Consider the following 46,625-nt stretch of genomic DNA (forward strand, 5'->3'; position numbering starts at 1 on the left):
GCGTTGGGCTGCGTAGCAGCCCCAGCACGATAAATGCGTTGCTTCAGGTAAACCGAGTTGGCAGGTTTTGGGGCTGCTACGCAGCCCAACGCGGGGCAAGCCCGCTCGCCACACAGAATATTCCGACAGGTTTTCAGCCGGACGCTCAACGCGCCATGACGTTAACCACTACATGCAAAATGAACGCAGGGCCGTAACAAGGTTTCCCCTGCTCATCCTCGATTCTCCAGACTGAAGCCACCGTACACGTCTCCCTGGGTGCTGCAAACTCCACACTGATACGCACCGGCTGGCCCGGCAGCGTATCGGCAATAGGGAGCTCGCTGTGCAGGCTACGCAAATGAATATCCATCACAACCTCCAACTGGCCTTGTGGATCTGCGCGCCGGGCAATCACATATTCCCTGTCAACACGCACCAGTCGTCGCCCGCGCCAGGGTCGTGTGCCCAAGTTCTGAATCTCCCAGGTTTTCTGAAAGACTTCCCCCGGCAACACGACGGTTTGATCAGGCGTCGTGACATCGGCATTGAACACCGCAACGTCCTCCGGATCATCAATACCTGCAGCCCGATTGGTGGTAGCCATTGAGCACGCATAATCGGGCGCGCCTGTCAGGTCAGCGAAGTAGCGAAACAGCAGCAAGGGAGAAACCTGCAATGCCTTTGCCAGCTTGATCAGCGTACGCACCGACGGGTCCGTGGAGGCTCCAGCCGCTAGACCGTACAGGTAGGTTCTGGAAATTCCCGCCTCCTTGGCCAGCGCAGTCAGGGGCTTGCCCAACTCGCGGCTGCGCCGTGCAACCAGTGACCTGAGGGTATCTCGCGTTCTTATATTCATACGAAGTTTGCGGTTCCCATTTTTAGGTGAACGTCATTTCTTTGTCCGCCAAAAAAGACAATCTGTCCGCCGCCACGTGTCTTGAACCCTGCACACTCGCCACCTGCTGGCGATGTTGTGAAGGACATGGATGGGGCACTTTTAGTCGGTCATATCCAGTGTCGTAGTTTCTCGCATGCTTGCGAACCTAGTGTTTGTTGCATTCCTTTACATCTACCTTTGGATATAGCCATGAACCACATCAAAGCGTGCTGTGAATCCGTTGCTCAAACAGGATTTGGCACCCTGCAAATATCAGAAGCGATGCTGCTGGATTACAAAAAAATCGTTGATGGATACTCCGCAATATCGCCAGCCACCAAGGCCTCGTTTTCCTTCGCGAAAGACACCGATGGATTTTTCCCCTTTGGCGCTGAGTACTCGAGCCTCGAGGATCAGCCGGACTTGTGTGAGCGATTTTGTTATTGGCCTGCGCACTCATCAAAACGAAGAGCTTTTGAATTCACACAAAGTGAATTTTTTGCCGCTGTTAATGCTTTTGAACAACAGATCAGCGAGCTTGCCCAGGAATTGATGGACGGAATTTGCGCGGAGTTTGGAGCTACTTCGTTGAACTCTTTGCGTGCAGCGTCCTATTTGCAACTGTGTGTCTATGGAGCCAATTCCGGGTCGAGTCAGCGACATGAAAAGCGCCATACCGGTTTCGGTAATCAACCCCTCCCATTGAACTGATACCCAAGCGGTCGAGCACTTCATGACTCCAGACCTCAACGCCTTTTATCTCGAAGGTCTTCTACTGGGCATCGGACTGTTCGCCGCTCCTGGACCGAAGGACACCCTGGTTATTCGCCAGGGTGTCAGTCGCAGCCCTGTCTGGGGAGTGGTGGCGGTATGCGTGTTCGCCGATATCATCCTCATCGCTCTTGGGGTCATGGGCTTGGGCTCGTTGCTTGGCAGCAAGCCAGGTTTGGTGGCGTTCCTGCTGCTGTCGGGAGCGGCTTATCTGTTGTGGTTTGGCTGGCAGCGGTTATTGGCGTGTGTGCGTAACCAGTCGATGCCAGACACTCGAAGCAACCTCACCTCACAACGGGGATTGCTGCGCACGGCGGTGATACTTGGATTTGCCAATCCGTATGCCTGGCTGGATACCGTGGTGCTGATTGGCTCTATTGGTGCGGCAAAGCCCGTCAGCCAACAAGCATTCTTTGCCGGCGGAGCAATGACCGCGTCGCTGATATGGTTTGTGGTTTTGGCGTTGGGATGCCAGCGGTTGACGGGGCTATTTCGTTCGGCAAAGGTCTGGCGTTTGCTGGACGCGGGCGTGGTGATTTTGATGGTGTACCTGGCGGGTATGCTGATTGCTGATTTTCATCTGCTGCAGCGTCTCTGAAAGGGAAAGCGCCCTCACCCCAGGGGCCTTTCATTTCTCATGGAGAAGGCGCAGCTCAGGCCAACCCGGACTCCACCAGCAGCGCCTCCAAACCCATCAAATCCGGCACCTTCGCCACATGCTCGCCCACCTGCACCGCTGCCAGTTCCAATGGGCACAGCGGCACATCGACATAACTCAACTGGCTATCGAGCTTGTAAGAACGCGGAATTCCCTGAATCACCAGCGCAATAAACTTCAACGTCGGCCGCCCGCCCAAGGCGTTCAACACCACAATGCGCGAGCGCTCTCCCGTCACGATGGCCTCGCCGCATACCGCTTCGAAGCTGATCAATGGCAATTGCCGATCACGCCACGTCACTTGCCGCAAATACCATGGCGGCGCATCGCTGGCCGGTTCGCCGCGTTGGAAGTCGATCAGCTCGGCGATGGCGACGTTGGGCAGCACCAGGTGGCGGTCGGCCAGGGGCAGGAGCAGGCCGGTGAGTTGGCTGGCGCGGTGGTCAAGCATGGGACTTGCTCCAATAGGCGATGCTTTCCAGCAGCACCGACTCTTGATACGGCTTGCCGAGGTAGTCGTTGACGCCAATCGCCATGGCGCGGTCGCGGTGTTTCTGGCCGGTACGCGAGGTGATCATGATGATCGGCAGCCGCATCAGTCGCGGGTCGTTACGCACCTGGATGGCCACCTCGAAACCGTCCATGCGCGGCATTTCGATGTCGAGCAGCATCAGGTCCGGGGTGTGTTCTTCGAGCACGGCGATGGCGTCGATGCCGTCTTTGGCCGTGAGCACGTTCATGCCGTTGCGTTCCAGCAGGCGGCTGGTAACTTTGCGCACGGTGACCGAGTCGTCCACCACCAACACCAGCAGCGGGCGCTTTTTCAGCGGGTCGTTGAGGATCAGTGGCGCATCAACCGTCTGCGCCGGCAACGCCGGTTGCCGCGCGCGGATATGCGCGAGCAAATCGATGATCAGCACCACGCGGCCATCCCCGAGGATGGTCGCCCCGGACAAGCCCTGCACCCCGGCAAACTGCGGGCCCAGGCCCTTGACCACAATCTCGCGCGTGCCGGCCATGGCATCCACGTGCACCGCCACGCGGCGCTCGTTGCACTGCACCAGTAGCACCGGCACCGGCTGGTACTGGCCGAGCAATTTCGGACGGGCAACGGTGTGTAGCAGGTCGCCGAGGTAGAACAGCTCGTAGCGCTGGCCGGCGTATTCGTAGCGCGGCGGGTCTTGCTGATAGTGCCCGGCCAACTCGTGCGGCAGCACGCGCACCAGGCCCTCGATGGTGTTGAGCGGGATCGCGTATTGGTCGTCCGCGCATTGCACCATCAGCGCGCGGTTGACCGACACGGTGAAGGGCAGGCGAATGCGAAAGTGCACGCCCTCGCCCGGCGTCGAATCAATGAACATCGAGCCGCCGAGTTGACGCACCTCTTCATGCACCACGTCCATGCCCACGCCACGCCCGGAAATTTGCGTGATTTTTTCCGCCGTGGAGAACCCCGGCTGCAGGATGAACTGCAAGACGTCGCGGTCGCTGATCTCTTGATTGGGATCGAGCAGGCCACGCTTGATCGCCTTGCGCCGCACCGCTTCGAGGGGCACGCCGGCGCCGTCGTCGCGCATGTCGAAGACGATGTCGCCGCCTTCGTGGGTCAGGTCCAGGGTGATGCGCCCCTTCTCCGGCTTGCCGGCGGCCAAGCGTGCGTCGCGGGATTCCAGGCCATGGTCGACGGCGTTGCGCAGCATATGTTCGAGCGGCGCGGCCATGCGCTCCAGCACGTTGCGGTCCATCTCACCCTCGGCATTGCCGACGATGAATTCCACGTCCTTGCCCAGCTCGCCCGCCACCTGGCGCACGATGCGCTTGAGGCGCGGCAGCATGCGTTCGAACGGCACCATGCGCGTGCGCATCAGGCCTTCCTGCAACTCGGTGTTGATGCGTGCCTGTTGCTGCAACAGGTCGTGGGCGTCCTGGTTGCGGCGTTCAAGCGTGTCCTTGAGGTCGAGCAGGTCGGAGGCCGATTCAGAGAGTGCGCGGGACAATTGCTGCAACTGTGAATGGCGGTCCATTTCCAGCGGGTCGAATTCTTCATACCCCAGGCGCTCGGCCTCGGCCTGCTGGCGACTGAGGATGCGGCCCTGGGTCTCGGTGTCGAGGCGGCGCAGTTGGTCGCGCATGCGCTCGATGGTGGTTTCCACTTCAGTCAGAGCGATACGCGCGTCGTTGACCTGCTGCTCGATCCGGCCACGAAAAATCGAGGTTTCACCGGCGAGGTTGACCAGGTCGTCGAGCAGGTCGGCGGAGATTTTCACCATGTCCGCAGCGGGGTCTACCGCGGCTTCGACCTTGCCCGCCGGCAATGCCACCGGCACCACCGGTTCGTCGCTGGGGTGCACGAGGCTTTTGATGCGCTCGATCAGCTTGTCCACCGAACCCACCGGCAGGCCATCGGCGACCGCATCGATCATCTGCGCCAGGCGGTCATGGCAGCCTTGCAGCAATGCAAACAACTCGTCAGACGGCGCCAGCAAGCCGGCGGACAGACCCTCGTAGAGAAACTCCAGTTCATGCGCCAGATCACCAATCGGCCCGATCTCGACCATGCGCGCGCCACCCTTGAGGGTGTGCAGGTCGCGCAGCAGGGTTTCGACCTCCTGGCGATTGTTCGGCTCGGCCTGCCAGCGCAGCAAGGCGCTGCCGGAACTGTCGAGAATGTCGGCGGCCTCTTCAAGGAAGATATCCAGCAACTCCGGGTCGGCGCTCGAGGTTTCAGCGGCCTGCGCAGCGGCGGAGGACGTACCGCCCTGGCGCAGCGCGCGCACCTTGGCGATCAACTCGGCGCTGTCACTCAGGGGCTGATGGTGTTGCAGCTCTTCCAACTGCAGCGCCAGGCGTTCATGACTGGCCATCAGTACTTGGGACAGCTCGGGGGAGTAGCTGTAGCGACGGTCCACCAGGCCTTCGTAAAGGCATTCCAGCTCATGGGCCAGGTCGCCCACCGGGCCGATTTCGGCCATCCGCGCGCCGCCCTTGAGGGTGTGCAGGTCGCGCTGCAATGAGGACAACGGCGCCGCGCTGTCGGGCTCCAGCAACCAGCGCTTGAGGGACTGCCCGGCGCTGTCGAGGATATCCACCGCCTCTTCCAGGAAGATCTCGACGATCTCGTCGTCGATGGCGGTGTCGTGCTCCAACTGCTGCGTCGCGGCGCCCAGTTCGGAGATGCTCAGGGTGCGGCTGCCGTCACTCTTGATCAGGCCGGTGGCGGACGGGTCGAGCGCCTCATCCAACAGTTCGCGCAGCGCCTCGACCCGTGCCGGCGCCGGGTTGATTTCCTGCCCGGCGGCCAGTTGGTCGAGCATGCTGATCAACGCTTCATGGGCCTGCTCGGCCTCCTGGAAAAACCGCTCGCTGACCGCCAGGCTGCTCTCTTCCACGGCGCCATACAGGTCGAGCAAGGCTTCACACAGTTCGTCGATGGCGTGCAGGTCGGCGACGTGCGCGCCCTCGCCCAGCGTAGTCAGTTCGTCGAGCAGCGCGGTGAGCTCCTGGCGTTCGCCGGGGTGCTGTTGCCAGCGGCGCAGCAGGCTTTCGGCGTCCAGCAGGATGTCCATGCCCTGGGCCAGGAAGTTGGCGATCAACTGCGGGTCGCGCTTGATGCGCAGGCCGGTGTTGGGCGCGTCGAGCAGCGCTGCGAGCTGTTGATCGAGCAGGCTTTGGGTCCGATTGATCAGGTCCTGCGCGCCCTGGATCGGCGCCAGGGGATCGCTAAGGCGGCGCAGCCCGCGCTGGAACAGGCCCTCGGCTTCGAGCAGCAACTCCACTTCGTCCAGGTCCAGTGGCAGGCGGTGCGCCTTGTACTCGCGGGTCAGGTGATCGAGTGGACGCGCCAGCTCAGCGATAGGCAGCACACCAGCCATGTAGGCGCTTCCCTTGAGGGTATGCAGGGCGCGCTGCAATTCATCGCTGACTTGCAGCGGCACATGCTCGGCGGCCTCTTGCAGGAAGTGGTTGAGGCTCTCCAGGTGACTCTGGGCTTCGTTGCGGAAGATCTCCAGCAGCATCGGGTCATGGGCTTCGGCAACCGGCGCCTGCGCACCGCTGGCCAAGGCGTGGGCGCGAGCGGCCAGGGCGTCGACAGCATCACGCTGGTGCTGGTCGTCGGTAGCAAAATCGGCGATCAGTTCCGGCAGCAAATCCACCGCCTCGTCCAGCACCTGTTGCACCTCGGGGCCGAGCGCCACGCTGCGCTCCAGCACGCGGTTGAGCAGGTTCTCCACGGCCCAGGCCAGCTCGGCCAGCACCAGCGCGCGCACCATGCGGCCGCTGCCCTTGAGGGTGTGGAAGGCGCGGCGCATTTCGCCCTGGGCGGTTTTATCGGCGCTGTTGGGCAAGGAGCGGTGCAGCACCTCAAGGACTTCGTCGGTTTCTTCGAGGAAGACCTCACGTAGCTCGTCGTCGATCGGTTCCTCATCGGCCGGCGGCGGCAGCAGGCTGCCGGGACGCTGCAGGGCCGGCGGGTTGAGGCGCGAAGTGGGACTGGCCAAGGCGTCGAATTGGGATTGGCTGGGTGCGATCTCGGTCGAGAGTGCCCCGTCCGGCGCGACCAGCGCCTGGCGCCAAGGCTTTTCGGCGGGCAGATAACCCAGCGCAGCCAAGCCCTGGGTGGCCAGCTCCAGCACCCGTTCGCCGGCAGCGTCGGGGTCCTGGAGCATGCGTTCGAGGTAGTACTCCAGGCTGCTGATCACATCGGCAAAATGCCCCAACTGCGCCTCGGAAGGCGGGCTGTCGTGGGTCATCAACTGTTCATCGACATAATCGGTGCAACCGCGCATCAGGCTCGCCGCCCGTGGCAGCGGAATCATCGCCAGCGCACCGCGTACCTGGCTCAGCAGCTCCGGCAGGGATTCCAGGCGCTGGCGGTCCCACTGCGCTTCGATGCAATCAATCACCAACTCCTTGGCCTGGCGCAGGCACTGGCAGGACTCGCGGATCACCAGTTGATGAATCTGGGTCAGGTCCGTGGTCGGCAGGCGGCTCTCTTCGCGGCTTTCCGGCTCGACGGTGCCGACCATGCCGGCCAGCGTCGCTTCGACATACAGCAAGGCACCCGCGACATCCATCAGCACCGCGTCATTCGGCTCGCGCTGCCCCTGGGCCAGGCTCAGCACCACGGCGAGCTGGTCGATGATCACTTTGCGTGGCTGGCCAAAGCCCAGCACGGCCAGGGTATCGGCGATCTGCCGCAGCGGCGCGAGCAGCGCGTCGAGGTCGCTGGTGTGCTGGCGGTCGCTGCGCACGAACAGGTCGAGACGTTCCTTGACCCGCACCAGTTCCTCGCACAACGCACCGAGTACCGAGCCCATGGCATTGCGGTCCGGCCCGGCCAGGCGCGCGCGTTCGGCATCGACCACGGCACTGTCGGGCAAGGCCTCATCCAGGCCGTAGCGCTCCTTGAGGCTCTGCATGCGCGGCGTCGGCCGGGTGACCTTGGCCACGTAGAACAGCAGGCTCTTGAGCAATTCATCCGGCGCCGGCCGGTTGATCGCACCAATGCCCTGGGCCAGCAGGCGCTTGAGTTCCTTGTCACTGGCTTTGAGCAGGCTGCGCAGCGCCGGGCTGTTGGCGATCACGCCGGTGAGTATGCCCTCGACCAGCGCCGAGGTGACCTGCCACAGCGGCAACAGCGGCGCACCCTGGCACAGGGCTTCGAGGCGGGCAAAGACCCGCGCCATGTCTTCCAGGTTGCTCGGGCCGTGGTCTTCACGCAGCAGGCCGGCCAGGGCCTGTTGCAGCAATTGGTGCCACTGGCGCAGTTGCTCGGCAAGATCAGGGGCGGCGCGCTGGGCCAGGGCTTCGTCGGGCAGCGGTGCAATCGACAGCAGTTGCGGGCTGAACAGGCTGGTTTCCGAGAGCAGGCTTTCACCGCGTGCGGTGCGCAGATCGTTGAGCAGCGGCAACACTACCAACGGCAGGTCGCGGCGGGCGCTGTGGATGCGGTCCAGGTACAACGGCAATTGACCGAGGGCCTGTTGCAGCAGGCGGATGCTTTCATCGCGCCGGCTGACACGCCCGGCCTGCAGGGCCAGGGCCAGTTCTTCGATCTCTTCGGCGAGCAGCGCCGCGCCGTAGAACTCGACCATTTGCAGCGCACCGTGGACCTGGTGGATACCGGCCAAACACTCGGCGATCGCATCGCCATCGCTGGTGTCGACATAGGTATCGAGCGCCGACCGGGCCTGCTTCAGGGTTTCGGCAATGTCGCCCTTGACCCATTCGAGGGCCACGTAGTCGTGCCGATCAACCATAACTGCTCCGCTTAGAATTCGTGAATTGCGTGTGTTGCCAAGAACCCTGGAGATCCATGCGGGCGCTGGCTGGCCTGCGATGGCGGTGGGTCAGCTGCTTATGTATCCACTGACAGTCCGCTATCGCAGGCAAGCCAGCTCCCACAATTGGACTGTGGTGTTCTCCAGATAGCCTTTCAATCATCCACCTGTTTTGGCGGCGGCAGGGTGAACCCCGATACCGACCGGCGTAACTGGCTGGCCATCTTCGCCAGGTTGCCGATGCTCTCGGCAGTGGCGGTGGAGCCCGAGGACGTCTGGGTGGTGATCTGCTGGATCACGTTCATGGTCAGCGAGATCTGCCCCGCCGACGAGGTCTGCTGCTGCGCCGCGTTGGAGATGCTCTGGATCAGTGCCGCGAGGGTTTTCGACACGCCTTCGATCTCTTCCAGCGCCACCCCGGCGTCCTGCGCCAGCCGCGCGCCGCGCACCACTTCGGTGGTGGTCTGCTCCATGGAGATCACCGCTTCGTTGGTGTCGGCCTGGATCGCCCGCACCAGGGTTTCGATTTGCCGGGTGGCGGCGGAAGAACGCTCGGCGAGGCGCTGCACTTCATCGGCCACCACCGCAAAACCGCGCCCGGCATCACCGGCCATGCTTGCCTGGATCGCCGCGTTGAGGGCGAGGATGTTGGTCTGGTCGGCGATATCATCGATCAAGCTGACGATATCGCCAATCTCCTGGGACGACTCGCCCAGGCGCTTGATGCGCTTGGCGGTGTCCTGGATCTGCTCGCGAATGTTGTCCATGCCGTGGATGGTGTTGTGCACCACCTCGTTGCCTTTGTTGGCAATCTCCACCGAACGCTCGGCCACCGCCGAAGATTCAGCGGCGTTGGCCGAGACCTGGTCGATGGACTGGGCCATCTGGTTGATCGCGGTGGAGGCTTCGGCGATCTGTTGGGCCTGATGCTCCGAGGCCTGGGCCAGGTGCATGGCGGTGGCCTGGGTGTCCTGCACCGCGCCGGCGACTTGCCCGGCGGTGAGGTTGATGGTGGCGACCAAGTCACGCAGCTGGTCGACGGAATAGTTGATGGAGTCGGCGATGGTGCCGGTGAAGTCCTCGGTCACAGACGCCGTCACGGTGAGGTCGCCGTCGGCCAGGTCCTCGATTTCATCCAGCAGGCGCATGATCGCGTTCTGGTTGCGCTCGTTCTTCTCGGCGGTTTCATGCAGCTGGCGGTTGGTCTCGCGCACCATGACCAGGCCGATGAGGATGATCGAGGTCAGCGCCAACAGGCCCAGCACGTAGCCGCCGATGGTGTCGAAGCTGCGCCCGCTGGCGAGGTTTTCAAAACCGGTGGCCAGGTGCGAGGCTTCATCGAGCAGGGTTTGCGACAGGTTGAAAATATTGCTCGCCGAAGCGCGCACCTGGAACAGCTGCGGCGAGGTCTCGAGGATTTCATCCACGGAGCCGGAGACAAACTCGAACAGCTCGGCAATTTCTGCCAGCCGCGCACGGGCGTCGCGGTCTTCGACCTGAGTGATGCGCAGCCCGGCGTTGCCCTGGAGCATGCCGTTGAGTACCTGGCCGAAGCGGTTGGCGTCGCGGCCGAAAGCGTCGGCGGCCTGCACGGCGGTTTCGTCGCCGGCGAGCACGGTATTCACCGCGCCGAGGATGCGCTCGGCCAGCAGCGACTGGCGCTGGGCCAAGGCCACCTGGCTGGCCGGGGCGCCGCGTTGCAGCAGGATATCGACGACTTTTTCCGACTCCATCTGCAACTGCGGCACGGTTTCGGCCAGGGTTGCGGCCACCTGGTGCAGGGACAGCACGGTCTGCTCGCTGGCGAGGATCGCGTCGGTGTTCTTCAGCAGCGCTTCCCAGTCGGTCTGTACCGCGCGCATTTCCGCACGTACAGCATTGGGCGCGGCGGGCAGCCCGGTCTCAATGTCACCTTTTTTCAGGTAGCCCCAGCGTTGCGCGAAGTCGTTGCGCGCATCGCTCAAGAGCTTGAACGCAGCTGCCTTGCCGGCAGCGGCTTCGGTGGCGTTCTTGGCGATGCGCTGGGACAGCACGCGCAACTCACCGGCGTGGCCGATGTACTGCTTGTCGTAGGTGGACTGGGTATTGAGGTACGCGAAGTTGGCGAACAACAGCATGATGAACACGATCAGCGCGATAAACAGCACGATGATCTGTGAGCGGCTGCGTGAAGCGGCCTGGGGTTTGGGCGTGGTCGGGGTGCTCATGCGGCAACATCCATGAAGCCTGGGGCCTGGGCCAGGGCGAAGGGGCTGAACACCTGCCACTGCTGGTCGCCATCGAACTGGCCCTGGATAAACGGTGCGGCGAAAGCTGCGCTCGCCCGCAGTGCGTCTTGTGCGAAATGCTGCATGCCCACCACCTCGTCTACCAGCAGCCCGACAAACAGGTCGTTGAATTCCACTACCAGCACCCGCCGCTGCTTACGTGCCCGGGACAGTTCCAGGCCGAGAAACCCGCCCAGGTCCATCACCGGCAGCAAGCGCCCGCGCAGATTGGCCACGCCCTTGACCCACGGCTTGACCCCCGGCATCAAGGTACAGCGCGGCTCATGCAAGACCTCGGCGACTTCGCCCATGGGCGCCACATACCAATGCGGCCCCAGGCGAAAACCGATCCCGCTCCAGCGCTGCAGGCGGGTTTCCTGCGACGGCAGGTCGGCGGCCAGCAGGCGGCAGCGGCGGTCGATGTCCAGCAGCAGCTCGAAGGCGGTTTGCGACTCGGTCATCATCGCGAGCCTTTAGCCGGCCAGCACCTTGTTCAGCGTGGCGATCAGGGTTTCTTCATCCACCGGCTTGGTCAGGTAATCCTTGGCGCCCTGGCGCGCGCCCCAGATCTTGTCGGTTTCCTGATCCTTGGTGGTGATGATGATGATCGGGATGCCGTTGGTTTCCGGCTCCTTGGACAGCTGGCGCGTGGCCTGGAAGCCATTGAGCCCCGGCATCACGATGTCCATCAGCACGGCATCGGGCTTTTCCTGGCGGGCCAGGGCCACGCCGTCCGCGCCGTTTTCGGCCTTGAGCACCTGGTGGCCATGCTTTTCCAGCATGCCGGTGAGTTTGTACATTTCAGTCGGCGAATCGTCGACGATCAGAACGCGTGCCATGGTTTTCCCCACTACATTGGTCGGCGCCAGCCCTTGTGGGGCGGCGTCAGTGTGCTTGTTCTACTGCGGCGAACCCAGGCACGTAGGCCTTGATCGCGCCCAGCAGTTCTTCCTTGCTGAAAGGCTTGGTCAAAAACTGATCGACACCGACGATGCGCCCCTTGGCCTTGTCGAACAGGCCGTCCTTGGAGGACAGCATGATCACCGGGATCGACTTGAACGCCGGGTTGTTCTTCACCAGGGCGCAGGTCTGATAACCATCCAGGCGCGGCATCATGATGTCGACAAAGATAATGTGCGGGTGATGATCAACAATCCGGGCCAGGGCATCGAAACCGTCGATGGCCGTGATGACATCGCACCCCACGTTCTTCAACAGGGTCTCGGCGGTGCGGCGGATCGTTTTCGAATCGTCGATCACCATCACTCTCAAGGCGTTGGAATGCTGTTCCATATCTGCTCTACCATCGCCACAGCGAATCGGTTTTCGGTGTGTACTGCCTGATGTTGCACAGGATGAGCGCCGCAAGCCTTGGAATTCAAGGGCTGCTGCGCCGTGGCAGTCTTTTTAGCACAGTCTCCGGGCGCAATCTATCGAGCAACCGGCCAGGTGGTTTTTCCTTGACCCACAACAGCCGCAGCGCCACTCTGACGCCACTTTTATGCGCCTAATTTGCTAGAGGAAATCCCCCATGAGCGTTCGCGTCGGCATTGTCATGGACCCTATCGCCAGCATCTCCTATAAAAAGGACAGCTCGCTGGCCATGCTCCTGGCCGCCCAGGCCCGCGGCTGGAGCCTGTTCTATATGGAACAGCCGGATCTTTACCAGGGTGACGGCCAGGCCCGCGCGCGCATGCGCCCGCTGCAGGTGTTTGCCAACCCCGAGAAGTGGTTCGAGCTTTCGGACGAAATCGACAGCCCCCTGAGCGACCTGGACGTGATCCTGATGCGCAAGGACCCGCCGTTCGACATGGAATTCGTCTACTCCACTTACCTGCTGGAGCAGGCCGAGCGCGCCGGGGTATTGATCGTCAACAAGCCGCAGAGCCTGCGCGACTGCAATGAAAAACTGTTCGCCACGCTGTTCCCGCAGTGCACGCCGCCGACCGTGGTCAGCCGCCGCGCCGATGTGCTGCGTGAATTCGCCGCCAAGCACGGCGACGTGATCCTCAAGCCGCTGGACGGCATGGGCGGTACCTCGATCTTCCGTCACCGTGCAGGGGATCCGAACCTGTCGGTGATCCTGGAGACCCTGACCGCGCTGGGCACCCAGCAGATCATGGGCCAGGCCTACCTGCCAGCGATCAAGGATGGCGACAAGCGCATCCTGATGATCGACGGCGAGCCGGTGGACTACTGCCTGGCGCGCATCCCGGCGGCCGGCGAGACCCGTGGCAACCTGGCCGCGGGTGGCCGTGGTGAAGCGCGGCCGCTGTCGGACAAGGACCGCTGGATCGCTTCCCAGGTCGGCCCGACCCTGCGCGAAAAGGGCCTGCTGTTTGTCGGCCTCGACGTGATTGGTGAAAACCTCACTGAAATCAACGTCACCAGCCCCACCTGTATCCGCGAGATCGACAATGCGTTCGGCACCAATATTGGCGAAATGCTGATGGCGGCGATTGAGCGCAAGCTCCAGGCCAAGTGACATAGAACAGCCGGACATAAACCAACATTGCGTTATCATGCGCCACCTGTGAAACGCGCGATGTTGGTTTTCTTGTCATGACACTCCCGTCCGATCTGCCCCCCGAACTCTCCCACAGCGGCGTGCGCCCGGCTGATCGGCTCGGATTTACCCTGTTCCTCGCTGCACTGATTCACCTGGCGTTGATCCTCGGCGTGGGGTTCACCATGGTCGAACCCAAGCAGATCACCCAGACCCTGGAAATCACCCTCGCCACGTTCAAGAGTGAAAAGCCGCCCGAAAAGGCTGACTTTCTCGCCCAGGACAACCAGCAGGGCAGCGGCACGCTCGACAAGAAAGCGGTGCCCAAGACCACCGAAGTGGCGCCGTTCCAGGACAACAAGGTCAACAAAGTCACCCCGCCACCGCCTGCGCCCAAGCCCGAAGTCAAACAGGCTGCGCCCAAGGCCGCCGTGACCACCGTCGCGCCCAAACCGCAAAAAGCCCCGACCCAGCGCGAAAAGGCCAAGACCGAGCCGCAACCCGAGCCTGTAAAGCCGGCGCCCACGTTCGACAGCTCGCAGCTCTCCGACCAGATCTCCAGCCTCGAAGCCGAACTGGCCAACGAACAGCAGCTCTACGCCAAGCGCCCGCGCATCTACCGGTTGAACGCCGCGTCGACCATGCGCGACAAGGGCGCCTGGTATAAGGACGAGTGGCGCAAGAAGGTTGAGCGCATCGGCAACCTGAATTACCCGGATGAAGCCCGACGCCAGCAGATTTATGGCAATTTGCGCTTGTTGGTGTCGATCAACCGCGACGGCACGTTATATGAGGTGCAGGTGCTGGAGTCCTCCGGCCAGCCGCTGCTCGACCAGGCTGCCCAGCGCATCGTGCGCCTGGCCGCACCCTTTGCGCCGTTCACCGGCGACCTGAATGACGTCGACCGCCTGGAAATCATCCGCACCTGGAAGTTTGCCAAGGGCGACCGGCTGTCCAGTAACTGACACACCGCCCCCTGGCAGCCAGCAGGACTAATAGGGCGAACAGGCTTATTGTGGCGAGCGGGCTTGCCCCGCGTTGGGCTGCGCAGCAGCCCCACTCTTCTCATCGCGTTCCTGCTGAAAAACCGCAGTGTCAGATTTTAGGGCCGCTGCGCAGCCCAACGCGGGGCAGGCCCGCTCGCCACAGTGAGCCCGCCCACCACAGCAGCCCCGCTCGTGACAATTAGGGCCCGCCGCAGCTTGTCAGTTCGCGCCTCCCCCGCCACACTAGCGGACATGAAAAATGTCAGCCCGACCTACCTCAAGCACCAATTCCTGATCGCCATGCCCCATATGGCCGACCCGAACTTTGCGCAGACCTTGACCTATATAGTCGAGCACACGGCCAATGGTGCCATGGGGCTGGTGGTGAACCGCCCGCAGGAGCTGAACCTGGCGGATATCCTCGAGCAACTGCGCCCCGAGATCGACCCGCCGGCGCGTTGCCAGGGCGTGCCGATTTATATCGGCGGGCCGGTGCAGACGGATCGCGGTTTTGTGCTGCACCCCACCGGGCCAAAGTTCCAGGCCACGGTTGACCTGGAAGGTGTGTCGCTGTCCACCTCCCAGGACATACTGTTCGCCATCGCCGACGGCGTCGGCCCGGAGCACAGTGTCATCACCCTCGGTTACGCAGGGTGGGAAGCCGGGCAGCTGGAAGCCGAACTGGCCAGCAATGCCTGGCTGACCTGCCCGTTCGACGCCGACATCTTGTTTCACACCGCCAGCGAACTGCGCCTGGAGGCGGCCGCCGCCAAGCTGCGCGTCAACCTCAGCCTGCTGACCAGCCAGGCGGGGCACGCCTGATGGCTTTGCGCTTGATCCTCGGGTTTGACTACGGCACCAAACAGATCGGCGTCGCGGTCGGCCAGGTCATCACCGGCCAGGCCCGCGAGCTGTGCACCCTTAAAGCCCAGAACGGCATGCCGGACTGGAACCAGGTCGAAGCCCTGATCAAGGAGTGGAAGCCCGACGCCGTCGTGGTTGGCCTGCCCTTGAACATGGACGGCACACCCAGCGACATGTGCCTGCGCGCCGAGAAGTTCGCGCGTCGCCTCAATGGCCGCTACAACCTGCCCTTCTATACCCACGACGAACGCCTCACCACCTTCGAAGCCAAGGGTGAGCGCCTGGCCCGTGGCGGGCAAAAGGGCAGCTACCGCGACAACCCCGTGGACGCCATCGCCGCCGCCTTGCTGCTGCAGGGTTGGCTGGATGAAAACACCGCTTTATTTGAATCCTGACTGACGCGGCTTGCCGCGTCTTTTTACGTTTGAGCCCGGACCTTGCCGTCACCCCGCCGCGCAAGGCCTAGAAGGAGCCACCATGAGCCTGCCCAATCCCGCCGAACTGATCAGCCAGATGGCGACGAGCCTGACGGCCCATCTGCAACACCGCGCCATCAGCGAACCGCGCTTCATCGGCATTCGCACCGGCGGTGTGTGGGTGGCCCAGGCGTTGCTGGAAGCACTGGGCAGCGATTCGCCCCTGGGCACCCTGGATGTGTCCTTCTATCGCGACGACTTCAGCCAGAACGGCCTGCACCCACAAGTGCGCCCGTCGGCCCTGCCATTCGAGATCGAAGGCCAGCACCTGGTGCTGATCGACGACGTGCTGATGAGCGGCCGCACCATCCGCGCCGCCATGAACGAGCTGTTCGACTATGGCCGCCCAGCCAGCGTGACCCTGGTCTGCCTGCTGGACCTGGACGCCGGCGAACTGCCGATCAGCCCGGACGTGGTCGGCGCCACCCTGTCGCTTTCAGCCCACCAGCGGGTAAAATTGTCCGGTCCCACGCCGCTCGAACTCGAACTGCAAGACCTTGCCCTTTAAACCGCCTTGTAAAGAGTCCCCGCGATGACGCCTCTAGATGCCAAGCGCCCGCTGCAGCTCAATGCTCAGGGCCAGTTGCAACATTTCTTGTCCCTCGACGGTTTGCCCCGCGAACTGCTCACCGAAATCCTCGACACCGCCGACTCGTTTCTCGAAGTCGGTGGGCGGGCGGTGAAGAAGGTCCCGCTGCTGCGCGGCAAGACCATCTGCAACGTGTTCTTCGAGAACTCCACCCGCACCCGTACCACCTTTGAACTGGCGGCCCAGCGGTTGTCGGCCGACGTGATCACGCTGAACGTGTCGACGTCGTCGGCGAGCAAGGGCGAGACCCTGCTCGACACCCTGCGCAACCTGGAAGCCATGGCCGCCGACATGTTCGTGGTCCGCCACGGCGACTCCGGTGCCGCGCACTTCATCGCCGAGCACGTGTGCCCGCAGGTCGCGATCATCAACGGCGGCGACGGCCGTCACGCCCACCCGACCCAGGGCATGCTCGACATGCTCACCATCCGTCGGCACAAGGGCAGCTTTGAAAACCTCTCGGTGGCCATCGTCGGCGACATCCTGCACTCGCGGGTCGCGCGCTCGAACATGCTGGCCCTGAAAACCCTGGGTTGCCCGGACATCCGCGTGATCGCGCCGAAAACCCTGCTGCCGATCGGCATCGAGCAATACGGCGTGAAGGTCTACACCGACATGACCGAAGGCCTCAAGGACGTGGACGTGGTGATCATGTTGCGCCTGCAGCGCGAGCGCATGGCCGGTGGCCTGCTGCCGAGCGAAGGCGAGTTCTACCGCCTGTTCGGCCTGACCACCGCGCGCCTGGCCGGGGCCAAGCCGGATGCCATCGTGATGCACCCCGGTCCGATCAACCGCGGGGTGGAGATTGAGTCGGCGGTGGCCGACGGCAACCAGTCGGTGATTCTCAACCAGGTGACCTACGGCATCGCCGTGCGCATGGCGGTGTTGTCCATGGCCATGAGCGGGCAAACCGCGCAACGTCAATTCGAGCAGGAGAAGGCCCAGTGAAGCTCAGCATTCTTGGCGCCCGAGTCATCGATCCGGCCAGTGGCCTGGATCAAGTTACCGATCTTCATCTGGAAGCCGGCAAGATCATCGCCCTCGGCGCGGCGCCCGCAGGCTTCGCCGCCAGCGAGACCATCGACGCCAAAGGCCTGGTGGCCGCGCCTGGGCTGGTCGACCTGAACGTCGCCCTGCGCGAGCCGGGCTACAGCCGCAAAGGCAACATCACCAGCGAAACCCGCGCCGCCGCGGCCGGTGGCGTGACCAGCCTGTGCTGCCCACCACACACCAAGCCCGTGCTGGACACCTCGGCCGTGACCGAGCTGATCCTCGACCGCGCCCGCGAAGCCGGCAATTGCAAGGTGTTCCCCATCGGTGCCCTGAGCAAAGGCCTGGAAGGCGAACAACTCGCCGAGCTGATCGCCCTGCGCGACGCCGGTTGCGTGGCCTTCGGCAACGGCCTGGAAAGCTTTCGCAGCACCCGCACGCTGTGCCGTGCCCTGGAATACGCGGCCACCTTCGACCTGACGGTGATCTTCCACTCCCAGGACCGCGACCTGGCGGAAGGCGGCCTGGCCCATGAAGGCGCGGTCGCCAGCTTCCTCGGCCTGCCGGGCATTCCGGAAACGGCGGAAACCGTGGCCCTGGCCCGCGACCTGCTGCTGGTGGAACAAAGCGGCGTGCGCGCGCACTTCAGCCAGCTGACCAGCGCTCGCGGCGTGGCCCTGATCGCCCAGGCGCAGGCTCGCGGCTTGCCGGTGACGGCGGATGTCGCCCTGTACCAGTTGATTTTGACGGACGAGGCGCTGATCGACTTCTCCAGCCTGTACCACGTACAGCCGCCCCTGCGCACCTTGGCCGACCGTGAAGGGTTGCGTGCGGCGGTCAAATCCGGCGTGGTCTCGGCGATCTCCAGCCATCACCAGCCCCACGAGCGGGATGCCAAGCTGGCGCCGTTTGGCGCGACCGAGCCGGGCATCAGCAGCGTAGAGCTGTTGCTGCCGTTGGCGATGACCCTGGTGGAAGACGGCCTGCTGGACCTGCCAACCCTGTTGGCACGCCTGAGTGCCGGCCCGGCCGAAGCCCTGCGCCTGCCGGCGGGCAAGCTGGCGGTGGGTGCGGCGGCGGACCTGGTGCTGTTTGATCCGGCCAGCTCCACGGTGGCCGGTGAGCACTGGCTGTCCAAGGGTGAAAACTGCCCGTTCATCGGCCATAGCCTGCCGGCGACGGTGCGCTACACCCTGGTGGATGGACGTATCAGTTACCAAGCCTGATACAGCACATTGCTAATGTGGGCACGGTCAATGTGGGAGCTGGCTTGCCTGCGATAGCATCACCTCGGGTTGCCTGTTGCACCGAGGTGCCTGCATCGCAGGCAAGCCAGCTCCCACATTTGATTTCCTCCAGGCGGAAGAAATTTATCGTCCGCTGTTGCGCTCGGCATTGCGGATCGAGACCTGGGTATTCAACGTCCAGAAGTCATACAGCACCCCCACCAGGAACAACCCGCCGGTCAGCAGGTAGATCAGGCCGGTGATCCATTTGCCCTGGTACATGCGGTGCACGCCGAATATGCCAAGGAACGCCAACAGAATCCACGCCACGTTGTATTCGATGGGCCCGGCGGTAAAACGCAGGTCCGCTTCACGGTCCATGGCCGGGATCAGGAACAGGTCGATCAACCAGCCGATGCCCAGCAGGCCGAAGGTGAAAAACCAGATCGTACCGGTCACGGGCTTGCCGTAATAGAAGCGGTGCGCGCCGGTAAAACCGAAAATCCAGAGCAGGTAACCAATCACCTTGCTGTGGGTATCTTGCTGCGGACCAATCTGTTGATAGGTGTTCATGCAGTACCTCTTTTGCCTCGATAGATAAATTTTTTCACTTTCTTTGTGACTTTTTTACGGGCGCCCGACGTACGGCCAATGGTATCTTCACTGCCCTGAAAGCCTTATGCCACCTGACTTGTGTAGGACAATTGCGGCGATTCGTCGCGTTTTTCCTGAATTTGACCCCAAGGTTCAGTCGACAAACGGCCTGAGAACAGCACAAAAAGCTGTTATAAAGTTGCGCGCAAACCCATAAGAGCCACGCCTAATGCGACCATTTTTCAAGACATGGCTAACCATCTGCCTATTAATGCCACTGGCCGCCCACGCCACCAATCGTGAGCAACGACTTCCTAACGTCAACGGTTTCACCCCTAAAGTCCACAGCACGCCAAGCACGGCCAAGTCGGTAAAGCAGACCGTCAACCGCCCGACTCAACTGAGCACGGTGCACGGCAAATCGGCGACACACTTGGTTGCCGCCAACACCAAGCAAAGCAGCAACGTCCTCAGCCGCGCCGTCAACGTGCTCGGTACACCTTATCGTTGGGGCGGCAGCAGCCCAAGTAAAGGGTTCGATTGCAGCGGTTTGGTGAAATATGCGTTTAACGACGTCGCCGCAGTGGATTTGCCACGTACTTCCAACGCCATGGCCGCCGGCCACGGGCAGAAGGTCGAGCGCAAGGACCTGAAACCGGGTGACCTGTTGTTCTTCAAGCTCAAGAGCCGCCAGGTCAACCACGTAGCCATCTACCTGGGCAACGACCGCTTCATCCACGCACCACGCCGTGGCAAGGCTGTCAGCATCGACACGCTGAAAAAGCCGTTCTGGGACAAGAACTACGTGATTGCCAAGCGCGTTCTGCCTAAAGAGCAAAACAGCAATCTGCGCGTCGTACAGCGCTAGATCCAACCGGCAGCCGCCCTCCTGTTTGAAATGCAATCAAATGTGGGAGCGGGCTTGCCTGCGATGACGGTGTGTCAGTGGCAGAGATGTCGCCTGACAGTGCGCTATCGCAGGCAAGCCAGCTCCCACATTGAACCTGCGTCGCGCCGAATATTGCGATCACACAGCGGATTATCCCCTGTGGGAGTTGTCGAGCCTTGGCGAGGCTGCGAAGGCGGTGTGTCAGCCAAAGAAAATGCCCGCAATGCCGCCTTAGCAGCCTCAATCGGGCTCGACAGTTGCTCCCACATTGATATCAGCACTCTCTAGATATCTGCAGGCACCCTCGCCTTCTCCCGTGCATCCTCTCGGCTGACCAGCCCTTCGCTGACCAACGCCTTCAAGCTCATGTCCAGCGTCTTCATCCCCAACGCCCCGCCGGTCTGAATCGCCGAGACCATCTGCGCTACCTTGTCTTCGCGGATCAAATTGCGAATGGCCGGGGTGGCCAGCATGATTTCATGGGCCGCCACCCGCCCGCCGCCGATCTTCTTGACCAGCACTTGGGCCACTACCGCCTGCAGCGATTCCGACAGCATTGAGCGGACCATGGCTTTTTCCCCCGCAGGGAACACGTCCACAAGGCGGTCCACGGTCTTTGCCGCCGACGATGTGTGCAGGGTGCCAAAGACCAGGTGGCCGGTCTCAGCGGCCGTCAGCGCGAGGCGGATGGTTTCCAGGTCGCGCAGTTCACCCACCAGGATCACATCCGGGTCTTCGCGCAGTGCCGAGCGCAAGGCCGTGGAAAAGCTATGACTGTCGCGGTGGACCTGGCGCTGGTTGATCAGCGCCAGGTTCGGCGTGTGGATAAATTCGATCGGGTCTTCCAGCGTGAGGATGTGCTGGCGTCGGTGCTGGTTGAGGTAGTCGATCATCGCCGCCAGGGTGGTGGACTTGCCGGACCCGGTCGACCCGGTCAGCAGCACCAGGCCGCGCGGCAGTTGGGCGATACGCCGGAACACTTCGCCCAACTCAAGGCCTTCCAGGCTCTGGACTTCAGAGGGAATGGTGCGAAACACCGCGGCCATGCCGCGATCCTGCTGGAACACATTCGCCCGGAACCGCGCCAGCCCCGGCAGCGAGAAAGCAAAATCCGTTTCAAGAGATGTTTCGAAATCCTTTTGCTGGTATTTGTTCAGCAACGGGCTCAACAAGTCCGCCACTTGCGGGGCCGAAAGCACCGGGCAATCCAGCGGCCAAACCTCGCCATCGATTCGCAACATGGGCGCAAGGCCTGCCGACAGGTGCAGGTCAGAGGCGCCACGACGCACGCTGGCCGTGAGCAATTCAGTGATATCCATAGGGCTTTCCATTTCCAGTAGAATGCCGCGGACTCCATATCCACGGGCGCATCTTGAATGTCGACGATAGCAGACAACATCGGCCTGGTTAGCCAGCGCATCCGCGCCGCAGCCGACGCCGTGCAACGTGACGCAAGCAGCATCCACCTGCTGGCCGTGAGCAAGACCAAACCCGCGCAAGCCGTGCGCGAAGCCTATGCCGCCGGCCTGCTCGACTTCGGCGAGAACTATCTGCAGGAAGCCCTGGGCAAACAGGCGCAATTAACCGACCTGCCCTTGAGTTGGCACTTCATCGGCCCCATTCAATCGAACAAGACTCGCGCGATCGCCGAGAACTTCGCTTGGGTGCATTCCGTGGACCGCCTGAAAATCGCACAACGCCTGTCCGAACAACGCCCGGCCGACCTGCCACCGCTGAATATCTGCATCCAGGTCAATGTCAGCGGCGAAGCCAGCAAGTCCGGCTGTACGCCCGCCGACCTGCCGGCCCTGGCCAACGCCATCAGCGCCCTGCCGCGCCTGAAGCTGCGTGGCCTGATGGCGATCCCTGAGCCGACTGAAGATCGGAGCGCACAAGATGCAGCGTTCGCTGCCGTGCGCGAGCTGCAAGCCAGCCTGAACCTGGCGCTCGACACACTTTCCATGGGCATGAGCCACGACCTCGAGTCGGCCATCGCCCAAGGCGCCACCTGGGTGCGGATCGGTACCGCCCTGTTTGGCGCCCGCGACTACGGCCAGCCATAAAATGGCTGACATCCATCTGAATAAGGACCTGTCATGAGCAACACGCGTATTGCCTTTATCGGCGCCGGCAACATGGCGGCCAGCCTGATCGGCGGCCTGCGGGCCAAAGGCCTGGACGCCGCGCAGATCCGCGCCAGTGACCCCGGTGAAGACACCCGTGCCCGCGTCAGCGCCGAACACGGTATTCAAACCTTTGCCGACAACGCCGAGGCCATCAGCGGCGTCGATGTGATCGTGCTGGCGGTCAAGCCACAAGCCATGAAAGCCGTGTGCGAAAGCCTGCGCCCGAGCCTGCAGCCACACCAGTTGGTGGTGTCCATCGCTGCCGGCATCACCTGCGCCAGCATGAACAACTGGCTCGGCGCACAGCCGATCGTGCGCTGCATGCCCAACACGCCGGCGCTGCTGCGCCAGGGCGTGAGCGGCCTGTACGCCACCGCCGAAGTGAGCGCCGAACAGCGCGACCAGGCCCAGGAGTTGCTGTCTGCCGTGGGCATCGCCCTGTGGCTGGAACAGGAACAACAGCTGGACGCCGTCACCGCCGTCTCCGGCAGTGGCCCGGCGTACTTCTTCCTGCTGATCGAAGCCATGACCGCCGCTGGCGTGAAACTCGGCCTGCCCCACGAAGTCGCCGAGCAACTGGCCGAGCAAACCGCCCTGGGCGCCGCGAAGATGGCCGTTGGCAGCGAAGTTGACGCCGCCGAGCTGCGCCGTCGCGTGACGTCTCCAGGTGGCACCACCCAGGCGGCTATCGAATCGTTCCAGGCCGGCGGCTTTGAAGCCCTGGTCGAAAAAGCTCTGGGTGCCGCGGCACATCGTTCGGCTGAAATGGCCGAGCAGCTGGGCAAATAGTCGTCCCCTACATAGGAAACAAACATGCTCGGAATCAATGACGCTGCCATTTTCATCATCCAGACCCTGGGCAGCCTGTACCTGCTGATCGTGCTGATGCGCTTTATCCTGCAACTGGTGCGGGCGAACTTCTACAACCCGCTGTGCCAGTTCGTGGTCAAGGCCACCCAGCCCTTGCTCAAGCCGCTGCGCCGGGTGATCCCGAGCCTGTTCGGCCTGGACATGTCGTCGCTGGTGCTGGCGCTGCTGCTGCAGATCCTGCTGTTCGCGGTGATCCTGATGCTCAATGGCTACCAGGCCTTCACTGTGTTGCTGTTGCCTTGGGCGCTGATCGGCATCTTCTCGCTGTTTTTGAAGATCATCTTCTGGTCGATGATCATCAGCGTGATCCTCTCCTGGGTCGCTCCCGGCAGCCGTAGCCCGGGTGCCGAACTGGTCTACCAGATCACCGAGCCGGTGCTGGCGCCGTTCCGTCGCCTGATCCCCAACCTCGGCGGCCTGGATATTTCGCCGATCTTCGCGTTCATCGCGATCCAGCTGGTGCAAAGCTGGGTGATTCCGCGCCTGGCGTTCTATGCGTTCATGCCCAAGGAACTGTTCGGCCTGATCTGACGCTGAACAAATGTGGGCGCTGGCGTGCCTGCGATAGCAGCACAGCGGTGTAAACCCAACACCGAGGTGCCCGCATCGCAGGCAAATCGGCGCCCACATTTTGTATCTGCCTACCGGTGCAGGCCTTTGCTTGCCGCTGGGTGCAGCGGTCTTTAGACTTACGCCTCATTTAAACGAGAGCAGGGTCGATGCCAGCTGCCTTCCCCCCCGATTCTGTTGGACTGGTCGTGCCCCAAGTGGCGCACTTCAGCGAACCGCTGGCCCTGGCCTGCGGCCGTTCGCTGCCTGCCTACGACCTGATCTATGAAACCTACGGCCAGTTGAACGCCACGGCGAGCAACGCCGTGCTGATCTGCCACGCCTTGTCCGGCCATCACCATGCCGCCGGCTACCACAGCGTCGACGAGCGCAAGCCCGGCTGGTGGGACAGCTGCATCGGCCCCGGCAAGCCCATCGACACCAACACGTTCTTTGTGGTCAGCCTGAACAACCTCGGCGGCTGCAACGGCTCCACCGGCCCCAGCAGCCTCAACCCGGAAACCGGCAAGCCGTTCGGCGCCGACTTCCCGGTGCTGACCGTGGAAGACTGGGTGCACAGCCAGGCACGCCTCGCCGACCTGCTGGGCATCGCCCAATGGGCCGCCGTGATCGGCGGCAGCCTGGGCGGCATGCAGGCCCTGCAATGGACCATCACCTACCCGGATCGCGTGCGCCACTGCCTGGCAATCGCCTCGGCCCCCAAGTTGTCGGCCCAGAACATCGCCTTCAACGAAGTGGCGCGCCAGGCCATCCTCACCGACCCCGAGTTCCACGGCGGTTCGTTCCAGGAAGCCGGCGTAATCCCCAAGCGCGGCTTGATGCTGGCGCGGATGGTCGGGCACATCACCTACCTGTCCGATGACTCCATGGGCGAGAAATTCGGCCGTGGCCTCAAGAGTGAAAAGCTCAACTACGACTTCCACAGCGTCGAGTTCCAGGTCGAAAGCTACCTGCGTTACCAGGGCGAGGAGTTTTCCGGCCGTTTCGACGCCAACACCTACCTGCTGATGACCAAGGCCCTGGACTACTTCGATCCGGCAGCCAACCATGACGATGACCTGGCGAAAACCTTCGAAGCTGCCACGGCCAAGTTCTGTGTGATGTCGTTCACCACCGACTGGCGCTTCTCGCCGGCCCGCTCCCGTGAGCTGGTGGACGCGCTGATGGCTGCGCGCAAAGACGTCTGCTACCTGGAGATCGATGCTCCGCAAGGCCACGACGCCTTCCTGATCCCGATCCCGCGTTACCTGCAGGCGTTCGGCAATTACATGAACCGCATTACTTTGTGAGAACGCCATGAGAGCCGACCTGGAAATCATCCAAGACTGGATCCCCGCCGGCAGCCGCGTGCTCGACCTTGGCTGCGGCGATGGCGAACTGCTGAGCTGGCTGCGCGACAACAAGCAAGTCACCGGCTACGGCCTGGAAAACGACCCGGACAACATCGCCCAGTGCGTGGCGAAGGGCATCAACGTGATCGAGCAGGACCTGGACAAGGGCCTGGGCAATTTTGCCAGCAACAGCTTCGACATCGTGGTGATGACCCAGGCCCTGCAGGCCGTGCACTACCCGGACCGCATCCTCGACGAAATGCTGCGCGTAGGCCGCCAGTGCATCATCACTTTTCCCAACTTCGGCCACTGGCGTTGCCGCTGGTACCTGGCCACCAAGGGCCGCATGCCGGTGTCGGACTTCCTGCCCTACACCTGGTACAACACGCCGAACATTCACTTCTGCACCTTCGAAGACTTCGAAGCCCTGTGTGGCGAGCGTGAAGCCAAGGTGATCAACCGCCTTGCCGTCGATCAACAGCACCGCCACGGCTGGGCGAGTAAGCTATGGCCCAATCTGTTGGGCGAAATCGGTATTTACCGGGTCAGCAGTCCTGGCCTGACGGACCACAAGATTGCCGTCTAATCACCTTCAAGAGGGACGATCATGAGTCGCCTGGCTATTTTTCTACTGACCACACTGCTTGGGGCCAATGCCATGGCTGCCGACGCTATCGACCCCAATCGCACGAAAGAATTTGGCGATATCACCGTGCGTTACAACACGTTTACCTCGAGTTTCCTGCAACCGGAAACCGCCCAGGAGGTAGGCGTTGTACGCAGCAAGAACAAGGGGTTGATCAACGTTTCGGTATTCAAGGGGGTAACGCCCGTGGTGGCGCAGGTGACTGGCACCATCAAGGACTTGAGCGGCAAGAGCGAAGTGCTGACGTTCAAGCAGATCACCGAAAAAGGCGCGACCAATTACCTGGCGCCTTATTCCGTACCGCAGCAAGAGGTCAAGATTTTTACCATCAACGTTGAAACCGGTGGCAAGGCTCATAGCTTCCAATTCAACCAAGAACTGTTTCCGGCGCAATGATGAACCTCACCCAACTCGTATTGGCCAGCCATAACGCCGGCAAACTCAAAGAACTCCAGGCCATGCTCGGTGAGTCCGTGCAGCTGCGCTCGATTGGCGAATTCAGCCAGGTCGAGCCGGAAGAGACCGGCCTGTCGTTCGTCGAAAACGCCATCCTCAAGGCTCGCAACGCCGCACGCATCTCCGGCCTGCCGGCGCTGGCGGATGATTCGGGCCTGGCGGTGGACTTCCTCGGCGGCGCCCCTGGCATCTATTCGGCACGCTATGCCGACGGCAAGGGCGATGCGGCCAACAACGCCAAGCTGCTGGACGCCCTCAAGGACGTGCCGGACGCGCTGCGCGGCGCACAGTTCGTCTGCGTGCTGGCCCTGGTTCGGCATGCCGATGACCCGCTGCCGATCCTCTGCGAAGGCCTGTGGCACGGGCGCATCCTGCACGCGGCCAGCGGCGAGCACGGGTTTGGCTATGACCCTCTGTTCTGGGTGCCGGAGCGTAATGTTTCCAGCGCCGAACTGAGCCCCGCCGACAAGAACCAGATCAGCCACCGCGCCCGCGCAATGGATTTGCTGCGCCAACGCCTGGGCCTGAAATGACCCAGAACACCTCTGCGCAGCCACTGATCCACGGTGGCACGCAAACACCACGGGCGGCCCTGCCCCACCTGCCGCCCCTGGCGCTGTATATCCACATCCCGTGGTGCGTACGCAAATGCCCGTATTGCGACTTCAACTCCCATACCGCCAGCGCAGTGCTGCCGGAAGAAGAGTATGTCGACGCGTTACTGGCCGACCTTGATCAAGACCTGCATGCCGTTTATGGCAGGGAACTGAGTTCGATCTTCTTCGGCGGCGGTACGCCGAGCCTGTTCAGCGCCGCCGCGCTGGGCCGCCTGCTCAAGGGCGTGGAAGCACGCATCCCGTTTGCCAGCGATATCGAGATCACCCTGGAAGCCAATCCTGGCACCTTCGAACAAGAGAAGTTCGTGGCCTACCGCAAGCTGGGGATCAACCGGCTGTCGATCGGCATCCAGAGCTTCCAGCAGGAAAAGCTCGAGGCGCTCGGGCGCATCCACAATGGCGATGAAGCCGTGCGCGCTGCCGGCATGGCGCGCCAGGCCGGGTTTGATAACTTCAACCTGGACCTGATGCACGGGCTGCCTGATCAGTCCCTGGACGACGCCTTGAGCGACTTGCGCCAGGCCATCGCACTGAAGCCGACGCACTTGTCCTGGTACCAGTTGACCCTGGAACCCAACACCGTGTTCTGGAACCAGCCGCCCGCGCTGCCGGAAGACGACACGCTGTGGGACATCCAGGAAGCCGGCCAGGCGCTGCTGGCCGAACACGGTTACGCGCAATATGAGGTCTCGGCCTATGCCCAACCAGGTCGCCCGGCGCGGCACAACCTGAACTACTGGAGCTTCGGCGACTTTATCGGTATCGGCGCCGGTGCCCACGGCAAGCTCAGCCACCCGGACGGGCGTATTGTGCGCACCTGGAAGACCCGTGCGCCGAAGGACTACCTCAACCCGGCCAAAAACTTCCAGGCCGGAGCGAAAGAACTGACCAATGAGGAGCTGCCGTTCGAGTTCCTGATGAACGCCCTGCGCCTGACTGAAGGTGTCGACGCCAAGCTCTACGCCGAACGCACCGGCCTTGAGCTGGCGAGCCTGGACGCCGCGCGCCGCGAGGCAGAACAAAGTGGCTTAATGCAGGTCGAACCGTCACGCCTGGCGGCCACTGACCGCGGGCAACTCTTTCTCAATGACCTGTTGCAGAAGTTTTTGAGCTGATCGCTCTAAGGAAATCGAATGGATCTGGTACTCGACCTGCTCGCCACCGTATCCCGCTGGAGCCGTAGCAACCTGTCGGAAATCTCCCTGGCCCTGGTCGGCTGTTTGCTGGTGTTGTTTGGCGCCGATATCAAAGGCTGGGTCGAAGCGCGCCTGGGCAGCATTGCCGGGGCGTTGCGCGTGCCGTTGATGGCCCTGGTGTGCATGATCGGCAGCGGCGCCGCGCTGATATACGCCACGCCATGGATCGTGCGGGGGCTGAGCCAGTTCAATAACTACAGCCTCGCACCGGTGCTGGTGGTGGTGCTGGTGTTGATTGGCGTAGTTGCGGACCGCCGCTGATTTAGAGCGCACCGCAAAACAACTGTGGGAGCTGGCTTGGCTGCGACGCAGACACCTCGGTGTATCAGTGATACCCAGGTGATGCTATCGCAGGCAAGCCAGCTCCCACAGTTGATTGCACTTCAGGTTTCCAGCTGATTAAGCCAGCTTCTCGAACTTCAAATCCCAAACACCATGCCCAAGCCGCTCGCCGCGGCGCTCGAACTTGGTGATCGGCCGCTCGGCCGGGCGTGGCACGCATTTGCCGTCTTCGGCCAGGTTGCGGTAGCCAGGGGCGACGCTCATCACTTCCAGCATGTATTCAGCATACGGCTCCCAGTCGGTGGCCATGTGCAGGATACCGCCGACTTTCAGCTTGCTGCGCACCAGTTCCGCGAAGGACGCCTGGACGATGCGGCGCTTGTGGTGACGGGCCTTGTGCCATGGATCGGGGAAGAACAGCATCAGGCGATCCAGGCTGTTGTCGGCGATGCAGCGGTTGAGCACTTCGATCGCGTCACAGTCATACACCCGCAGGTTGGTCAGGCCTTGGGTCAGCACGCCATTGAGCAGCGCGCCGACACCCGGACGGTGTACTTCCACGCCGATGAAATCCTGCTCCGGCGAGGCGGCAGCCATTTCCAGCAGCGAGTGCCCCATGCCGAAACCGATTTCCAGGGAGCGCGGGGCCGAACGGCCGAAGACGTGGTCGTAGTCCACCGGCGCATCGGCCAGCGGCAGGACGAACAGTGGCGTGCCCTGCTCCAGGCCCTTTTGCTGGCCTTCGGTCATGCGCCCGGCACGCATCACAAAACTCTTGATGCGGCGGTGCTTGGACTCGTCACCTTCGTCCACGGTGTTCGGCGTTTCGTTTGATTCAGTCATCAATAGCTCTTACTTGATCAGACCATCCAGCGGCGAAGAGGCGCTGGCGTAGAGTTTTTTCGGCATGCGACCGGCGAGGTAGGCCAGGCGGCCCGCGACGATGGCGTGGTTCATGGCTTCAGCCATCATGATCGGCTGCTGGGCGTGAGCGATGGCCGAGTTCATCAGCACCGCGTCGCAGCCCAGCTCCATGGCGATGGTGGCGTCGGAGGCAGTGCCCACGCCCGCATCGACCAGCACGGGGATCTTGGCTTCTTCGAGGATGATCTGCAGGTTGTACGGGTTGCAGATGCCCAAGCCGGAACCGATCAGGCCGGCCAGCGGCATCACGGCGATACAGCCGATTTCTGCCAGTTGGCGCGCGATGATCGGGTCATCGCTGGTGTAGACCATCACGTCGAAGCCTTCCTTGACCAGCGTTTCGGCGGCCTTGAGGGTTTCGATCACATTGGGAAACAGGGTTTTCTGGTCGGCCAGCACTTCCAGCTTCACCAGGTTGTGGCCATCGAGCAGCTCACGGGCCAGGCGGCATGTGCGCACAGCCTCGATGGCGTCGTAGCAACCGGCGGTGTTGGGCAAGAAGGTGTAGCGATCCGGCGACAGCACTTCGAGCAGGTTTGGCTCGCCTTCAATCTGGCCGAGGTTGGTGCGGCGCACGGCGAAGGTGACGATCTCGGCACCCGAGGCTTCGATGGCCAGGCGGGTTTCTTCCATGTCGCGGTACTTGCCGGTGCCGACCAGCAGGCGGGACTGGTAGGTACGACCGGCCAGGACGAAGGGCTTGTCGCTACGAACGATGCTCATGGGAAATCCTCTGTGTGGGTGAGGTTCTGCAGAATACGCGGTGGCGCACAGGCGCCGGACGGGCTAGCCGCCGCCGATGGCGTGGACCACTTCGACCTGGTCACCGTCGGTGAGCAAGGTCTCGGCGTGCTGGCTACGCGGGACGATATCCAGGTTGAGCTCCACTGCGACGCGACGCCCGGTCAGGTCCAGACGGGTCAGCAGGGCCGCAACGGTTTCACCGTCGGGCAGTTCAAAGGATTCGCCGTTCAACTGAATGCGCATGCCACGGGCCGCCATCGTTTTTAGGGGCCAGCATTCTAGCCCGATTGGGACGCAAAGGTCAGCTCCAAGCGTCAAGCGGTCAGCTGCAAGCGCCAGGCAGCGAGGCCAAGGAAAAACCAGCCGAGCAGAAATGCCAACCCGCCGAACGGGGTAATGATCCCCAGTTTGCTGATGCCGGTCAGGGTCAGCACATACAGGCTGCCGGAGAACAACAGGATGCCGACGGCAAAGGAGATGCCCGCCCAGCCGACCAACCGGCCAGGAATATGTGCGGCCAGCAGCGCCACGCCAAACAGTGCCAGGGTGTGTACCAGCTGATAGGTCACGCCGGTATGGAAGATCGCCAGGTAGTCGGCGCTCAGGCGGTTTTTCAGGCCATGGGCGGCGAAGGCGCCGAGGGCAACACCGGTGAAGCCGAAAAAGGCAGCCAACATCAGAAAACCACGCAGCATGAGGAACTCCAGTCAGACTCAAAGGGCCGGGTCTGTATAATGGCCCGCTCAACGGGTTCGGCCAAGCCATCTCTATGCTGCGTCTCCTCTTCAATCGTTTTCTCAAAGTCGTGAAATGGTTCGCCATCGGCAGTGTCTTGCTGGTGCTGCTGTTTCGTGTCGTCCCGCCCCCCTTCACCGCGTTGATGGTGGAGCGCAAGGTCGAATCCTGGTTCGACGGTGAGCCGATCGACCTGCAACGTACCTGGGTGCCGTGGGACCAGATCTCCGATGACCTGAAAGTGGCGGTGATGGCCGGTGAAGACCAGCGTTTCCCGCAACACTGGGGCTTTGATTTCGGCGCGATCCAGGCAGCGATCCTGCACAACGAGCGCGGTGGTTCGATCCGTGGCGCCAGTACGCTGAGCCAGCAGGTCTCGAAAAACCTGTTCCTGTGGGCCGGCCGCAGTTATCTGCGCAAGGGCCTGGAGGCCTGGTTTACCGGTTTGATCGAGGTGCTTTGGCCCAAACAGCGGATTCTTGAGGTGTACCTCAACAGCGTGGAATGGGATGAAGGCGTATTTGGCGCCGAGGCTGCCGCGCGGCATCACTTTGGGGTGAGTGCCAAGGCGCTCTCCCGTCAGCAGGCCAGCTACCTGGCGGCGGTGCTGCCTAACCCTCGGGTGTGGAGTGCCAGCCATCCGACTGCCTATGTGGCGCGGAGAGCCGCGTGGATTCGCCAGCAGATGAGCCAATTGGGTGGGGATGGTTACTTGGTGGAGTTGAATAACTCCCGCAAGGCGCCGTGGTCCGACTGAGACCCTACAAAACCGGTAGGAGCCGGCTTGAACTGGTCTTCTCATCCTTTGGCGAATGACAGGCCGCTATCGCTGGCAAGCCAGCGCCTACAAGGGATTGCGTGAGGCTTTGGGTTTTGCGCACAAACAAAAATGCCCCGATCTTACGATCGGGGCATTTTTTTGGCTTTTCGCAGCGTTTTAGGCGGCGATCGACAACTTCAGCTTGTTCATCGCGCTTTTCTCAAGCTGACGAATCCGCTCGGCCGACACGTTGTACTTCTGCGCCAGGTCGTGCAGCGTGGCTTTTTCTTCCGCCAGCCAGCGCTGGTAGAGGATGTCACGGCTACGGTCGTCCAGCACTTCCAGCGCTTCGTGCAGGTTGTGGTTGGAGTTGTCGCTCCAGTCGGCGTCTTCCAGTTGACGGGCCGGATCATACCGGTGGTCTTCCAGGTAATTGGCCGGCGATTGGAAAGCACTGTCGTCGTCCGCTTCGGCGGCCGGGTCGAACGCCATGTCATGGCCAGTCAGGCGGCTTTCCATCTCGCGCACTTCACGCGGCTCCACGCCGAGGCTTTCGGCCACGCGGTGGACTTCCTCGTTGTTGAGCCACGCCAGGCGTTTCTTCTGGCTGCGCAGGTTGAAGAACAGCTTGCGCTGGGCCTTGGTGGTCGCGACTTTCACGATGCGCCAGTTGCGCAGGATGAACTCGTGGATTTCCGCCTTGATCCAGTGCACAGCAAACGACACCAGGCGCACACCCATTTCCGGGTTGAAGCGCTTTACAGCCTTCATCAGGCCGACGTTGCCTTCCTGGATCAGGTCAGCCTGGGCCAGGCCGTAGCCGCTATAGCTACGGGCGATATGTACGACAAAACGCAGGTGGGCGAGCACCATCTGCCGAGCCGCCCCCAAATCCTGCTCATAGTAGAGACTCTCGGCCAGTTCACGCTCCTGCTCCGGTGTCAGCAATGGAATGCTGTTCACCGTGTGCACATAGGCCTCCAGGTTCGCACCCGGGACCAAAGCATAAGCAGGTTGCAAAGAAGTGGTCATACGAAAAAACCTCCGACTCACATAACTCGTGCAGTTCAGCACTGCGAAAATTGACCGGGAACCGTAGGACAAGTTCCCTAAACCACTGATACGGTCAATACAAACGAAACCACATTACCTTGACATTAACTACTTCGGCGCCAACTCACGTAAATGCCGTGCGACCGCAATCCAAGCACCGATATACCCCAACAGGACCGCGCCAAGCAAGAGCGACAGACCATCGGCCACTGGCACGCCGGCGAGGGCAAAATCACTGCCGTACAAGCCGGCAAGCCCGACTACCGCGTCGTTCAGCCAGTTCAAGCCAAACGCCAGCACGCCCCAGGACAAAATCCCGGCACCGAAGCCATAAAGCGCGCCCATGTACAGAAAAGGCCGACGCACATAGCTGTCCGTGCCGCCGACCAGTTTAATCACTTCTATCTCGGTGCGACGGTTTTCAATATGAAGACGAATGGTATTACCTATCACCAAAAGTAATGCAGACACCAACAACACCGTCAGGCCGAACACAAACCGGTCACCCAGCTTGAGAATTGCCGCCAGCCGCTCAACCCAGACTAGATCAAGTTGCGCCTGTTGTACCTTGGGCAGCTCTGCGAGTTTTTGTCGCAGGGCTTCCAGCGCCGGCTTGTCGACTTCATTCGGCGTCACCAGCACCACGCCCGGCAGTGGGTTCTGCGGCAGCTCCTTCAGCGCCTCGCCCAGGCCGGATTGCTGCTGGAACTCCTCAAGGGCCTGGTCGCGGCTGATGTACTCGGCATCGGCCACACCCGGCAGGTTCTTGATGTCATCGCGCAGGGTCTCGCCGTCTTTGGCGCTCGCATCCAGGTTCAGGTACAGCGAAATCTGCGCCGCACGCTGCCAGGAGCCGCCCAGGCGCTCGACATTATTAAGCAGCAGCGAGAGGCCCATCGGCAGGCTCAGGGCCACGGCCATCACCAGGCAGGTGAAAAAGCTGCCGATCGGTTGCTTGCCCAGGCGACGCAGGCTGTCCAGCAGGCTGGCGCGGTGGCTTTCGATCCAGGCGCGCAGCAAGGTGCTGAAGTCAGGACCGTCGTCTTCGTCGTGTTTTTTCTTTTTCGGCTGCGGATCGGCCGGTTTCGGTGCCACGCGTTCGGACACCTTGGGGCTGCGTGTAGCACTCATACGCCGGCCTCCCCGTCGCCGATCAGGCGGCCGCGCTGCAGGGTCAGCATGCGATGGCGCATGCGCGCGATCAGGGCCAGGTCGTGACTGGCGATCAGCACGCTGGTGCCCAGGCGGTTGATGTCTTCGAACACCCCCATGATCTCGGCCGCCAGGCGCGGGTCGAGATTACCGGTCGGTTCGTCCGCCAGCAGCAAGGCCGGACGGTGGACGATAGCGCGGGCAATGCCGACGCGCTGTTGCTGGCCGGTGGACAGGTCGCCGGGGTAGAGGTCGGTCTTGTCCGACAGCGCTACGCGCTCCAGGGCCGAATCCACGCGCTTGACGATCTCGGCCTTGGACAGCCCGAGGATCTGCAGCGGCAAAGCAATGTTGTTGAACACCGTGCGATCGAACAGCAACTGGTGGTTCTGGAACACTACGCCGATCTGGCGGCGCAGGAACGGAATCTGTGCATTGCTGATGGTGGCCAGGTCCTGGCCGGCCAGCAGCAGTTTGCCGGTGGTCGGGCGTTCCATGGCCAGCAGCAGGCGCAACAGGGTACTTTTGCCGGCGCCAGAGTGGCCGGTGACAAACAAGAACTCGCCCCGCCGTACTCGAAAGCTCAGCTCATGCAAGCCGACATGCCCGTTGGCATAGCGTTTACCGACCTGTTCGAATCGAATCATGAACGCTCCCGCTCGGCAAACAGTGCCTGTACAAAGGGTTCGGCTTCAAAAGTGCGCAGGTCGTCGATACCTTCACCGACGCCGATATAACGAATCGGCAACCCGAACTGTTTGGCCAGGGCGAAAATCACACCGCCCTTGGCCGTGCCGTCGAGCTTAGTCAATGCCAGGCCGGTCAGTTGCACCGTCTGGTTGAATTGTTTGGCCTGGCTGATGGCGTTCTGGCCCGTACCGGCATCGAGCACCAGCAGCACTTCGTGCGGCGCGTCGGCGTCGAGCTTGCCGATCACGCGGCGGACTTTCTTCAGCTCTTCCATCAAATTGTCTTTGGTGTGCAGGCGACCGGCGGTATCCGCGATCAGCACATCGATGTTACGGGCCTTGGCGGCTTGCACGGCGTCGAAGATCACCGAGGCGGAATCGGCGCCAGTGTGCTGGGCGATGACCGGGATCTTGTTGCGCTCACCCCAGACCTGCAACTGCTCCACGGCAGCGGCACGGAAGGTGTCGCCGGCAGCGAGCATGACTTTCTTGCCTTCCGACTGCAGCTTCTTCGCCAGCTTGCCAATGGTGGTGGTCTTGCCGGCGCCGTTGACACCGACCACCAGGATCACGAACGGCTTGTTCGGCGTGATCACCAGCGGCGCTTCCACCGGCTTGAGCATCGCTGCCAGCTCGGCCTGCAGAGATTTGTAGAGGGCATCGGCGTCGGTCAGCTGCTTGCGAGCGACCTTCTGGGTCAGGCTCTGGATGATCACCGCGGTGGCTTCGACGCCCACGTCGGCGGTCAGCAGACGGGTTTCGATGTCTTCCAGCAGCTCGTCATCAATGACCTTCTTGCCCAGGAACAGGCTGGCCATGCCTTCGCCGATGCTGGCGCTGGTTTTGCTCAGGCCTTGCTTGAGGCGGGCGAAGAAACCGGTCTTGCTGGTTTCGACAGGCGCGGCGGGCTCTTCGATGACGGCAGGGGCGGCAGACACTGGCTCGACCACCACCGGTGCCGGTGCTGGCGCTTCTACGACAACCGGCTGCGGCTCAATGACCACCGGAATCGGCGGCGCCACATGTTCGGCCTGTACATCTTCAACCAGTGCCACGGGCTCTTCGGCCACCGGCAATTGCGGCCATGGCTTGTGCTCGGGTTCTGGTTGCGGCTCTGGCTCTGGCTCAACCTCGGCCAGCGGCTGCAGCACCGGCTCGGCCATCGGCAATACCACCGGCGCCGGCGCTTCGGCAACCGGTTCGGCTTCTACTATAGGGTCCGGGATCGGTTCGGCTGGAACCTGCGGCTGTTCGGCGACGGGGGTTTCCTGCGGCTTTTTGCGCAGCCATCCGAACAGGCCTTTCTTCTCGCCAGCCGCAGCTGGGGTCTTCTTGTCGTCGTTGGAACCAAACATGGAGACGGCTATCTCAAGGTAGCGACGCGCCTGGGGGGGCGTCGGTAAATAAAATTCGATGCGTAACAGACTGTTTTTTAGCCAGCTCGTTCATGCGCAACATTTCGTAAGGCCTAAAACGGCCTCAACACGACTGCCGCAGTGGCCGTCCTTAAATCCGATCAGTATCCTAGCACCTCCTCGCCCGCCGACGCTAAGACCAAGCGGGCAGCCCAACAGGTTTAAAAACGAATGAATGCTCTAGCCCGCCACGCCGCAGGCCTGCTGTTCAGCACAGTTTGTCTGCCTCTCTCAGCCCTGGCTGCCGACCCACAACCCACCCACGAATTCACCCTGGATAACGGCCTCAAGGTGGTCGTGCGCGAAGACCATCGCGCGCCGGTGGTGGTTTCCCAGGTCTGGTACAAGGTCGGTTCGAGCTACGAAACCCCGGGCCAGACCGGTTTGTCCCACGCCCTGGAGCACATGATGTTCAAGGGTAGCGCCAAGGTCGGCCCCGGCGAAGCGTCGCTGATCCTGCGCGACCTGGGCGCCGAAGAAAACGCCTTCACCAGCGATGACTACACCGCCTACTACCAAGTGCTGGCCCGTGACCGCCTGGGTGTTGCCTTCGAGCTCGAAGCCGACCGCATGGCCAGCCTGCGCCTGCCGGCCGACGAGTTCAGCCGCGAAATCGAGGTGATCAAGGAAGAGCGCCGCCTGCGCACCGACGACAATCCAATGTCCAAGGCCTACGAGCGCTTCAAGGCCATGGCCTACCCCGCCAGCGGCTACCACACGCCGACCATCGGCTGGATGGCCGACCTGGACCGCATGAAGGTCGAAGAGCTGCGCCACTGGTACCAATCCTGGTATGTGCCGAACAACGCCACCCTGGTGGTGGTCGGCGACGTGACCCCGGACGAGGTGAAAAACCTGGCCCAGCGTTACTTCGGCCCGATTCCCAAGCGCGACGTGCCACCCGCCAAGATCCCGATGGAGCTGGCCGAGCCTGGCGAGCGCCTGCTGACGATGCGTGTGCAGACCCAACTGCCGAGCGTGATCCTCGGTTTCAACGTCCCGGGCCTGGCTACCGCCGAAGACAAGCGCTCGGTACAAGCCCTGCGCCTGATCTCGGCCCTGCTGGACGGCGGCTACAGCGCGCGTATTTCGGAGCAACTGGAGCGCGGTGAGGAGCTGGTCTCCGCCGCATCCACCAGCTACGACGCCTACACCCGTGGCGACAGCCTGTTCACCCTGACCGCCACGCCGAACCAGCAGAAGAAAAAGACCGTCGCCCAAGCCGAAGCGGGCCTGTGGCGCCTGCTGGAAGAATTGAAGTCCAAACCGCCGACCGCCGAAGAACTGGAGCGCATCCGCGCCCAAGTGATCGCCGGCGTGGTCTATCAGCGCGATTCCATCACCAGCCAGGCCACAGCCATCGGCTCGCTGGAAACCGTGGGGCTGTCCTGGAAGCTCATGGACACTGAACTGGCCGACCTGCAAAGCGTGACCCCGGAAGATATCCAGAAAGCCGCGCGCACCTATTTCACCCGCGAACGTCTGAGCGTCGCCCATGTTATGCCTGAGGAGACCGCTCATGAGTGATCGCAAAAGCAGCCGCCTGGTCCTGCCGGGCTTGATCGTCGTCACCTTGATTGCGGCAAGTGCCGTGTATTTCCTGCGCCCGAGCGACTCGATGGCCAGCCAGGCGCTGGACACGGCGCAATCGGCCAACACGCTGCAATCGCTGGCTGAGCTGGACGGCAAGGCGCCGACCAACCGCAAGCTCGACGTGCAGACCTGGACCACTGCCGAAGGCGCCAAGGTGCTGTTCGTGGAAGCGCATGAACTGCCGATGTTCGACATGCGCATCCTGTTCGCCGCCGGCAGCAGCCAGGACGGCAACACCCCAGGTGTGGCACTGCTGACCAACGCCATGCTCAACGAAGGCGTGCCGGGCAAGGACGTCAGCCAGATCGCCAGCGGTTTTGAAGGCCTGGGCGCCGACTTCGGCAATGGCGCTTATCGCGACATGGCTCTGGTGTCCCTGCGCAGCCTCAGCGACAGCGATAAACGCGACGCCGCCCTGGCACTGTTCGACCAGGTGATCGGCAAGCCGACCTTCCCTGCCGACTCTCTTGTGCGGATCAAAAACCAGATTCTCGCCGGCTTCGAGTACCAGAAGCAGAACCCCGCCAAGCTGGCCAGCCTGGAGCTGTTCAAGCGCCTGTATGGCGATCACCCGTACGCGCACCCGAGCGAAGGCACGCCGCAAAGCATCCCGAAGATTACCCTCGCGCAGTTGCAGGCGTTCCACGCCAAGGCTTATGCAGCAGGTAATGCGGTGATCGCCGTGGTCGGCGACCTGACCCGCGCCGAAGCCGAAGCCATGACGGCCAAGGTCTCGGCGTCGTTGCCCAAGGGCCCGGCGCTGGCCAAGATTGCCCAGCCGACCGAACCCAAGGCCGGCCTGAGCCATATCGAGTTCCCGTCCAAGCAGACGCACTTGCTGTTCGCCCAACTGGGCATCGACCGCGCCGATCCGGACTACGCAGCCCTGTCCCTGGGCAACCAGATCCTCGGCGGCGGCGGTTTCGGCACGCGCTTGATGAGCGAAGTGCGCGAGAAGCGCGGCCTGACCTACGGCGTGTACTCCGGTTTCTCGCCGATGCAGGTGCGCGGCCCGTTCATGATCAACCTGCAGACCCGCGCCGAAATGAGCGGTGGCACCCTGCGCCTGGTCGAGGACGTGCTGGCCGACTACCTCAAGACCGGCCCGACACAGAAGGAACTGGACGACGCCAAGCGTGAGCTGGCCGGCAGCTTCCCATTGTCCACCGCCAGCAACGCGGACATCGTCGGGCAACTGGGCGCGATGGGTTTCTACAACCTGCCGCTGAGCTATCTTGAAGATTTCATGAAACAATCCCAGGCCCTGACCGTAGAGCAGGTCAAGGCGGCCATGAACAAACACTTGAGCGCCGACAAGATGGTCATCGTGACCGCCGGCCCGACGATTGCGCAAAAGCCACTACCGCCCCCCACTGACAAACCCGCCGAGCAGCCGCTCGGGGTTCCGGAGCATTAATGGCCAGTTCATCTCGCCCGAAAAAACCTGTCCACAACGTGCATAACGGTGTGGGCCAACTGCGCATCATTGGTGGCGAATGGGGCAGCCGCAAGCTGAGCTTCCCCGACGTCGTCGGCCTGCGCCCCACGCCTGATCGCGTGCGTGAAACCCTGTTCAACTGGCTCGCGCCGTATATCGGCGGGGCCAAAGTGCTGGATCCGTTTGCCGGCAGCGGCGCATTGTTCCTCGAGGCGCTGTCCCGTGGCGCAGCCCAGGCCCAGGCGCTGGATGCAAGCAATGTGGCGGTGTCCAGCCTCAAGGAACACCTCGGCACCCTGCGCTGCACCAACGGCCAGGTGCAAACCGCCGACGCGCTGCGCTATCTGGAAACCCAGCCGGCAAGCGAATACGACGTGGTATTCCTCGACCCGCCGTTCAACCAGAACCTGTTACCCGCCGTGTGCACCTTGCTCGAAGAGCGCCAATGGCTGGCAGCGGATGCGTGGATCTACACTGAAAGCGAGACCGCGCCATCGACCCTCGGCTTGCCTGGCGCCTGGCGCCTGCACCGCGAGCAGAAGTCCGGTCGGGTGTATTACGCGTTGTGGCATCGGTTGGTCGACAGCGTCGCTTAATCTGTGGCGAGCAAGCTTGTCGTAATGAGCGGGCGTGTTGTGGTGAGCGGGCTTGCTGTGGTGAGCAAGCTTGTTGTGGTGAGCGGGCTTGCCCCGCGTCGGGCTGCGCAGCAGCCCCATAACCGCGACGGTGCTCTAACTGAATTAATGCGGCGTTCGTGTTGGGGCCGCTTCGCACCCCGACGCGGGTGCAAGCCCGCTCGCCACAGACTGAGAGTTTCATGACACCGTCCTCCGAACTGTTCACCCCCGCCTTCGGCCTCGGCAACCCTCACCTGCAAACCCTGTGGGGGCCGCTATGGCGCCCGACGACCCATATCGAACGCCAGCGCGAACGCCTGTGGCTGGAAGACGGCGATTTTCTGGACCTCGACTGGCATGGCCCGCATGACGCGCAGGCGCCATTGGTGCTGGTGCTGCATGGGCTGACCGGCTCATCCAATTCCCCCTATGTGGCCGGCCTGCAAAAAGTCCTCGCGGCTCAAGGCTGGGCCAGTGCCGCCTTGAACTGGCGCGGCTGTTCCGGCGAGCCAAACCTGTTGGCACGCAGCTATCACTCGGGCGCCAGCGAGGATCTGGCCGCGGCGATTGCCCACCTGCGCGCGAAACGGCCGTTGGCGCCGTTGTATGCAGTGGGTTATTCGCTGGGGGGCAATGTGCTGCTCAAACACTTGGGCGAAACCGGCGAAGCCTCCGGCTTGCAAGGCGCGGCGGCGGTGTCGGTGCCGTTTCGGCTGGACCAGTGTGCGGACCGGATCGGGCTGGGTTTCTCGCGGGTTTATCAAAAGCACTTCATGCGTGAAATGCTCGCGTATATCCGCGTCAAGCAAAGCCGTTTTTTACAGGATGGCCGGGCAGACGGGCTGAAAACCCTGGAAGCCCTCGGCTCACTGGAGAAGATGCGCACGTTCTGGGACTTCGATGGCCGGGTCACGGCGCCACTGCACGGCTTCCTGAGTGCCGAGGACTACTACCGCCGCGCGTCGAGCCGCTACTACTTAGGATCGATCCGCACCCCGACGCTGATTATCCAGGCGGCCGATGATCCGTTTGTATTCGCCCATAGCCTGCCCGAGGCCAGCGAGTTATCGGAGTGCACCGAGTTTGAGCTGACGGCAAAGGGTGGGCATGTGGGGTTTGTCGACGGCTCGCTGAAGCGCCCGGGTTATTACCTCGAACGCCGAATCCCTCAGTGGCTACTGGCACAACACGGCTGAACATGGAGAAGCTGGCTTGCCTGCGATAGCAGTGTGTCAGCCGATTATCCGCTCGCTGACACGCCCTCATCGCAGGTAAGCCAACTCCCACACTCGATGCGGCTCACACCGCAACCGACTCAGTCGCCGGTAGCAATTTCACGCTGCGGATCGGTAATCCACTCACTCCACGACCCCGCATACAACTTGCCCAACGGGTAACCCGCCAGGCTCAGGGCGAACAGGTTGTGGCACGCCGTCACCCCTGAACCGCAATACGCCACCAACTCCTCCGGTGAACGCCCCTGCAATTGAGCGGCGAAACGCTGCTTGAGCTGGTCGGCTGGCAGGAAACGGCCATCACTGCCAAGGTTTTCGGTGAATGCCGCACACTGCGCGCCGGGGATGTGCCCGGCGATCGGGTCGATGGGCTCCACGTCACCGCGAAAACGTGGCTGGGCGCGGGCATCGATCAAGGTCAGGCCCGGTTGGCCCAGGCGTTTTTGCAGGTGTTCGGCATCCAGCACCAGGCGGTTGTCCGGCGTCCCGGCGAAGGTACCCGGCTCGACCACCGGCGCGTCCAGGCTCAGCGGGAAACCGGCGGCGTGCCAGGCCTTGAGGCCGCCGTCCAGGATAAACACGCCGTCACGTTTGCCCAGCCAGGCCAGCAACCACCAGGCGCGGGCAGCAAAAGCACCGGGGCCGTCGTCATACAGCACGACATCGGTGTCGGCGTTAATACCCCAGGCGCGCAATTGCCGGGCAAAGGTGTCCGCCACCGGCAACGGGTGACGACCGGTCACGCCCTTGGTCACCGGGCCGCTGAGATGGCGCTCGAGGTCGGCGTACTGCGCGCCCTCAATATGCCCTTCGGCATAGCTGCACAGCCCGTAGTCCGGGTCTTCCAAGGCAAAACGGCAATCCAGGATCACCAGCCCGGCCGACTTCTGGCGCTCGGCCAATTGCTGGGGGCTGATCAGTTGGGCAAGCGGCATGACGGACTCCTGTGAACAGATTCGGGAAAGGTCCTACTTCACTTCTTCCAGTGCCTGATTCAACGGCACGTAAAACTCTTTGAACAGGGCATCCACCGCGTCTTTCGCCTGGGGCGTGACGAACCCGGCCTCCAGCACCAGCACCTGGTAGACCCCGCGCTTGATGGCTTCGGCGCTCAAATGGGCGGAGTTTTCATTGGTGGTGCACAAGAACCGCACCCACGAGGTGAGGATGATCCACGCATTGAGGGTCAGGGCCTCGGTCTGCACCGGGTCCATGTTGAGGATGCCGGCATCGACAAACCCCTGGTAAATGGCATTACCCTGGATCAGGCAGCGCTGGGAAAACCGTCGGTAGCCAGTCGCCAGTTCCGGGTCGCTTTCCAGCAAGTGCTCGAGGTCGCGGTGCAGGAAGCGGTAGCGCCACATGCCGGCCAGCACGGCCTGCAGGTAAAAGCGCTTATCTTCGACGGTCACGGCGCGGCCTTGGGGCGGGCGCAGAAAACTGTCCACCAACGCTTCGTACTCACGAAACAACACGGCGATGATCGCCTGCTTGTTGGGGAAGTGGTAGTACAGGTTGCCCGGCGAAATTTCCATATGGGCGGCAATATGATTGGTGCTCACACTGCGCTCGCCCTGCTGGTTAAAAAGCTCCAGGCTGGTTTGCACAATGCGCTCGCTGGTCTTTACTCGTGGTGCCATAGGGGATCAGCTTCTAAACACGTGATGGGGCATCTTACGGCCTATCCTTGCCAGGATAAATCTGCATGTTGCTGCAATGTTATTTGACAACTTAGAGCAATGACTCTAAAAATCCACGCAGACCTATAACAATCGGGAACTGCGCCATGTCTGCCAACATTGCCTATCTGCAAGATTCCCAGGCGCTGGATCATCTCCAGGACCTGTTCGACGCGCAACGCCGTGCCTATGCCGCCAACCCGATGCCGCCGGCGGCGCAGCGCCAGCAATGGCTCAAGGCTCTGCGTGATGTGCTCAGCGACGAACGCCAGGCGTTGATCGACGCGATCAGCCAGGACTTCAGCCACCGCAGTGCAGACGAAACCCTGTTCGCCGAATTGATGCCCAGCCTGCATGGCATTCACTACGCCAGCAAACATCTCAAGGGCTGGATGAAACCTTCCCGTCGCGCTGTAGGCATTGCCTTCCAGCCGGCTTCAGCCAAGGTGATCTACCAACCGCTGGGCGTGGTCGGGGTGATCGTGCCCTGGAACTACCCGCTGTACCTGGCCATTGGCCCCCTGGTCGGGGCGTTGGCCGCCGGAAACCGGGTGATGCTCAAGCTCAGCGAGTCCACACCCGCCACCGGCGAGTTGCTCAAGGCGCTGCTGGCGAAGATTTTCCCCGAGGACCTGGTGTGCGTAGTGCTCGGCGAAGCCGAAGTGGGCATGGCGTTTTCCAAGCTGCGTTTCGATCACCTGCTGTTTACCGGCGCCACCAGCATCGGCAAGCATGTGATGCGCGCCGCGGCCGAACACCTCACGCCGGTGACCCTGGAATTGGGCGGCAAGTCGCCGGCCATCGTGTCTGCCGATGTGCCACTCAAGGATGCCGCCGAACGAATCGCCTTCGGCAAGGCCTTGAATGCCGGGCAAACCTGCGTGGCGCCGGACTACGTGCTGGTGCCGGAAGATCGCGTTGAAGGTTTCGTCGAGGCTTACAGCAAGGCCGTGCGCGGATTTTATCCGACGTTAACCGATAACCCGGACTACACCGCCATCATCAATGAGCGGCAACTGGCCCGACTGAATGCCTACATCAAGGACGCCACCGACAAGGGCGCCACGCTGGTCCCCTTGTACGACCAGGGCCAGGCCCGGCGCATGGCCCACAGCCTGTTGCTGAATGTCAGCGATGACATGACCGTGATGCAGGACGAGATCTTCGGCCCGGTGCTGCCGATCGTGCCGTATCGAGGCCTCGACCAGGCGTTTGCCTACATCAACGAAAGGCCTCGCCCACTGGCCCTGTATTACTTCGGCTACAACAAGGGCGAGCAGAATCGCGTACTTCACGAGACTCATTCCGGCGGCGTGTGCCTGAACGACACCCTGCTGCACGTGGCCCAGGATGACATGCCCTTTGGCGGCATCGGCCCCTCGGGCATGGGCCACTACCACGGCCACGAAGGTTTTCTCACGTTCAGCAAAGCCAAGGGCGTGCTGGTGAAACAGCGCCTCAATGCGGCCAAGTTGATCTACCCGCCGTACGGCAAAGCCATCCAGAAGTTGATCCAGAAGCTGTTCGTTCGCTGATTCCGCCACTCTCGGGATAACAATAACAATGAACCCTAGCCTGACTGATTCACCCGCGCTGTCGCGGCGCGGCGTATTGAAAATCGGCTTGTGCGCCAGCGCGTTCCTGGCCACGGCCGGGCTCGGCGCCAGCCTCAGCGGCTGCTCCAGCAGCACCCCGGCCAGCGGCTTTGCCATGCTACGCAGCAGTGACCTGCCGTTTTTGCGCGCGGTAATCCCGGTGTTGCTCGAAGGCGCGGCGAGCGCCCAAGAGGTGGTCGCCGGGATTGAAGACACCCTGAAGAAGCTCGACTACAGCCTGCAGCACCTGTCGCCGGAAATGTTCAAGCTCACCCAGCAACTGTTCGACGTATTGGGCATGGGCATCACCCGTGGCCCATTGACCGGCATCTGGGGCAGCTGGGAAAACGCCAGCGCGGAGCAGATCCGCAACTTCCTGCACCGCTGGGAAAACAGCTATCTCAACCTGCTGCGCATGGGCCAGGGCTCGCTGCTCAAGCTGGTAATCATGTCGTGGTACTTCCGCCCGCAGTCCTGGGCGCATTGCGGCTATCCGGGCCCGCCCAAGGTCTAGCCCTGGCTGATAACCCGCTCCAATGTGGGAGCTGTACCCGCAGGCAGGCCGCTTTCGCAGGCAAGCCAGCTCCCACACCGACTGCAACTTCGTATAACAATAAGAGTGCCTGTCTATGCCCGTACCCGATCTGTTCCGCGACGGCCTGGCCCGTGGCTGGAAAACCCACAATGGCGCCGCTCTCGACAACGACCTGACCCTGGAGGCCGACGTAGCGATCATCGGCAGCGGTGCCGGTGGTGGCACCACCGCCGAGATCCTCAGCGCCGCCGGCTACAAGGTGTTGCTGATCGAAGAAGGCCCGCTCAAGACCAGCAGCGACTTCAAGCTGCTCGAGGACGAGGCCTACACCAGCCTGTATCAGGAAGGCATCGGCCGCATGAGCAAAGATGGCGCGATCACCATCCTGCAGGGCCGCGCGGTGGGCGGGACCACGCTGATCAACTGGACCTCCAGCTTTCGTACGCCGGACGCGACACTTTCACACTGGGCCAGCGAATATGCGGTGAAGGGCCACAGCAGTGCCGAAATGGCGCCCTGGTTCGAAAAAATGGAGCAACGCCTGGGGATTGCCCCCTGGGCCATGCCGCCCAATGCCAACAATGACGTGATCCGCAAAGGCTGCGAAAAGCTCGGCTACAGCTGGCATGTGATCCCCCGCAACGTGCGCGGCTGCTTCAACCTGGGCTATTGCGGCATGGGCTGCCCGGTCAACGCCAAGCAATCGATGCTGGTAACCACCATCCCCTCGACCCTGGAAAAAGGCGGCGAGCTGCTGTATCTGGCCCGCGCCGAACGCCTGCTCTACAGCGGCGACCACATCAGCAGACTGGAATGCGTGGCGATGGATGAACGCTGCGTGGCACCGACTGGCCGCAAAATCACGGTCAAGGCCAAGCATTACGTGCTGGCCGGCGGCGGCATCAACAGCCCTGCCCTGCTGATGCGCTCGGATGCCCCGGACCCGCATTCGCGGCTGGGCAAGCGCACCTTCCTGCACCTGGTGAATTTCTCCGCCGGGCTGTTCGAGGAGGTGATCAACCCGTTCTACGGCGCGCCGCAGTCAATCTACTCCGACCATTTTCAATGGCAGGACGGCACCACCGGCAAAATGTCCTACAAGCTTGAGGCGCCGCCGCTGCACCCGGCGCTCGCCAGCACCCTGCTCGGCGGCTACGGCACGCAGAACGCCTTGGACATGAAGCAATTGCCCAACACCCACGCGATGCTGGCCCTGCTGCGCGACGGTTTCCACCCCGACAGCCCGGGCGGCAGCGTGGAGTTGCGCGGCGATGGCACCCCAGTGCTCGACTATCAGGTATCGGCGTACGCCTGGGACGGCCTGCGTCGCGCCTTTCACAGCATGGCCGAGATCCAGTTCGCGGCGGGAGCCAAGTCGGTCAAGCCGCTGCACCACGATGCGCGCTACGTGACGAGCTTGGCCGAAGCCCGCACGCTGATCGAAGGGCTGAACCTGGAACTGCACCGCACCTGCCTGGGCAGCGCCCATGTGATGGGCGGTTGTGCCATGGGTGAAGACCCAAAAAATGCGGTGGCCGACAGCCTTGGCCGTCATCACCAATTGCGCAATCTGTCGATCCACGATGGCTCGTTGTTCCCCACCAGCATTGGGGCCAACCCGCAATTGTCGGTGTATGGATTGACCGCACAACTGGCGACAGCCTTGGCCGAACGTCTGAAAACAGCGTGAAAAAACACGCTATTCGCCATGTCTATAGTGCTTTCTTCTGCATAAGTTGACTTGGCCGACCGGGACGGCTGCGATACCATCCGGTTCCCCAACGGACTCCGCCAGGACGACGCGATGAACCGAGTGTTGTACCCAGGTACCTTCGACCCGATTACCAAAGGCCATGGCGATCTGGTCGAACGTGCCTCACGCTTGTTCGACCATGTGATCATCGCGGTCGCGGCCAGCCCCAAGAAAAACCCGCTGTTTCCCCTGGAACAGCGCGTGGAGCTGGCGCGTGAGGTCACCAAGCACCTGCCCAACGTGGAAGTGGTAGGCTTTTCCACATTGCTGGCGCACTTCGCCAAAGAGCAGAACGCCAATGTGTTCCTGCGTGGCCTGCGTGCGGTGTCGGACTTCGAATACGAATTCCAGCTGGCCAACATGAATCGCCAACTGGCACCGGACGTGGAAAGCCTGTTCCTCACGCCGTCGGAGCGTTATTCGTTCATTTCCTCGACGTTGGTCCGTGAAATTGCCGCTTTGGGCGGAGATATCACCAAGTTCGTGCACCCGGCCGTGGCCGACGCGCTGACACTGCGTGTCAAGAAGTAATTTCTGTAAGCGAGCTTATTGTGGCAAACGGGCCTGCCCCGCGTTGGGCTGCGAAGCGGCCCGAATAAAGCCACCGCGTAGTTTCAGCCAGCGCACAGCCGCCTGTTTCAGGGCCGCTTCGCAGCCC

The 46,625-nt window shown here is 62.3% G+C and carries 47 protein-coding genes; 28 read left to right on the plus strand and 19 right to left on the minus strand.

Going from position 1 to position 46,625, the window contains the following annotated elements:
* Positions 1-145: 145 nt before the first annotated feature.
* The gene (locus tag QMX97_RS17745; protein WP_282397335.1) at positions 146-838 is read right to left on the minus strand and encodes an NBR1-Ig-like domain-containing protein; all 693 of its coding nucleotides are present in this window, start codon (positions 836-838) and stop codon (positions 146-148) included.
* A 231-nt stretch (positions 839-1,069) separates the two neighbouring features.
* Between QMX97_RS17745 and QMX97_RS17750 the strand changes: the two genes are divergently transcribed.
* A complete protein-coding gene (locus tag QMX97_RS17750) occupies positions 1,070-1,570 on the plus strand; it encodes a hypothetical protein (RefSeq protein WP_242485935.1) in 501 nt (166 codons plus the stop codon).
* Positions 1,571-1,592: 22 nt separating this feature from the next.
* Entirely contained in the window at positions 1,593-2,228 is a 636-nt protein-coding gene (locus tag QMX97_RS17755) for a LysE family transporter (protein ID WP_120450327.1), read from the plus strand.
* 55 nt (positions 2,229-2,283) lie between these two features.
* Here QMX97_RS17755 and QMX97_RS17760 read toward each other — a convergent pair whose 3' ends face one another.
* From QMX97_RS17760 to pilG, 6 genes are all read right to left on the minus strand, one after another.
* On the minus strand, positions 2,284-2,739 hold the full coding sequence (locus QMX97_RS17760) for a chemotaxis protein CheW (protein WP_262132627.1): 456 nt from the start codon (positions 2,737-2,739) through the stop codon (positions 2,284-2,286).
* A complete protein-coding gene (locus QMX97_RS17765) occupies positions 2,732-8,548 on the minus strand; it encodes an Hpt domain-containing protein (protein WP_282397336.1) in 5,817 nt (1,938 codons plus the stop codon). Before QMX97_RS17765 ends, QMX97_RS17760 begins: the two co-directional genes overlap by 8 nt.
* Before the next feature lie 176 nt (positions 8,549-8,724).
* Positions 8,725-10,776: a methyl-accepting chemotaxis protein gene (locus QMX97_RS17770; RefSeq protein ID WP_106802394.1), complete on the minus strand. Its 2,052-nt coding sequence runs from the start codon at positions 10,774-10,776 to the stop codon at positions 8,725-8,727.
* The gene (locus QMX97_RS17775) at positions 10,773-11,297 is read right to left on the minus strand and encodes a chemotaxis protein CheW (protein ID WP_065902122.1); all 525 of its coding nucleotides are present in this window, start codon (positions 11,295-11,297) and stop codon (positions 10,773-10,775) included. Before QMX97_RS17775 ends, QMX97_RS17770 begins: the two co-directional genes overlap by 4 nt.
* Positions 11,298-11,309: 12 nt before the next feature.
* A complete protein-coding gene (gene pilH, locus QMX97_RS17780) occupies positions 11,310-11,675 on the minus strand; it encodes a twitching motility response regulator PilH (RefSeq protein WP_014720320.1) in 366 nt (121 codons plus the stop codon).
* 46 nt (positions 11,676-11,721) lie between these two features.
* Complete coding sequence (pilG, locus tag QMX97_RS17785) at positions 11,722-12,129, minus strand: twitching motility response regulator PilG (protein WP_010564379.1); 408 nt, start codon at positions 12,127-12,129, stop codon at positions 11,722-11,724.
* Between the two features lie 238 nt (positions 12,130-12,367).
* Between pilG and gshB the strand changes: the two genes are divergently transcribed.
* The 7 genes from gshB (at position 12,368) to QMX97_RS17820 (ending at position 18,473) form a co-directional block, all read left to right on the plus strand.
* On the plus strand, positions 12,368-13,321 hold the full coding sequence (gene gshB / locus QMX97_RS17790) for a glutathione synthase (RefSeq protein WP_065902124.1): 954 nt from the start codon (positions 12,368-12,370) through the stop codon (positions 13,319-13,321).
* Positions 13,322-13,398: 77 nt separating this feature from the next.
* On the plus strand, positions 13,399-14,307 hold the full coding sequence (locus tag QMX97_RS17795) for an energy transducer TonB (RefSeq protein ID WP_065902126.1): 909 nt from the start codon (positions 13,399-13,401) through the stop codon (positions 14,305-14,307).
* A 273-nt stretch (positions 14,308-14,580) separates the two neighbouring features.
* A complete protein-coding gene (locus QMX97_RS17800) occupies positions 14,581-15,150 on the plus strand; it encodes a YqgE/AlgH family protein (protein WP_065902129.1) in 570 nt (189 codons plus the stop codon).
* Complete coding sequence (ruvX, locus tag QMX97_RS17805; protein WP_282397337.1) at positions 15,150-15,587, plus strand: Holliday junction resolvase RuvX; 438 nt, start codon at positions 15,150-15,152, stop codon at positions 15,585-15,587. The genes QMX97_RS17800 and ruvX overlap by 1 nt, the downstream gene beginning before the upstream one ends.
* An 82-nt stretch (positions 15,588-15,669) precedes the next feature.
* Positions 15,670-16,176, plus strand: coding sequence for a bifunctional pyr operon transcriptional regulator/uracil phosphoribosyltransferase PyrR (gene pyrR, locus QMX97_RS17810; RefSeq protein WP_065902137.1), 507 nt, complete (start codon positions 15,670-15,672; stop codon positions 16,174-16,176).
* A 24-nt stretch (positions 16,177-16,200) separates the two neighbouring features.
* Positions 16,201-17,205: an aspartate carbamoyltransferase catalytic subunit gene (locus tag QMX97_RS17815; RefSeq protein WP_065902138.1), complete on the plus strand. Its 1,005-nt coding sequence runs from the start codon at positions 16,201-16,203 to the stop codon at positions 17,203-17,205.
* Complete coding sequence (locus tag QMX97_RS17820; RefSeq protein ID WP_065902139.1) at positions 17,202-18,473, plus strand: dihydroorotase; 1,272 nt, start codon at positions 17,202-17,204, stop codon at positions 18,471-18,473. The genes QMX97_RS17815 and QMX97_RS17820 overlap by 4 nt, the downstream gene beginning before the upstream one ends.
* Before the next feature lie 144 nt (positions 18,474-18,617).
* On the opposite strand, the gene QMX97_RS17825 is transcribed toward QMX97_RS17820, so the two are convergent.
* The gene (locus QMX97_RS17825; RefSeq protein WP_282397343.1) at positions 18,618-19,028 is read right to left on the minus strand and encodes a TM2 domain-containing protein; all 411 of its coding nucleotides are present in this window, start codon (positions 19,026-19,028) and stop codon (positions 18,618-18,620) included.
* Positions 19,029-19,296: 268 nt separating this feature from the next.
* On the opposite strand from QMX97_RS17825, the gene QMX97_RS17830 reads away from it, so the two are divergent.
* Positions 19,297-19,935 (plus strand): C40 family peptidase, encoded by a 639-nt coding sequence (locus QMX97_RS17830; RefSeq protein ID WP_106802391.1) that lies wholly within the window; start codon positions 19,297-19,299, stop codon positions 19,933-19,935.
* A 305-nt stretch (positions 19,936-20,240) separates the two neighbouring features.
* Here the strand turns inward: QMX97_RS17830 and QMX97_RS17835 are convergent, their stop codons facing one another.
* Positions 20,241-21,275, minus strand: coding sequence for a type IV pilus twitching motility protein PilT (locus QMX97_RS17835; RefSeq protein WP_282397338.1), 1,035 nt, complete (start codon positions 21,273-21,275; stop codon positions 20,241-20,243).
* 57 nt (positions 21,276-21,332) lie between these two features.
* Between QMX97_RS17835 and QMX97_RS17840 the strand changes: the two genes are divergently transcribed.
* The 9 genes from QMX97_RS17840 to QMX97_RS17880 all read left to right on the plus strand — a co-directional run bounded on the left by QMX97_RS17840 (position 21,333) and on the right by QMX97_RS17880 (position 28,029).
* A complete protein-coding gene (locus tag QMX97_RS17840) occupies positions 21,333-22,019 on the plus strand; it encodes a YggS family pyridoxal phosphate-dependent enzyme (protein WP_065902147.1) in 687 nt (228 codons plus the stop codon).
* Between the two features lie 33 nt (positions 22,020-22,052).
* Positions 22,053-22,871, plus strand: coding sequence for a pyrroline-5-carboxylate reductase (proC, locus tag QMX97_RS17845; protein WP_201146063.1), 819 nt, complete (start codon positions 22,053-22,055; stop codon positions 22,869-22,871).
* Positions 22,872-22,895: 24 nt separating this feature from the next.
* Positions 22,896-23,483 (plus strand): YggT family protein, encoded by a 588-nt coding sequence (locus QMX97_RS17850; protein WP_065902151.1) that lies wholly within the window; start codon positions 22,896-22,898, stop codon positions 23,481-23,483.
* Between the two features lie 188 nt (positions 23,484-23,671).
* Positions 23,672-24,811: a homoserine O-acetyltransferase gene (locus QMX97_RS17855; RefSeq protein WP_065902154.1), complete on the plus strand. Its 1,140-nt coding sequence runs from the start codon at positions 23,672-23,674 to the stop codon at positions 24,809-24,811.
* Between the two features lie 7 nt (positions 24,812-24,818).
* Positions 24,819-25,439, plus strand: a complete 621-nt coding sequence (metW, locus tag QMX97_RS17860) for a methionine biosynthesis protein MetW (RefSeq protein WP_016972957.1) — start codon at positions 24,819-24,821, stop codon at positions 25,437-25,439.
* A 21-nt stretch (positions 25,440-25,460) separates the two neighbouring features.
* Positions 25,461-25,895, plus strand: a complete 435-nt coding sequence (locus tag QMX97_RS17865; RefSeq protein WP_065902156.1) for a DUF4426 domain-containing protein — start codon at positions 25,461-25,463, stop codon at positions 25,893-25,895.
* Positions 25,892-26,488, plus strand: coding sequence for an RdgB/HAM1 family non-canonical purine NTP pyrophosphatase (gene rdgB, locus QMX97_RS17870; protein WP_065902158.1), 597 nt, complete (start codon positions 25,892-25,894; stop codon positions 26,486-26,488). Before QMX97_RS17865 ends, rdgB begins: the two co-directional genes overlap by 4 nt.
* Positions 26,485-27,687, plus strand: coding sequence for a radical SAM family heme chaperone HemW (gene hemW / locus QMX97_RS17875; RefSeq protein WP_065902162.1), 1,203 nt, complete (start codon positions 26,485-26,487; stop codon positions 27,685-27,687). Before rdgB ends, hemW begins: the two co-directional genes overlap by 4 nt.
* A gap of 18 nt (positions 27,688-27,705) precedes the next feature.
* Complete coding sequence (locus QMX97_RS17880) at positions 27,706-28,029, plus strand: DUF3392 domain-containing protein (RefSeq protein ID WP_016972961.1); 324 nt, start codon at positions 27,706-27,708, stop codon at positions 28,027-28,029.
* Between the two features lie 138 nt (positions 28,030-28,167).
* Here the strand turns inward: QMX97_RS17880 and trmB are convergent, their stop codons facing one another.
* From trmB to QMX97_RS17900, 4 genes are all read right to left on the minus strand, one after another.
* Positions 28,168-28,893: a tRNA (guanosine(46)-N7)-methyltransferase TrmB gene (trmB, locus tag QMX97_RS17885; protein WP_120450343.1), complete on the minus strand. Its 726-nt coding sequence runs from the start codon at positions 28,891-28,893 to the stop codon at positions 28,168-28,170.
* 9 nt (positions 28,894-28,902) lie between these two features.
* On the minus strand, positions 28,903-29,697 hold the full coding sequence (locus tag QMX97_RS17890; protein ID WP_015886353.1) for a thiazole synthase: 795 nt from the start codon (positions 29,695-29,697) through the stop codon (positions 28,903-28,905).
* Positions 29,698-29,760: 63 nt separating this feature from the next.
* Positions 29,761-29,961: a sulfur carrier protein ThiS gene (gene thiS, locus QMX97_RS17895; protein ID WP_282397339.1), complete on the minus strand. Its 201-nt coding sequence runs from the start codon at positions 29,959-29,961 to the stop codon at positions 29,761-29,763.
* 71 nt (positions 29,962-30,032) lie between these two features.
* Positions 30,033-30,413, minus strand: coding sequence for a DUF423 domain-containing protein (locus QMX97_RS17900; protein WP_065902165.1), 381 nt, complete (start codon positions 30,411-30,413; stop codon positions 30,033-30,035).
* A gap of 74 nt (positions 30,414-30,487) precedes the next feature.
* Between QMX97_RS17900 and mtgA the strand changes: the two genes are divergently transcribed.
* Entirely contained in the window at positions 30,488-31,210 is a 723-nt protein-coding gene (gene mtgA / locus QMX97_RS17905) for a monofunctional biosynthetic peptidoglycan transglycosylase (RefSeq protein ID WP_120450346.1), read from the plus strand.
* A gap of 180 nt (positions 31,211-31,390) precedes the next feature.
* Here mtgA and rpoH read toward each other — a convergent pair whose 3' ends face one another.
* The 4 genes from rpoH to ftsY all read right to left on the minus strand — a co-directional run bounded on the left by rpoH (position 31,391) and on the right by ftsY (position 35,462).
* Entirely contained in the window at positions 31,391-32,245 is an 855-nt protein-coding gene (gene rpoH, locus QMX97_RS17910; RefSeq protein ID WP_003176698.1) for an RNA polymerase sigma factor RpoH, read from the minus strand.
* Between the two features lie 129 nt (positions 32,246-32,374).
* On the minus strand, positions 32,375-33,397 hold the full coding sequence (gene ftsX, locus QMX97_RS17915; RefSeq protein ID WP_106802384.1) for a permease-like cell division protein FtsX: 1,023 nt from the start codon (positions 33,395-33,397) through the stop codon (positions 32,375-32,377).
* Complete coding sequence (gene ftsE, locus QMX97_RS17920; RefSeq protein ID WP_003213784.1) at positions 33,394-34,065, minus strand: cell division ATP-binding protein FtsE; 672 nt, start codon at positions 34,063-34,065, stop codon at positions 33,394-33,396. The genes ftsX and ftsE overlap by 4 nt, the downstream gene beginning before the upstream one ends.
* Complete coding sequence (ftsY, locus tag QMX97_RS17925; protein WP_282397340.1) at positions 34,062-35,462, minus strand: signal recognition particle-docking protein FtsY; 1,401 nt, start codon at positions 35,460-35,462, stop codon at positions 34,062-34,064. The genes ftsE and ftsY overlap by 4 nt, the downstream gene beginning before the upstream one ends.
* 231 nt (positions 35,463-35,693) lie before the next feature.
* On the opposite strand from ftsY, the gene QMX97_RS17930 reads away from it, so the two are divergent.
* The 4 genes from QMX97_RS17930 (at position 35,694) to QMX97_RS17945 (ending at position 40,366) form a co-directional block, all read left to right on the plus strand.
* A complete protein-coding gene (locus QMX97_RS17930; RefSeq protein WP_213551231.1) occupies positions 35,694-37,049 on the plus strand; it encodes a pitrilysin family protein in 1,356 nt (451 codons plus the stop codon).
* Positions 37,042-38,532 (plus strand): pitrilysin family protein, encoded by a 1,491-nt coding sequence (locus tag QMX97_RS17935; protein WP_120450351.1) that lies wholly within the window; start codon positions 37,042-37,044, stop codon positions 38,530-38,532. Before QMX97_RS17930 ends, QMX97_RS17935 begins: the two co-directional genes overlap by 8 nt.
* Positions 38,532-39,149, plus strand: coding sequence for a 16S rRNA (guanine(966)-N(2))-methyltransferase RsmD (rsmD, locus tag QMX97_RS17940; RefSeq protein ID WP_065902177.1), 618 nt, complete (start codon positions 38,532-38,534; stop codon positions 39,147-39,149). Before QMX97_RS17935 ends, rsmD begins: the two co-directional genes overlap by 1 nt.
* Positions 39,150-39,370: 221 nt before the next feature.
* On the plus strand, positions 39,371-40,366 hold the full coding sequence (locus tag QMX97_RS17945) for a hydrolase (protein WP_106802380.1): 996 nt from the start codon (positions 39,371-39,373) through the stop codon (positions 40,364-40,366).
* Positions 40,367-40,485: 119 nt separating this feature from the next.
* On the opposite strand, the gene QMX97_RS17950 is transcribed toward QMX97_RS17945, so the two are convergent.
* Both QMX97_RS17950 and QMX97_RS17955 read right to left on the minus strand, forming a co-directional pair.
* Positions 40,486-41,340, minus strand: coding sequence for a sulfurtransferase (locus QMX97_RS17950; protein ID WP_120450355.1), 855 nt, complete (start codon positions 41,338-41,340; stop codon positions 40,486-40,488).
* 33 nt (positions 41,341-41,373) lie between these two features.
* On the minus strand, positions 41,374-42,045 hold the full coding sequence (locus QMX97_RS17955) for a TetR/AcrR family transcriptional regulator (RefSeq protein ID WP_065902184.1): 672 nt from the start codon (positions 42,043-42,045) through the stop codon (positions 41,374-41,376).
* Positions 42,046-42,191: 146 nt separating this feature from the next.
* Here QMX97_RS17955 and QMX97_RS17960 point away from each other — a divergent pair, with 146 nt between their 5' ends.
* The 4 genes from QMX97_RS17960 to coaD all read left to right on the plus strand — a co-directional run bounded on the left by QMX97_RS17960 (position 42,192) and on the right by coaD (position 46,498).
* The gene (locus tag QMX97_RS17960; RefSeq protein WP_120450357.1) at positions 42,192-43,619 is read left to right on the plus strand and encodes a coniferyl aldehyde dehydrogenase; all 1,428 of its coding nucleotides are present in this window, start codon (positions 42,192-42,194) and stop codon (positions 43,617-43,619) included.
* A 28-nt stretch (positions 43,620-43,647) separates the two neighbouring features.
* Positions 43,648-44,193, plus strand: a complete 546-nt coding sequence (locus tag QMX97_RS17965; RefSeq protein ID WP_106802377.1) for a twin-arginine translocation pathway signal protein — start codon at positions 43,648-43,650, stop codon at positions 44,191-44,193.
* A 115-nt stretch (positions 44,194-44,308) separates the two neighbouring features.
* Positions 44,309-45,904, plus strand: a complete 1,596-nt coding sequence (locus tag QMX97_RS17970) for a GMC family oxidoreductase (protein ID WP_282397341.1) — start codon at positions 44,309-44,311, stop codon at positions 45,902-45,904.
* Between the two features lie 114 nt (positions 45,905-46,018).
* Positions 46,019-46,498 carry a pantetheine-phosphate adenylyltransferase gene (coaD, locus tag QMX97_RS17975; RefSeq protein WP_282397342.1) on the plus strand — a complete coding sequence of 160 codons (480 nt, stop codon included), beginning with the start codon at positions 46,019-46,021 and terminating at the stop codon, positions 46,496-46,498.
* Positions 46,499-46,625: the final 127 nt, after the last annotated feature.

This window comes from Pseudomonas sp. PS01298 (genome assembly GCF_029959745.1).
Classification (GTDB): Bacteria; Pseudomonadota; Gammaproteobacteria; order Pseudomonadales; family Pseudomonadaceae; genus Aquipseudomonas; species Aquipseudomonas aylmerensis.

Coding starts and splice junctions, on each gene's coding strand:
- ruvX (WP_282397337.1), top strand. CDS start 15,150: ATGGCTTTGCGCTTGATCCTCGGGTTTGACTACGGCACCAAACAGATC.
- QMX97_RS17890 (WP_015886353.1), bottom strand. CDS start 29,697: ATGAGCATCGTTCGTAGCGACAAGCCCTTCGTCCTGGCCGGTCGTACC.
- QMX97_RS17815 (WP_065902138.1), top strand. CDS start 16,201: ATGACGCCTCTAGATGCCAAGCGCCCGCTGCAGCTCAATGCTCAGGGC.
- QMX97_RS17955 (WP_065902184.1), bottom strand. CDS start 42,045: ATGGCACCACGAGTAAAGACCAGCGAGCGCATTGTGCAAACCAGCCTG.
- proC (WP_201146063.1), top strand. CDS start 22,053: ATGAGCAACACGCGTATTGCCTTTATCGGCGCCGGCAACATGGCGGCC.
- QMX97_RS17945 (WP_106802380.1), top strand. CDS start 39,371: ATGACACCGTCCTCCGAACTGTTCACCCCCGCCTTCGGCCTCGGCAAC.
- ftsE (WP_003213784.1), bottom strand. CDS start 34,065: ATGATTCGATTCGAACAGGTCGGTAAACGCTATGCCAACGGGCATGTC.
- QMX97_RS17760 (WP_262132627.1), bottom strand. CDS start 2,739: ATGCTTGACCACCGCGCCAGCCAACTCACCGGCCTGCTCCTGCCCCTG.
- trmB (WP_120450343.1), bottom strand. CDS start 28,893: ATGACTGAATCAAACGAAACGCCGAACACCGTGGACGAAGGTGACGAG.
- QMX97_RS17840 (WP_065902147.1), top strand. CDS start 21,333: ATGTCGACGATAGCAGACAACATCGGCCTGGTTAGCCAGCGCATCCGC.
- QMX97_RS17770 (WP_106802394.1), bottom strand. CDS start 10,776: ATGAGCACCCCGACCACGCCCAAACCCCAGGCCGCTTCACGCAGCCGC.
- QMX97_RS17855 (WP_065902154.1), top strand. CDS start 23,672: ATGCCAGCTGCCTTCCCCCCCGATTCTGTTGGACTGGTCGTGCCCCAA.
- ftsY (WP_282397340.1), bottom strand. CDS start 35,462: ATGTTTGGTTCCAACGACGACAAGAAGACCCCAGCTGCGGCTGGCGAG.
- QMX97_RS17795 (WP_065902126.1), top strand. CDS start 13,399: ATGACACTCCCGTCCGATCTGCCCCCCGAACTCTCCCACAGCGGCGTG.
- QMX97_RS17745 (WP_282397335.1), bottom strand. CDS start 838: ATGAATATAAGAACGCGAGATACCCTCAGGTCACTGGTTGCACGGCGC.
- pyrR (WP_065902137.1), top strand. CDS start 15,670: ATGAGCCTGCCCAATCCCGCCGAACTGATCAGCCAGATGGCGACGAGC.
- QMX97_RS17930 (WP_213551231.1), top strand. CDS start 35,694: ATGAATGCTCTAGCCCGCCACGCCGCAGGCCTGCTGTTCAGCACAGTT.
- metW (WP_016972957.1), top strand. CDS start 24,819: ATGAGAGCCGACCTGGAAATCATCCAAGACTGGATCCCCGCCGGCAGC.
- QMX97_RS17765 (WP_282397336.1), bottom strand. CDS start 8,548: ATGGTTGATCGGCACGACTACGTGGCCCTCGAATGGGTCAAGGGCGAC.
- mtgA (WP_120450346.1), top strand. CDS start 30,488: ATGCTGCGTCTCCTCTTCAATCGTTTTCTCAAAGTCGTGAAATGGTTC.
- QMX97_RS17750 (WP_242485935.1), top strand. CDS start 1,070: ATGAACCACATCAAAGCGTGCTGTGAATCCGTTGCTCAAACAGGATTT.
- QMX97_RS17965 (WP_106802377.1), top strand. CDS start 43,648: ATGAACCCTAGCCTGACTGATTCACCCGCGCTGTCGCGGCGCGGCGTA.
- QMX97_RS17960 (WP_120450357.1), top strand. CDS start 42,192: ATGTCTGCCAACATTGCCTATCTGCAAGATTCCCAGGCGCTGGATCAT.
- QMX97_RS17950 (WP_120450355.1), bottom strand. CDS start 41,340: ATGCCGCTTGCCCAACTGATCAGCCCCCAGCAATTGGCCGAGCGCCAG.
- QMX97_RS17775 (WP_065902122.1), bottom strand. CDS start 11,297: ATGACCGAGTCGCAAACCGCCTTCGAGCTGCTGCTGGACATCGACCGC.
- QMX97_RS17755 (WP_120450327.1), top strand. CDS start 1,593: ATGACTCCAGACCTCAACGCCTTTTATCTCGAAGGTCTTCTACTGGGC.
- QMX97_RS17880 (WP_016972961.1), top strand. CDS start 27,706: ATGGATCTGGTACTCGACCTGCTCGCCACCGTATCCCGCTGGAGCCGT.
- thiS (WP_282397339.1), bottom strand. CDS start 29,961: ATGCGCATTCAGTTGAACGGCGAATCCTTTGAACTGCCCGACGGTGAA.
- QMX97_RS17900 (WP_065902165.1), bottom strand. CDS start 30,413: ATGCTGCGTGGTTTTCTGATGTTGGCTGCCTTTTTCGGCTTCACCGGT.
- gshB (WP_065902124.1), top strand. CDS start 12,368: ATGAGCGTTCGCGTCGGCATTGTCATGGACCCTATCGCCAGCATCTCC.
- QMX97_RS17830 (WP_106802391.1), top strand. CDS start 19,297: ATGCGACCATTTTTCAAGACATGGCTAACCATCTGCCTATTAATGCCA.
- pilG (WP_010564379.1), bottom strand. CDS start 12,129: ATGGAACAGCATTCCAACGCCTTGAGAGTGATGGTGATCGACGATTCG.
- QMX97_RS17865 (WP_065902156.1), top strand. CDS start 25,461: ATGAGTCGCCTGGCTATTTTTCTACTGACCACACTGCTTGGGGCCAAT.
- QMX97_RS17800 (WP_065902129.1), top strand. CDS start 14,581: ATGAAAAATGTCAGCCCGACCTACCTCAAGCACCAATTCCTGATCGCC.
- coaD (WP_282397342.1), top strand. CDS start 46,019: ATGAACCGAGTGTTGTACCCAGGTACCTTCGACCCGATTACCAAAGGC.
- QMX97_RS17970 (WP_282397341.1), top strand. CDS start 44,309: ATGCCCGTACCCGATCTGTTCCGCGACGGCCTGGCCCGTGGCTGGAAA.
- ftsX (WP_106802384.1), bottom strand. CDS start 33,397: ATGAGTGCTACACGCAGCCCCAAGGTGTCCGAACGCGTGGCACCGAAA.
- QMX97_RS17835 (WP_282397338.1), bottom strand. CDS start 21,275: ATGGATATCACTGAATTGCTCACGGCCAGCGTGCGTCGTGGCGCCTCT.
- QMX97_RS17850 (WP_065902151.1), top strand. CDS start 22,896: ATGCTCGGAATCAATGACGCTGCCATTTTCATCATCCAGACCCTGGGC.
- rpoH (WP_003176698.1), bottom strand. CDS start 32,245: ATGACCACTTCTTTGCAACCTGCTTATGCTTTGGTCCCGGGTGCGAAC.
- QMX97_RS17935 (WP_120450351.1), top strand. CDS start 37,042: ATGAGTGATCGCAAAAGCAGCCGCCTGGTCCTGCCGGGCTTGATCGTC.
- hemW (WP_065902162.1), top strand. CDS start 26,485: ATGACCCAGAACACCTCTGCGCAGCCACTGATCCACGGTGGCACGCAA.
- rdgB (WP_065902158.1), top strand. CDS start 25,892: ATGATGAACCTCACCCAACTCGTATTGGCCAGCCATAACGCCGGCAAA.
- pilH (WP_014720320.1), bottom strand. CDS start 11,675: ATGGCACGCGTTCTGATCGTCGACGATTCGCCGACTGAAATGTACAAA.
- rsmD (WP_065902177.1), top strand. CDS start 38,532: ATGGCCAGTTCATCTCGCCCGAAAAAACCTGTCCACAACGTGCATAAC.